This window comes from Paenibacillus sp. GCM10027629, from assembly GCF_042676425.1.
Classification (GTDB): Bacteria; Bacillota; Bacilli; order Paenibacillales; family Paenibacillaceae; genus Paenibacillus_K; species Paenibacillus_K terrigena.
Genome location: NZ_JBHTGZ010000003.1, coordinates 796,869 through 854,539, shown reverse-complemented (window position 1 = coordinate 854,539; position 57,671 = coordinate 796,869). Strand labels below are relative to the sequence as shown.

Below are 57,671 nucleotides of genomic sequence, written 5' to 3'. Positions count from 1 at the left end.
TAACTTATTTAATTAGACATTATTTTGTTAGGCACTTCTCGAGCATGCCACGTTCTTCAAGTACAGCCACAAGTGTCGATCCCATTTCGGAAGGTGTTGGTGCAACACGAATACCGCAAGATTCAAGCTTCGCAATTTTCTCAGCTGCCGTACCTTTACCGCCGGAAATAATTGCACCCGCATGACCCATACGTTTACCTTCTGGCGCTGTAGCACCGCCGATAAAGCCAACGACTGGCTTAGTCATGTTCTCTTGAATCCATTCCGCTGCTTCCTCTTCTGCAGTTCCGCCGATCTCGCCGATCATAATAACCGCATGGGTATCTTGATCTTCGTTGAACAGTCTTAGGATATCGATGAACTCGGAGCCTTTAACTGGATCTCCACCGATACCAACTGCCGAAGATTGACCAATACCACGAGTCGTCAATTGATGAACTGCTTCATATGTGAGCGTTCCACTGCGGGATACAACACCAACATGCCCTTTCGTATGAATATATCCAGGCATGATACCGATTTTGCACTCATCTGGTGTGATTACGCCAGGGCAGTTCGGTCCGATAAGAATTGTTTTCTTGCCTTCCATGTAACGCTTCACTTTGACCATATCAAGAACAGGAATTCCTTCTGTAATACAGATAACGAGCTCCAACTCTGCATCTACTGCTTCCATGATCGCATCCGCAGCAAACGCTGGCGGAACGTAGATAACGCTTGCTGTCGCGCCTGTTGCACCAACCGCTTCAACGACGGTATTGAACATTGGCAATGTCACAACCGAACCGTTTTCAAGTTCGAAGTCGACGTTCATTCCGCCTTTGCCCGAAGCAACCCCGCCTACCATTTGAGTACCGTATTCCAAGCCGCCTTTGGTATGGAACATCCCTGTTTTCCCTGTCATGTTCTGTGTAATGACTTTTGTATTCTTATTAATCAAAATACTCATGGGTTATTCACATCCTCTTCTATATTAAACAGCTTCAACGAGCTTCACGATTTTCTGAGCGCCATCCGCCATCGAATCCGCGGATACAATGTTCAAACCAGATTCATTCAAAATGCGTTTGCCGATCTCAACGTTCGTACCTTCAAGACGTACGACAAGTGGACGATCGAGGCCAATTTCCTTCGCAGCCGCAACGACGCCATCAGCGATGACATCACAGCGCATGATGCCGCCGAAAATATTAACGAAAATTCCTTTCACATTCTCATCGGAAAGGATGATTTTGAAAGCTTCAGTAACCTTCTCTTTGGTCGCACCGCCCCCTACATCAAGGAAGTTCGCAGGGTCGCCGCCATAATATTTGATAATGTCCATTGTCGCCATCGCAAGTCCGGCACCGTTAACCATACATCCAATGTTGCCATCTAAGGCAATGTAGCTAAGGTCGAATTTCGACGCTTCAATTTCCTTCTGATCTTCTTCATCCAAATCGCGAAGCGCTTGAATGTCTTTGTGACGGTACAATGCGTTCGAATCAAAGTTGAGCTTCGCATCGAGCGCCATGACTTGTCCATCGCCAGTCACAACAAGTGGATTGATCTCGGCAATCGAGCAATCCTTTTCAACAAATGCGGTATATAGAGCCATCATGAATTGAGCCGCTTTGTTCACAAGCTCCGTAGGAATGTTAATGGCATACGCCAATTTACGAGCTTGGAATGCTTGCAATCCAATTGCTGGATCGATGACTTCTTTAATAATTTTCTCTGGCGAATGAGCAGCAACTTCTTCAATCTCCATGCCGCCTTCTTCGGATACCATCATAACAACGCGACCTGTTCCGCGATCTACAACAACGCCAACGTAATATTCTTTCTTAATATCGCAGCCTTGCTCGATCAGCAAGCGCTTAACTTCTTTACCTTCTGGACCTGTCTGATGGGTAACGAGAACTTTACCAAGAATTTGCTCAGCATATGTCCGCACTTCATCCAGATTTTTAGCTACTTTAACACCGCCCGCTTTACCGCGGCCACCAGCATGAATCTGTGCTTTTACCACGACAACAGGGGTACCTAATGACTCCGCCGCTTCAACTGCTTCATCTACAGAAAACGCAACCTTCCCTTGGGGAACGGCAACTCCATACTGTCTCAGGACTTCTTTTCCTTGATACTCATGGATATTCATTCTAGAATCCTCCTTAAACTTTTGCGAACTAAACTGAACCTTCACGGACACTCTCGCTCTCACAATCTACGAAATGGCAGATTATACAAGCCGAATCCATTGTAACACTTTTTTAAAACGCTTACCTTAGTTTTCTATGAACAATATACATTTCTTTGATATAAGAATCATCACTTTTTGAGATTAATTGGATAATTATGGATCTTATAAAACTCGAAGATTGCCATGATTTGTGAAATGAATTTTGAAAGGATAGTAATATTTCGTAGAATATACGCTCATCATAGGAAATAAAAAGGAATTTTTTCACATGAAATATACACGGGAAGTTGACGACACTTTCGCACATTTGTGCTATTATTGCATTATCATCCAACTTACAACATCATCCGACAGGTTACAATGAAATATATGTCAAAAAGGAAGACGTTGACGATGCTCGAGAAACTCGCAATCAAATGGGGAACATATGTTTACGAACATAGTAAATATAACCCGATTTCATTAAAAAAAACGATATTTCAACTTCATGTTTTCTTTACGAACGCATCTGTCCTTTTAACTGGCTTCATCATGTCACTCCTCCTACATCATGTCGAATCATTTTTAGTATTTTATTTTGGTTTTATGATTCTTCGCATGTTGAGTGGGAGCCTTTGGCATCTGAATGACAGCACGGCATGTTATATCGTCTCCAGTGTTTTGTTGATCGTGTTGCCTATGTTTGATTACTCCGAATATATGAACCAAATTTCATATCTTTCATTCGTTATCCTTGCTATTCTATCACCTATTCTAAAATTGAAATCCACAATGCGTAGTAAATTAACCCTAAAAATCATTACCCTGCTATGCGTTATGATTAATCTTTATTATTTCAAATCATCAACTCTATCAATGGCCTTTTTAATACAATCAATGACACTTATCCCACTAACTAAAAAAGGACTGAACAAGCTATGGCGGCAATAATATTGCCTTATATTTTTTCCATGGTTGATTTTGCATCGATATTCATATTTATTGTCTGCATTTTTAACCTACCTCTTAAGAATAGAAGTACGGTCATAAAAATCGTAGCATCTACTGCTGTCCTTGCCATCGTCTCTCATTTCATTATCTATCTTGACTATCAAAAATACTCATTATGGATATTGATACCGTCCGTAGTACTCATTATGAGGTTCGTGTTTAAACAAAATAAAACCTACTCCATATGGATCAGTGTAACGGGATATATTTTCGTGTTATCGATTCAGTTGCTTATCATCTATGGATTGCTCTTTACAAAAGCTATTGCACCAGAGGATGCAACACCTTATACATATAGTGCTTATTTAATCCAACTAGCTACCTTTATGATCATTTGTATGATCTCTTATATCGTTCATAAGCTTGGTGATGCGATGACTTTCGATTTCGATAACCTTTTTGGGCAGAAAATTAATTTTAAATCCCCTGTTCGATATATCGTCACTTCCATCGCGATCTTATTGTTCATTTCATTAACGTTTCCTAACTTCTATGGTGAAGACCTGGATATGAATTTCTATATTAGTATCACATCTTCTCTGCTATGTTTCTTCATATTAATTGTCATGTCGCTGCAACGCAACAAAGAAGAAAATGAAAGAAACCGTCACAACACCTAGAACTACTCTTCTCTATAAGTTGAACTATAGGAAGGAGGTGATTGAATGAAAAAACAAACCTTATTCGCATCTCTGACTATGCTGATACTTGCTGCTTTTACTCCAATTGTTGATTTTGTTTCTACGAGTTGTATTGGGCCATTGTATGACTTTGAATCTCCTGAAGAGTAACAACAGAATAAATAAAAAAAACGAACCTTAATGGCGATTAAGGTTCGTTTTCTTTATATTCGGCGCATTCGTTTTCTTACTAATTCGCACCAGAACATACAGATTAATCAAGAAAGTGACTAAAAACAGATTCCATAGGCTTGGTATTGAAGCAAGACCTAGATAGAGGGAATAGGGAAAAACCCAAATTATTGAAGTCATCAATAAAATACGTTGTTTGCTTAACCAAAATAAAATACCAGATAAGGCTGGAAGTAATAACAACGTTACGCAGATCCACTTGGTCGAGACGGAAACAGCACCATCATATGGATTCAAAAACATGAATATTAAAGTTAGCAGAATGACAAGAATGAATGATCCAATTCCCCAGCATGTTAATCGTTGATTATACATGTAATCAGTCACCTCTCTTTATACTCACTGAAGATCGGGAACCATGATGTAGGAAATATTGTAACACATCGCTAGAGCTTTTCGCCAATTTTTTACTTTTATCCCGTCTTCTATCTATAACCTCAATTAATATAGTGGATTGACAGTTTTTATGGGTTTTGATTAGAATAAGTTGAATCCATTTATAGATTACAGTCCAAGTTTGGAAATAAGGAAGCACCTTTTTCCGCGAATTTCGCGTGGAAAGGGTGTTTTTGTGTTATGTACGGAAAAATTAACAGTGCCTGTGTTTACGGTGTAGACGGAAGAATCATTCATGTTGAAGTGGATATTAGCAACGGCATACCCCATATGTCGATCGTCGGACTACCAGATTCAGCCATACGTGAATCGATTGATCGCGTAAGAGCAGCTATCAAGAATTGTGGCTTCTCGTTCCCATTAGCGCGCATAACAGTCAATCTAGCGCCTGCAGATCTACGTAAGGAAGGTTCTGCCTTCGATCTGGCGATTGCACTGGGCATTCTGACGACCAGCGAGCAGCTTCGAATCGATTCGGTTGATCAATTTCTTATGATTGGAGAATTATCGCTGAACGGCGAGGTCAGGCCAGTCCCCGGCGTACTCTCGATGATCGAACATGCGAAGCGCTGCGGCATTCGTCAAGTGATCATTGCTGCCGATAATGCATTGGAAGCATCCATGATTGAGGATATGGACATCTACGCCATTCATCATCTAAGAGAGCTCTATCAAGATCCTCAATCAGCAGGCTCCCTGGATCTTACGAATCTTCTCTATCACCCTGCCAGTCATCCCGCTCCTACGCTCGTTGCCAATACAAATAATGCGATTCTCGAAGATTATGCGGATGTCATCGGTCATCATCAGATCAAGCGAGCCCTTATCATTGCAGCATCCGGGATGCACAACATTCTATTAGTTGGGCCTCCAGGTACGGGAAAAACGATGTTAATTCGCAGGCTCCCTACGATTCTCCCGCCACTTCTTGAGAACGAGGCCCTGGAGGTGACCAAAATCTATAGTGTCGCCGGAAAACTAAGTGATGACCACGGCGGACTCATTCGGAAAAGACCGTTCCGCGCTCCTCATCACACGATCTCCGCAGGCGGACTGATTGGGGGCGGATCGATCCCGAAACCAGGCGAAGTAAGTCTCGCTCATAAAGGCGTGCTCTTCCTCGATGAACTGCCGGAATTTACACGAAATGTACTCGAGGTGCTACGTCAACCGCTTGAAGAGCGAGCGGTAACGATAAGTCGAACAAGGGCGGTCTATAAGTATCCTTCGCATCTCCTGCTAGCCGCTTCAATGAATCCATGTCCTTGTGGATACTGGGGAGCCGAGACTTCAAGGCAGCGCTGCACATGCAGCTTGAACAAAATCGCTGCCTACCGTTCACGTATCTCAGGACCTCTACTGGACCGGATTGATTTACAGGTCGAGGTTCCGCGCGTGTTGAATCATCGACAGGATGAGAATCCGATGTCTTCCGCCCAGATGCTCGAGCAAGTTCTAGCTGCCCAAGCGGTCCAATTACATCGATATCGAAATCTACCGATTGCGTGGAATAGTGAACTGAGCGGGTCTTATTTTCGTAAATATACGAAACCGACGCGTGAAGCGGATCAACTGCTAGAGCACACCTATGAAGCGCTAGGGCTTAGTCTAAGGGCCAATGATCGTATCCTGAAGCTCGCTCGAACCATAGCCGATCTGGAAGGCAAAGAACAAATCGATGTGGCACATATCGCAGAGGCGATTCAATATCGCAATTTGGATCGAAATATTGAGAGTACAGCGTCTATTTGAATACCGCTCTTATCATATATCGATCGCATTCACACGAATCGCTGATCATACCGATATTAGATAAGTAACGCGATTTTGAGGAGGCTAACAACGATGAACATCTCTACCTTATCTACAGTGATGAAACAGAACAGTTTATCTCAGGCTGTTGGTATCAAATTGCTTAAGATGTCCAATGATCAAGCGACCCAGAATGGCCAGAACATCGTTAAAATGATGGAGCAAAGCGTTCAACCGAATTTAGGCGGCAATCTGGATCTAAAGGTGTAGGATTCAGAGATATAAGGATTGAACACTCTTATATGAGAAAAAAGGCAGCACTCGTGTGCTGCCTTTTCTCATCGCTATAACAATTACTGCCCGCTTTCACGCACGGTACTCTGATTCATTTTCGCGAGCGCGGTATCACCGATTAGACCAATTCGCCAGATGGCAATCCCTTTAAGATCATAACGTTTAGCTAAGCCGATCTTACTAGAAATCGATTGATCATTTTCACTGCCCATCGAGATACCGAGCAACAGCTTGTCCTTCGAAGTCTCCTGTAATGCAAGCTTGATCGCCTCATCGACGCGCTTCAGCGGCTCTGGCTCCTTCTCCCCTTCATACGCATAGGCCATAATAATCAGTTGATCTGCGATCTTCCCCAGCGCCTTATAATCATAGCCCTTATACGAGCTATTCAAAGGATGCAGTGCTAAACTAAGCTTAAGATTTGCCGGCCCCGCTTGCTCAGCAAGCTGCTTCACGAATTTCGTATAGCTCTGCTTGGCTTGCTCCCGATCTCCTGTCAATCCTAAGCCTTCGAAGTCCAATGTAATACCACCAAAGCCTTTATCCTGAGCCAACGTTACAATATCCGTGATCGCTTTCTCACGAAGCTGTTCATCTTCAATCATTTTCGTAAGCTCACCGCCTCGGTCTCCAGCGAATACCATCAGACTTGGCTTCACACCTGCCGATACTGCGTTTGTCACGATCGATTCTGGACTCACATCTCCAGAAGCTTTGGGCCAATAGAAGTCTTTGCCGGAAGTGGTCACGGTGCCGTCTTCTTGAATTCGTGCCCAACCGAAGGCAACACCATCAAATTCATTCACATAAGAACGTTCCGCAAAGGATGAGATCGCATAGAAACCCAATCGATATAAGGATTGCTGAGGAGATGTAATCAAAACTTGCTTGGCCCCCGCATCCCAAGCGACTTCTGCTCCAAATTGTTTGCTGAAGAAGCTAAGTGGCACCATCACTGTACCTTTCAACTGAACCGGAGCTATCGGTATGCTCACTGCGTTCCCGTTCACGACGGCTTGCTTCTTATTCAGAGTTAGAATCACTGTCGTTGCTTCAGACACGCCTTGACTTCTAGCCGTAATCGTCTGCGCCTTCGCATTCCATTCCACTGAAATGTTCAAAGCTTCAGCAATACTGCGAAATGGCACCATCGTACTGCCCTGAATTACCGTAGGCGCAGCCGAGAATGGCAACTCGTAACCATCAAGAAGAATGTGCGTCTCGGCGGATGCTGCACTTACATGTGTTGCAGGTAATCCTACGAATAACATTGATAGACTTAGAGATAATAGAATTGCACGACGAATAGACTTGCGATTGAACAATGAAATCTCCCCTCTCTCTTATATATTTTACATTATTTTACTGCTAAATGGAACTCTATCGTTCTCTCGTAAGCACAAATGATAAAGAGTCATCTCGTCCAGATCTCAAAGAACTGTGATAGGATGACTCTTCTTCAAATTACATTATTGCGAAGTCCGAACATGCTGCAAGAACCACGCATACAGTTCGGGATTCCGATAGGTCTCTGTCCAAGAGTCATGGCCCACACCCGGATAGATCGTAAATTTCACCGAGGAACCCATGGATTCGAGTGCATGTACGATCATTTTGGATTCCTGTATCGGAACCACGCTGTCTTGATCTCCGTGAAACGTCCATATCGGCAATGACTTCAATGATTCAGGGTTACGTCCTGGTACAAGCCCGCCGCAGACTGGCGCAACAGCCGCAAACGTATCGGGATAGTTCAATGCCAAATCCCATGAGCCATAGCCGCCCATACTATAACCTGTCAAATAAATCCGGTCTTGATCTACAGGATATTGTTCTACAATCTCAGCGAGCAGAGCCATCAATGCATCATTCTCTAACTGCCAGAACGAGCCTGCCGGGCACTGAGGACAGACCACAATAAACGGAAGCTCTTCGCCTGCCTCCAGATTGTTCGGTATCCCGTATTTCTTGACCAGTTCTATATCTGAACCGCGTTGATTGATGCCGTGCAGGAAATAAATCATTGGCCATTTCTTCTCTGCATTAGGATTATAGTCAGTCGGCAAGTAAACAACATATTGAAGTTCTAGTGTCTTAATGATTTCCTTATGTAGTGCAGCCACTTTTTGTTTCATCTCATATCCCTTCTCTCCTCAAATCCTTTAGAAAGCTTCATGCCAATGCTTCAATTCTGGATCGTTATCTCCTTGAAAATGAACGGTAATGACATCGAACCGAACTGCATTCGCTGATAATCGCTGTTGGTAGAGAAATACCTCTGCCGTCCCACGCACCTGCCGCTGTTTCCGGGCATCAATGGATTCTATCGCCGTCCCATAACGCGATGTATTCGAACGGCTTCGTACTTCGACGAATACGATAACCCCTTCATCTCGAAAAATAAGGTCAATCTCCCCACTGCGACACCGCCAATTCCGTGCCATGAACAGATATCCTTGTGCGCGAAGATACTGTTCTGCTAATTTCTCTGCTTCTGCACCGAGTGCTCTACGATTCATGACTCTTGCCTACGATCTGCATTTTGATCTGTTCGATAGACGAAGCTGAGAATTTCTGCAACAAGCTGGTACAGCTCCGCAGGAATTTGTTGATCAACATCTAGCTTCGAGAGCACCTCGACAAGCGACGGATCTTCTTGAATGGCGACGCCACTTTCTTTGGCTTTATCAAGAATGGCTTGGGCGAGATGGCCTCGTCCCTTGGCAATGATCTTAGGCGCTTCTGCAAGACCTGGCTCATATTTCAGCGCAACGGCTTTCTTGAAGTGGACGCCTTCGGGCAAAGATTCTTGCTTCGGGTTCACCCGGTTCATACGAGAAGATCCACTCCTTTATAGGCTGTTGGCGTATAGGCCGCAGCCGGATGATCTCCCAGTACAGCCGCCGATTTCGATGGTTCTTGCTGTACTGGAACAGGGGCCGTCTGTAATGAAATTAATTGATATCCGATTTGCGAGAGCGCAGTCTCCATTTCTGAACGTCGCTCTTGGACCATAGGACCGAGCCACTCTTGATCATTGAGCAGCTTCAGCGACACGATATGATCGACGACATTCACATCAGCAATCGTTCGGCCTAAGGCCCGTAAGTTCAAATCAAACCAGAGGTGACAATTCCCCGCATCCAGATCGCCTCGTTTACCTTTGCGCGTCTGGATATGTACCGTTGCCGTCTCTTCGCCTTCGGTATTCTTAAGTGGTATAAATAGACTCACGTGAGCAAAGGGAGCACTCCGATCATTCGATAACATTAATTGCTGACCTGTAATTTGGTTAATGAGCTGCTGCGCTGTATCCTTCAACGCAGGCGGCACATCTTCGGATTGTATAAGTTGTAATAGGACCAGTTTGAGATTTTCGGGTGACGTCTGTGCTGCCCCCGAAGCATGTGGTAATGGCACAACATTCAACGGAAGCTCAGCTGCCGACCTTACCAATTTCGCGAGCTCCTGTGCTTGCTGTGTACCCGATCCCAGATTAGCATTTTGGATAGGTACAGCGGGGTCATGTCCCTTCGTCGCTGTTCCTTGGGGTACCGTTGATGCTTCCAACGACTTCCACGTTGTCTGCTCATGCTCTACGCCAAGCAGTTTCAGCACACGACCAATCCATGGTTCTTGCATGGCCTTCTGTGGCAGAGCATCTCCTTCGGTTGATACAGACACGGCTGAAGCTGAATTCGCTGTAGCATTCTGCTGCTCTTGCAAAGCAGCGCCTTGCAACGATGTTGCAGGTGTTGCCGATGCCGCCGAATGCTGCGGTGCTACACGTATGGCGGATTGCGGCCCTTGCGGTAATGCTGGCAGCGGCGCTGCTCCGCTATGCGCCGCGGCGGGCGCGGTCCGCGCTGCCCCCGGCTCAGCCGGGGCTGCCAGGGCCCGCATGGCCGCAGCAGCTTCGCTCGCTGCGGCTCCGCCCGGTGCGCCTTGCGAAGCTGGCGCACCCAAACCCTGCGCTGCTGCGCTCGGGGCATTCGCCCCTGGCGCAGCTTGCGCTGGTGCTGGCGCGGCGGCTGTGCCGGCCGCGCTAGGCGCCCCCGCCGCGGGCTGCGCAGCCGCGGCAAGCTCTTTCAGCACCGCTGCTGCCTGCGTCAGCAGCAGCGGTGCTGCCTGCGTCAGCAGCAGCGGTGCTGCGCCCGCGCGCGCGCCGCCAAGCGAAGCTGGCGCTTGCGCGAGGGCAGGGGCCCCGCCTGCCATAGGCGGCGGGGCTTCCCCTACGCCGCGCGGTGCCTGCGGCGCGGCGGGCTGCTGCTCCAGCGCGTCCGCGAGCTGGAGCTGGAGCGTGGCAAGCAGCTGCGTAAGCGGCTTGCCGAACAACACTTGATGCAGCGCCTTCACCGTCTCTTGCGTCAGCGGGAGACCGCGTTTGAATGCAAGCGCTGAAGCCTGCATCCAGTCTTCCTGCGAGATTCCTTGCGGAATCTGCGCCATAACTACACGCATCTGTTCTGCCGTTTCCTTCGTGATAGGCACACCATTTTGCTGCATCAACTGCACAAGCTCGCGTGCCCACTTCTGATCCGGTAAGCCAACGGACTTAAGTACATCCCCAATCGATTGCTCAGCGATCGGTACACCTGGTGAGGATTGCAAAGGCTTAAGTACGACTAGCCCATTCTCGGTCTCTGGCTGCACCTGCAGCATGGTCGTCTGTCCCGATGCGAGAGGTGTTTCCAATTTGGCCTTCACTTGCGTACCGTTTATTTTCATTACCGCTTCTTGACCATCCTCTGACACTTCCGTCACGACGCCACGAACGACTTGACCCGGCTTTAATTCTACTTGCTTTGCTTCCCCCGGTTTCACATCCCCGAGCAGACCGCGAACCATTTGTCCGATATTCATTCCTGCATCCCTCCTCGTCCCTCTCTTCTTAAGCGACGGCATTCGAGAGTCATCTCTATTCTATTTATCGGTCGAATCGCTCCCGATCATGACGATACGAAAGCGACATTTAGAACAAAACAGGCTGTTCTAATTCAGCCAAAATATTACGAATGAACGACTTACGATGCATCGGCGTCGGTCCAAGTGTCGCAATTTTCTCCCGATGAAACTTCGTCCCATATCCTTTATGGATCGCAATTCCGTACTCGGGATACATCGCATCCCATTCCTCCACACATAGACGATCACGTGTTACTTTTGCCAAAATCGAAGCAGCCGCGATCGACTGACTTCGTGCGTCCCCCTTCACAAGCGCGAGCTGAGGGAGTTGACAATCTACCTTTTCTGCATCGACTAACAGGAAATCCGGCGCTACAGATAGCTGCTCTACCGCTTGCTTCATTGCAAGTCTTGCTGCTTGTTTAATATTGATCCGATCCACCGTCTCTGCATCAATCCTTACAATGGCATAGGCAACAGCTTGCTCGATAATCACATCATAGAGTGCGTTACGTTTCTTCTCGGTTAACTTCTTTGAATCATTGATCCCTTCAATTTCAAGACCTTCTTCTAAGATCACCGCTGCTGCAACGACATCTCCGAACATACACCCTCGTCCGACTTCATCAATTCCAGCAATCCTCTTATAGTTCTGCGCTGCATATTCACGCTCGAATTCTAGCATATCCACTTCTTCCATATGAACTACACCTCTTAACTCTCTCAACCTTAATAACTCACGTGCTATGTACCCATCCACGTTTCTCTATTTTAACACAGAAAGAGCGCCCTAAGAAGATGACCTGTACCGTCCTATAACGGTGATCTTCTATTTAAGGCACTCCACTTTACGAGACTACGGTTTATATTCGTTCACGATGAGCTGGTCTAAATGTAGCATCACGACGCGCCACATTTCATCCGGATCATGCCGCTCTGCATTCGTAATGCTGTGAATGACAAGACCATCCACTAGGGCATGCAATCGACGTGTCTCCAGTTCAGCATCGATTCCTTCATCCGTTAATTTCAACTGAATGAGTACATTAATCATCCGACGAAACCCTTCATATAGGGATTCATGCACCTCCAGACTAAGCGCTCTAAAGGTAGGATCGACCATCGCTCGTCCGGTAAACGAAATCCACACCTCTGATTCGGCAAGCCGTTCTTCGTCAAGCGGCATGATCTCCCTTATGACCAATTCAATATCGTGGCGAGGAACGCCGTTAAATGGTAACTTTGCAATACGTTGATTGACGCGGTCGGAGACCATTCGCATCGAAAATGCGAGCAGCTCGGACTGTGTCACGAAATAATGCCGCAGTGAACCGAGGGACATCCCCGCTTCATCCGCAACACTGCGCACAGTTACTCCTTCCAAACCTTCACGGCGTATGACACGCCAAGCTGCTTCTGCGAGTTGTTCCCGACGTTTATCATGATTTACGATTTTAGGCATGTATTCATTGTATCACCATTGTTTTTTTAATACAATCGTGCTAAAATAACGACGAGTAAATTAATACACTTGTATTAAAAAGAATTCGAACGCGTTCCTTTCTTACAAGGCAACCGTTACTGTGTAAAGGAGATCAATCATGGTTACTGCATTCATTATTGGCTGTGAAATTGGATTCTGGGTATTTGTCATTGCGGGGCTCTTCTGCCGATACATCTTGAAACGCAAAAAACTAGGGGCAGGGCTGTTGCTCATGACACCCGTCGTCGACCTTGCCCTGCTAATCGCGACATTGTTAGATTTACGATCAGGCGCTGTCGCCACCTTCGTCCACGGCATCGCAGCCGTATACATTGGCGTCTCGATTGCCTATGGCCACCGGATGATTCGCTGGGCTGACGAGCGGTTCGCATACCGATTCGCGAATGGTCCTGCACCTGTGAAAAAACCGAAAACGGGTCCGGCCCATGCACGCCATGAACGTATCGGCTGGCTGCTTCATCTCCTTGCATGGTTGATTGGCTGTGCGATGTTATACGTCATTATCCTCGTTGTCGATGATAAGAGCCGTACAGATGCCCTCTTTAATATGATTCGCTACTGGTCCATGATTCTGGGCATTGATTTCTTAATCAGCTTCAGTTATACCTTATTCCCGCGAGGCTCCAAAGAAACGATGTAATGACAAAATAAAGCCATAAACACAAAAAAACCGTGCTCTTTGTGATTCCTATCCACTAGGGAGAACTTCACAAATTGCACGGTTTTATTTTTATCAATCCATATAGCTTTACAGCATAAACGACAACGGGACTTCCAGCGAGAAACGCCCCATTTTACCGGCACGTAGTTCGCGTAGAATGACACCAGATGCTTTCTCGAGATCAACGCGTCCACCGCTCATAATACAACCACGTTTACGTCCGATCTCTTCCATCACCTGAACGATTTCGTCAGGAACATCCAGATCTTCGGGTTTCTTCGTTAGTTCGAATCGCTCTTGTAACGTATCCCAATAGTACTGCGTCATGTATTTTATCGCGAAAAAGGCAACGTCTTCAATATTAATAACTTGCTCTTTGATCGCACCCGTAACGGCTAGTCGATAGCCAACTTCCTGATCCTCGAACTTCGGCCATAGAATTCCCGGTGTATCCAGCAGTTCCATTTCCGTTCCGATCTTAATCCACTGCTGTCCCTTCGTGACGCCTGGGCGATCTCCGGTTGCTGCAATGTTGCGGCCTGCAAGTCTATTGATTAATGTCGATTTTCCTACATTCGGTATTCCGACGATCAATCCGCGAATCGCACGCGGCTTCATGCCTCGATTTAGTTGTTTCTGAATTTTATCATGAAATAGCACCTTCGCTTGCGCAGGAATGTCCTGCACGCGAGTCCCGTTCGACGCATCGATCGGAAATGCTGTAATGCCTTCATTTTTGAAATATGTTACCCATTTCTCTGTCACCGCCGGGTCCGCCAGATCAGCTTTATTCAGCACGATCATTCTTGGCTTCCCTTGCAAAATCTCATCAATCATCGGATTGCGGCTTGACAGCGGTAGACGAGCATCGAGCAGTTCTATCACTACATCGATTAGTTTCAGTTTTTCCTGGATCTCACGACGTGCTCTCGTCATATGTCCAGGGAACCATTGTATCGTCACCGTCTCTCACCACCCTTACTCAAAATTCACGTCTAGTGATTTACTATTGTAATATCCTTGTACGGCCAGAATACAACTTCTGCACGCCCTACCACTTCTTTTAAATCAATATATCCAATCATTCGGCTATCCGTACTATTACGGCGGTTATCACCCATGGCGAAGATATGGCCTTCTGGGACCTTCTCTTCTGTCACGTCAGCATTAGGGAAATCACGTAGATTGTTGTATTGTTCCCCTTTGCTATGGTACTCATCCAAGACGCCTTGGATATACGGCTCGCTAATTTTCTTACCGTTTACATAGACATCATCGCCTTGAACCTTCACCGTATCACCTGCGACAGCTACGACACGTTTAATGTAATCTCGATTCTCCTGCGGTACATGGAATACAACGACTTCACCCGGCTTTGGCGCACGGAAATCGTATAAGAACTTATTTACAATGACTCGCTCACCCGTATGGAAATTCGGCTGCATCGAAGGCCCGTCCACCATGAAGGGAGCAAATACGAACCAACGTATAATAACGACTAAGACGACAGCAATGGCAATAGCCTTTGCCCATTCCACTGCTTCATTTTTCAGCTTATTTTTGCCAGGCTGTTCCTGTGATTCGTTAGGTTCTGTTTCATGAGAATCCGTCTGATTCGCCATCATCGTTCCCTCCTTATATTACATTCCCTATTTCAAAGCGTATTCATACCGCTATACATGCGAAAGGAGCTTGTAGTAACAAGCCCCTTGGTCTTACATTAACGAATCTCTTTAATTCTCGCTGCTTTACCGCGTAGTTCACGAAGATAATAAAGCTTCGCACGACGCACTTTACCACGGCGAGCCACTTCGAGTTTATCGATTTTTGGGGAATGAAGCGGGAAAGTTCTTTCCACACCTACACCGTAAGAAATTTTACGAACTGTAAAAGTCTCACTGATTCCGCCACCACGACGTTTAATCACAACACCTTCGAAAAGCTGGATACGCTCACGGGATCCCTCGATAACTTTAACGTGTACTTTTAAAGTGTCTCCAGGACGAAAGCTTGGCAAGTCTTTACGAAGTTGTTCTTGAGTAATCGCTTGTACGATATTCATCTATGACTCCCTCCTTCCACTCAGGTGTTCATACGTCTCAGGGAGCTGCTGCTCCGCCTCATCGTTCGTAGAGGACCACCGAATTAACACAAACGATATTATATCATGTTTAGCAATCGAACACAAGTGATTTCTTTAGCTTCCATTATCCCATTCATCATGCACTACTGCCTGTACGACAGAACGATCCGGCCTCTCCAGTTTGTCATGAATCGCTTGCAGCAGCTTGACGATTTCGGCGAGTCCGATAAATGCCAGCCCGATCATGGCCCCGTAAGCCCACCATTTGAATAATACCATCACCGCAGCAAGTGCAAACCCATTATGCCCGCTCGCAATCGCGAGGAAAAACCCCATGAGCAGTGAAATCCCAATAACTACAAATCCGAATCCTAGCAATATACGGCTCACTACATTCTGTCGCAAATTGCCCCCGCCTTTCCTTACTTGATCCAACTGATTCTAGTATAGTGCGGTAGATCCAGAAACACAAAGTGAATCATCCAAAAATTGCATACATCCTTCGATAGGGATAGGCGCCCGCTTCCTCTAATGCTATAATTAGCCAGTACATCGACTGTCCAGCAAAGGTAGGATGACTATGAGAAGCAAACCACGCCCTTCCTTGCGAAGAGGCATCTTGAAATTTGACCGCGTATCGTTAAAATTATCGATCATTATCCTCGTCTTCATTATGGCCATCTCCTCATTTACAGGAATTTTTATCTACTATCAGACGAAAGAAATCATTATTCAAGATGTCCAGAATTCACTCACAGCTGAGAGTGCATCTATTGCCGAGAAAGTCAACGCATTATTCGAGAAATTCGGCGCTACTGTGGAACATATGACAACAGATCCTTCGACGATCCGACTGCTAAAGACGGCGAAATCCCACTTAGAAGTCACCCATAATCCGGATTATCGAGACGTCATGACCTCCTTGAATGCAACCGCAGCCTTCGACGACCGATTATCGCTCGTATGGATCGCCAGCGAGAAAGGGAACTTCTTTGTGGGGAGCGGCGGGCGAATATCTCGCCCGAGCTTCGAGATTAACTCTCGTGGATGGTATGCCGAGGCCTCGGCATCCGATGAGACAACATACAGCCAGCCTTATCTCGATGCATTTACAGGCAGATGGGTCGTAAGTGTCGCCCATCGCATTCAAGATCAAGGAACAACCATTGGTTACGTTGCCGTCGACATTCTACTCGATACGTTCCCGGAGATTATGAAGCCCTACCATAAAGGCAATGTCGGGTATCATTTTCTGGTTGATGCTAACAGAGAAATCATCTATTATCCTGGTTTTACATACACGCTGAATCGCAAATTTCCAGATGCGAGTCCCGGGCTTCAAGCCATTCTTACGAAGATGATGGAGCTGCAAACCGGCGTAGAATCTATTCAGACATTGAAGCAAGAGGAATTTATCAGCTATGCGCCAATTCCGCTAACGAAGTGGTCGGTTGCAGTCAGTACGCCAACGGACCTATCTTTACAAGAATTGAACAATTATTCACGGTCATTATTTTTCTATTTCACGCTATGTATTCTAGTTACCGTTATCGTTACCTATATACTGCTCGCATATTATTTGAAGAGATTTCCTTTTCTTACGAATATTACGCAGAAATTCACAACCGGTGAAGCGATTATTAATCAGAATGATTATGCCATCATCGTTGTTGACTCTCAGTTCCGAATTACTTATTTCAGCAAGACCGCAGAGAAAATGCTGGGCTACACATCCAAGGAAGTCGTCAACAAGGAAAGCATTATGCTGCTGCAGGATCAAGATGCGATCACACGGACAGCCGCAACACTGTCTGCTCAACTCGGAAGAACCATTCCGCCAGATACAACAGTATTTCAAGCGGTATTCGAAGAAAATCATCAGACATCGTATGATACAGAATCCCTCTACGTACATAAAAATGGCACACGCATTCCGATCTCCGTGAATGTCAATAAAATGCTGGATCATAACGGGAACATTATCGGTTATATTCGTATTTGCCGAGACATATCGGAGCAAAAGCGGGATCAAGTCGAGTTGATGGATGCGAAGAAAGCCGCTGAGGAGGCGAATCAAGCAAAAAGCGCGTTCCTCGCAATGATGAGCCATGAACTTCGGACGCCCCTAAATGGGATCATTGGCTTGACGCAATTGATTCAGAAGACGGGAATGACACCGATCCAACAGGATTATTTGCGTAAAATATTGGCTTCTTCCCAGACCTTGCTTCGCATCATTAATGAGATATTGGACTTCTCCAAGATTGAGGCTGGAAAAATTGAAATCGAAGAGACGAAAATCAATCTCTATGGGATGTTCGACAAGCTCTCGGAGACGAGCAGTATGCTTCAAGCCAAAAAAGATCTGGTCCTCCTCATGGATTTACCAAATGATTGGCCAGCTTATGTATTAGGAGATCCCCTGCGACTCGAACAAGTCCTGCTAAATCTGATCAGCAATGCGATTAAATTCACGAATTATGGGATGGTCTGTATACGGGCTGAGAATATAAGGCGCACAGCAGAGTCGATCGAGATCAAATTTTCGATTATCGATACCGGGATTGGCATTTCTGAGGAGCAGCAGCGCTACTTATTTGAACCTTTTTCTCAGGCTGACAACTCGACAAGTCGCAAATACGGCGGGACGGGACTTGGGCTTGTGATTTCCAAAAAATTAGTAGATATCATGCAGGGAGATTTACAACTGCACAGTGAGTTTAGGGTAGGCAGCACCTTCTCCTTCACCATACCCCTACGTCTTGCACAAGTTGCGAATGTTGCACTGCTACCCCCAGTCGACACCATCGTAAGGCGGGAAGTGCTGCTCGTATCAGATAAGACAGCGCTGAACAGTCATATACAATCGATGCTCCATACTTTGGGTCACGAAGTGTATTCCTGTCTCTCTTGGAAGGAAGCGACGAATTGGCTTGAAATGCAAGATCATCATGCAGACATTGTTATTCTTGATATGGATGCTGCGGACATGTACGGTGAAGAGACATGGGTTCGAATGCAAAAGCTAGCGCGCTGCCTAGGCGTTCTCACACTTCTCATGACCACTACGCCAGGAAGAGAAGCCGTCTTCTCGCTGCCGGATCAGCTTCGCCCCGATGCCGTCCTGTTGAAGCCGGTTCAGATCTTCAAGCTTCATCACATTCTCAGCAGCTTATTTGACAATACCAGATATGAAATCAACGAAGTCACCGCCTATGAGGAGAGCGCTGCTGGATCCAGTCGGCCTTATCGTATTTTACTAGCCGAAGATCATGAGATTAACCAACAAATTGCGGTGGAGTTACTAGAAAGCCGTGGATTTTCTGTTGGCGTAGCGGAGAATGGACGTCAGGTGTTGATGCTGCTCGAACCCTTAGAATGGGATCTCATCCTGATGGATATCCATATGCCAGAGATGGATGGATTGGAAGCAACCAAACGAATACGTAATAACCCCGTTTATCAGCAACTGCCGATCATCGCGATGTCTGCGAATATCATTCAGAAGGATCGTGAGCAATATTTTGAAGCAGGGATGAACGACATGATTCAGAAGCCGATCGATGTCGATCAGATGTTCCATACATTAGACAAATGGCTTGGTTCAGGTTTCCGAATCGGATCAGAAGCTCGGAAGGTAGAAGATGTCAACCTTGATCGCAATCATCCGTATCAAATTCTTGAGGATCATGGGATTATGGTCGAACAAGCGATTCATCGATTAAATGGCAAGGTGCATATACTAAACCGAATGCTAGCCACCTTCCATCAGGAATACAAACTCTATATAGATCATTTCATGGATAAGATTGGACAGGAAGATTATGACACAGCACGGCGCATGATTCATACGTTGAAAGGTACCGCGGGGAATTTATCTGCACAGCAATTATATGAAGCAGCGAACCAGGTTGAACGATGGTTGAAGGATGATAAGCCCAAGGACGATACTGCATTTGATCAAATGTTGCAAGATTTATCCTATCAATTAACACGCATATTGCATGCGATCGAACTATTTATTGCACGAACAACACTGTAAATCATCATACAGTGCTGTTCGTGTTCCTATTCAACGTTAAATTTATAACCTACCCCCCATACCGTCTTAATAAATCTAGGTTCTTTCGGATTACCTTCAATCTTCTTCCTAAGGTTCGCAATATGTACATCAATTGCTCGATCTGTCACGAAAGAATCGAACCCTCGCAGTGCATTAATCAACTCTTCCCTCGTATATACCTTTCCTTGATTGGCACAGAATAGCTTCATAATTTCGAATTCTGAGAACGTTGTCTCAATATAACGATGATTCACATATAAAGATCTTCGTTCCGGATCCAAAGATATTAAACTCTCTACAGAATCCGTCATATTCCTCAAGTCACCACGATCCGCCATGGACTGTTCGAGCAAATGCATACGCCGAATATTCGCATTAATCCTTGCCGTCAGTTCTCGCATACTGAATGGTTTACTTAAGAAATCATCCGCACCTGCTTGTAAAGCATTAATTCGATCAGCGACCTCCATCTTAAGCGATACGACAATGATTGGCGCGAGTGATACTTCACGCAATTTACTGCATAATTCAATTCCATTGATGTCCGGAAGAACTAAATCCAATAGAATGACGTCCGGTCGGAACAACTCTAACTCGAGCATGCCATCTAATCCCGTATCCACTCTTTTTACGGCGTAGCCCTCTTCCGATAAGTACATCGTTAGCATCTCACCAATCATATTATCGTCCTCGATAATAAGTACTTTATCCATAAGAAGATCACCCTTAATGACAATTTTTTACAAAATTGCGTATTATTCTTAACACATATCTCATAATTGTTTTAAATTTTTATTAAATTGTACCCCCAATATACTATATTTCGACAACAGCGTCTATGATAAGGATTTTGTTAGGAAACTGTTAGGAGCCGTAATAACAACTTCTTAACACTGGAGCGGTATAAAGCGCTTACTTATTCCTATAAAATCGAAAAAAATAACCCCGAGCATGAATCAAAATTCATGCTCAAGGTTTATGGCACTCACCACCGCTTATTCCGTTAATTTAAAGCTTGCTACCATATCATTCAATTCTTCTGCTAACCGCGCTAGCTCTTGACTGGAGCTGGCTGTCTGTTCGGCTGCAGCTGCTGATTCATGACTAACAACAGCAATGCTCTCAATGGAGTTCATCATTTCTTGCGATTGTGCAGCTTGCTCCTCACTCGCTGCCGCAATTTCTGTCACCTGTCTCGCCATACCTACCACTTGATCTAGGATGGCATTAAAGGTCTGTCCTGTTTGTTCCGTCAATGAAACGGCGCCATTCACGGCGTGGACACTTTGTCCCATATTGTGCTGCATATCTTTGATGATTCCTGCGATTCGTTTCGTCGCTTCGCTGCTTCGTTCCGCCAGCTTCCGAACTTCATCCGCAACGACCGAGAATCCTCTACCTTGCTCTCCTGCTCTCGCAGCTTCTATAGCAGCATTCAATGCGAGCAAATTTGTCTGTTCAGCGATTTCATCAATGACTTCAATGATTTCCCCGATTTGCTCCGAATCATTCTGCAAGCGTGTCATTTGGTCGGATAGGCTGTTCATCGCATAGACCGAATCTTGTACATCTCGTCCGCCTTTCTCCGCTTTATCTTGTGTTGAATCCGAAAGTTCAGCAGCCATCTCTGCATTTTGAGCCACAACATTTATCGCCATCGTATGCTCTCGGAACAACTCTGTAACCGCATTAACCGTAGATGATTGCTGCACACCGCCCGCTGCGATTTCCTCTGTAGTAGCCGATATTTCTTGAGATGCTGCGGCAACATTCTGTGATGACATAATAATACGTCCAACGAGATCGCGCAGCTGCTCAACCATCGTGTTCGTCGATGCTGTCAAATGCTCGACCTCATCTTTCGTCCGCATTTTGAAACGCAGCGGTTTCATCGATAAATTTCCTTTTGCGATCATATCCAATTGCTCAGCAATGATATTCAACGGCCTTGAAATGTGTCTGGACAGATAGAAAATAATAATGATGCCAACAACAATCGTAATAGTGAAGGCGATGATTAGATTCGTCCCAATACTCGATGCGCCGCTATTGAAGCTGGACATGTAAGAACCGGAGGAGATGATCCATCCCCAGTGCGGCGCTTTTTCAGAATAGACGATTTTCTGTTCGATCTCCTCGGAGTTCGGTAAGTTATAGTCAAAATAGGTATATCCACCGCCTGCCAACGCTTTGTTCACCTGCTCGCGAACGAAGAAATCTCCATTGCGATCGGCGGAATCCCACATATTTTTCCCTTCCATGCTTGGGTGCCCAATGGCAGTCCCCTTCTCATCAAGAATAAAGAGATAACCCGATTCGCCAAGATCAAATTTGTTCGTAATTGGACGGGTCCCGTTCTCTTGCTTGGGTCCTAATATTCTCGTCTTCACTTGCTCCTGGGCTTCCTCCAGCGAAATGAGACCACCCTCCACGCCGACGTTCAGTACATCGATCAATTCAGATACCATATGCGCGTTATTCTTCAGGTTGACCATGCCCACTTCATCAAGATGATGTTTCGCATTATTGTAAGCGGTTAGTCCGGTAAAGAATGTTGGTACCGTGAGTAAGATGACGGACACAATAATTAATTTGGCACTAATTTTAAATTTCATGATCTATGACCCCTTCGATCGGATTAAGACTAGCTCATTGTTTCTTTAATCATTTCTTCTAGATGTAAGCGCGTAACTAATTGCCCTTTATTGCTGTATACGCCTACGATCCCTGAAGATGCATTTCTTGGTCCCTGGATATCTTCTACACGTGTCTCTTCATCTAGTGTAGTCACTTCCATCACTTGATCGATCAGTATCCCTACTGTACCTCGACTCGATTCCATCACAATAATGCGTGCTTTGCTCGAAAATTCATGGCGCTGCAGTCCTAAGAACCGGTGAAGATCATACAACGGCAAATACTCCCCCCGAAGTGAGAACATCCCCTGAACAAAAGGAGACGGGTGCAGAATGCTTTCAATGTCAGGTACCTGAATAATTTCTCGAACATCATGAACCGAAATACCAAAGTGATGTTCAGCAAGCTGGAAGATCGTCACCTCTGCTGCTCTATTTTTCATGCCTAACGTCTGTTCGCTCGTCGTCATCATGATCTTGCTACCTTCCTCGTTCACTAGCGCATGAACATCCAGTACAAGCGCAATACCTCCGTCCCCGGTAATCGTCGAACCCGAGATATAAGGAACCTCGCCCACATATTTTCCTAATGATTTCATAACAATTTCACGGTTTCCGAGTGTCCGGTCTACAGCAATGCATACCTGCTTATCTCCGAAGGAGACGATGATGACAGTCGTACGCCGCGCTTGCGTTCTGACTTGGGTTCCGCTAGCAACTCGAAGCTTCTGATCCAGTCGAATGAAAGGATAGACATTCCCTCGAATGTAGCAAACCTCCCGACCATGTGCGATCTTAATCTCATTCGGTTGAAGTGCAACGATCTCTACAACGTTCATCAAGGGGATTGCATACATGTGTTCATCCAACTCCACCATAAGCGCTCGGATAATGGCTAAGGTAAGAGGAAGTCGGATCGTAATGCTGGTCCCCGTTCCGACAGTCGAATGGATATCAATCAGACCGTTGAGCTTCTCAATATGTGCGCGTACAATATCCATCCCTACGCCGCGCCCAGATAAATCGGTTACTTGCTCTGCCGTTGATAAACCTGATCTGAATATCAAATGCTGCAGTTCATTCTCCGTCATCCGTTCCGCCTCATGCTCCGTGATGATCCCTTTACGGATCGCGGACGATTTGACTTTGATCGGGTCAATCCCTTTACCATCATCGGTAACCGAAATCATGATCTGATTATCTTGATGCGTCGCTTTTAATAACAGCTTTCCTGCTCGAGGTTTACTGCAACTTACTCGTTCTTCTGGGGATTCAATACCATGATCGGCCGCATTACGTAAAATATGTATGAGTGGATCACTAATCTCTTCAATTAACTTCCGATCGAGCTCTGTCTCTTTGCCTTCCATAACAAATTCAATTTCTTTGCTCGTAGCTTGTGCCATATCGCGCACCATACGCGGAAACCGATTGAATAAATGTTCAATCGGAAGCATTCGTGTCTTCATCATGCCTTCTTGCAGGTCGCCAATGATCAGACCGAAATGATTGGCAATATCGCTTAACGTTGCTAAATCGCTATCCTCCCGATGCTGCTTCTGCATCATCCGGGAAGTGACCTCATGCAGCCTTGTATTATCAATAATCAATTCCCCTACAAGATTGAGAAGCTGTTCTAATCGATCGACATCGACGCGAACGGTCTGGCTTCGACGTACTTGTGGTTGATCACCAGTTCCTGATGCATCTGACTTCCCTATCTGTGCGTCTGATGAGAGATTGCGAGATGAATCTTCTTCATTCACATATTGATCCAAGTTGTTGAGGTGAATCGATTCTATATGTATGACTTCAATTTGAGAGATTTCGCTTAACCGCTCCTCGAGCAGCTGCTGAGACTCCTTCGTAACAACAACGAGAATAATTTCCCCGAGGAATTTACTCTCATCTTCAATGTCTGTAACGGGCGGGAAGGCAGCAATCACTTCACTACTCTCTTGCAGCGCTTGATATACGAGCAGCGCTCTGACCGATTTCATCACCGCATCCGAGCGAACTCGGCAGTAGATGGAATAAACTTCATGTTGATTACGCATCGCTTGAATCGCCACATTTCGCTGAAACCGATTCAGTTCAACTACAAGCTCAGATGATCCTTCATCCCCTGCCTTAACAGCTGGATCGTAAGCTAGCTTACTCTCGGTCGAATTCTGCTGGGTAATTTGCTCTAGCAAGACGAGTAAAGGATCAATATCCACCGTATCTTGCTGCCCTTCGAGCAGCGAGTGCCGTAATAATTTCAAATAGTCTGTCGCATGAAATAAGACGCTTGTCAGCGCAGAATCCACGACCAATTGACGATTACGAATGAGATCGAAAACATTTTCCATCCCATGCGTCAAATTTTTCAGGGCATCAAATCCCATCGCTGCCGAAGATCCCTTTAAGGTATGCGCAGCTCGAAATAAAGTCTGAATAATCGTGACCTCTCCGCCCTGCGCTTCCAATTTCAGCAACTGTTCTTCCATGATTTGAATTTGTTCATCCAATTCATCCATAAAAACACTCATATATTCGCTTAAATGAGAAGGTATTGACATCACTTAACTCCTCGACAACATAATTTCCTTACATTTTATTTACAATATTTGATCCATGCTAATAATATTAATTAATTCACCCTGCACATTGGCCACATGACTCGCATGCCGACCATCATGGTGCTGTGCTCCATAGGGAAGTGGCTCAATTTGGGAGTAAGAAGTGACCTGTATGACTTGATCAACCACAATGCCGACCATAGATTGTTCATAGTTCACGATGATGATCCGATTCATTTTAGTATCTGGTACTTTTGGCATACCTAAGTAGCTGTGGATATTGACAATCGGTATAACATTTCCCCGGAGATTAATAACGCCGAGTAGAGAAGTTGGGGTGTTCGGTATTTCGATGATAGGCTGCATCTTAATAATCTCGTGGATCTCCTGAATCGGAAGCGCAAACCGATCATTCCCAAGCCCAATCTCAACGTATTGATTGGATGTCTGCTGCATTGCCATTCACATCACCTCGGACACCTTTTGCAACTTCCAAATATAACTTCGTTCCGTCATTATATTGGAAAATGGCAACCTCACTACCTAGGTCTATAGACACAATTCGACGCCAACGTTTACGGAACATAAAATCATATTTCAACTCATTCACTTTTCGTCTCAAAGCTTGAATATCTGCATTCGCATGATAGGGAAATACGGGTATGCTCTTTTGATAGAACTGTAACACCATCGCTTTCACACTACTCACTCCATCCCAATAATTTCCTTCATCATACTTGATTCGAATTAGAGGATTATAAGTTAAGTATTAGAATACTGTTTAATATTTTCATAGAATGCTAACTCACTTAAACGAATTAGCGCATATATGTAAAAAAACACCTTCCAGATAAAAAATTGGAAGATGCTTCATGGGACATACGATTTATGCGTTAGGACCTATCAGCTATCAACTCCCTAAGAATAAAGAGCAAATAAGCTGCTGAAAATAACGATGATGATATTTACTTTTCAATTGTAAGATTCTTCTCAGCCATCACCGACAGCTTCTGGGCATTCTGATTGATCTGCTGTACTGTTGCAGTCAATTCTTGAATAGAAGTGACTTGATGGTTGATATAATCGTTAATTCCTTGAAACGCTTGCTCTAAATTGCGAATCGCTATCTGCATATTTTTCGTAATGTCATCAATCTGGAACGCATTCTGCTTCGAATAGGTCGCTAATTTGCGGATTTCGTCCGCGACAACCCCGAAACCACGTCCCGTATCACCTGCACGGGCAGCTTCTATCGCTGCGTTCAAACCCAATAGATGGCTCTGGTCTGAGACTTCCTTAACAACACTCGATATGTTCCCGATCTGTTGTGCGCCAGAGCTTACATCTTTCATATGGTTAGAGACATCCACTAGCCGGTTAGCCAACTCCATAACAGAGTTCGTGATTGAGGAGAAAGAAGCAGCGGTTTCATCCAAGGTAGCAGACAAATCTTCAGCAACATGAAAGAGCGCATTCGCCTTCTCTAAGCTAGAGCCAACACCGACTCCACCGATGACTTCACCGTGCTGATTATGTATAGGGGTAACTCGCGAAGCAAATGGAACACCGAACAATTCTTTCGGAACGATGCCGGATATTTCTTTATCATTGCGAATGGCTTCTGTTAGAATATCTCCTTCCATCAGCGGCTCTTCAGGCTTGAGATTCAGTGAGAACGTCTTAGCTGGAACAGAGATCATCAGTTTCTCCGTGTTGTATACACTAACGGAAATATCGTCATGCATTATTTTATTTAAGTATGGCGCTACTTTCGCGAATGCTTCTATTAATTCGGTGTCATTTTTTCTGTCCGTTACAACGTTCTCCTTCATTACCTCAGTCCTATTCTCACTAGATTCGATGCTTAAAAAAATGGTCATTTAGCATTTTGATTATTATAGTAATACATGATAATAATGTAAAGTTAATTTACATATCATTTCTTTTCAATGATTTAAGGCGTATTCCGTATACATTTGACCATCGGTTTATATACAATATCAATCTTCTCCGACTGATAACTCTGTCCGTAATAGGCAGCATCAACCACCGCACAGGTCAGTGCAGTCGTCATCAGTGTACGTTCCATCGGGATCGGCGGCACACCTGACATGATCAAGTCCTCAATCTTCTTGGTCAAATGTTCGAAATGAACAAAGGGACGATCTAACCCGCTGTTGAAGAGAACAGCAGCCGTTTCACCTTGTTTCGTGCGGAAGCACGCTGCCCATTGTTCAACAAGCTTATTAAACTGAACAACATAGCCCTTTAAGCCATCTGCATATTGGACAACCATGAGCATAGGATTAGAATCAAGTTCGCGCGGGTGAACGTTAGGAAGATCCGGGTAAGTGTCAAGCGCCTGCAGCAATAAATCCTCCGGCCATTCCTTGCGATCCATGCACTCCCATACTTCAGGTCCCTGCATGAATTGTACGGAATGTACACCGCATTCTCCGCATTCTCTTTGCTCAGCAATCGATTGCAGAACTTCCAAAGCATGAAATCCATAAGCTTCAACTAACGGTGAATGACTGACGACCAATATTTCGGCTGCGGATTGGAGCTTGTGAGGATTTAGTGGTGGAACCGTTTCAGAAAATGGAATGGATGAGCCCCCCATAAACGGTATCCCCCGACTTTTTAACTGCGTGTACATCCATACAGCTTCCTGATAATCATAGGATAGATGCTTATCTGAAAATATGGGCACGACCAATTGAAGCTCATCTAACGCGGCGAGCGTTTCATCGAGCATGCGCCGTCTCGGATACATCATCTGCCCCTTCTCATTGTATGGATAGGCTCCATGTTCACCGATAATGACGACTCCGTCGATCGGGCCTGTTCCCTGCTCATTGCGAATAGCTTCCCGAATCGTCGAATAGATTGGAATTCCCAATCTGGCGGCCGCTTCTCTGCTCATATCGTTCATAGGTATTTGATCGGTGTAGATCGATACGACCTCAATCTGCGGTTGATATGCAAAGTCTCCAAGCAATCGGCCTAAAATGACGTCGGCATGCGAATTATAGCGGTATTCCGTTACAATAGCAGCAATTCGCTTGTGATTTGGATTACTCTCTAAGCTAATCTCGGTCATCTGCTCTGCTCTCCTTTGTTCATAGCTTGAACCGTATGAACCAGCCAGTTCGATAAGCTTGTAATGATTGCGTCCAAATAGAGTCTGCCTCTTTCCGCAGAAGCTTGACGTGGGGAATCTGTGTAGCCGTCATAGCCTGTCAGTTCACCATGCCTGCCGATAAAGGCGCCTGGAGGTCCTGAGTTGATCCATTCACGACTTATATGCTCATCTCCGATTCGATCCGCTCTAACCAACTCCGGCCGAACGGCTAGAATCGCTGACGTTTCGAATCCGCCCGCATGCCCAGGCACCATCCCAACTTCACCCGCGTTGATTGCGCGCAGCGCTTCGCCTGCAACGCTCCAATAGGAAGCGGATGCCGTCCAGATCGGATGAGCGACCGCAAGATCATTAACCGTTTGCGTCATGATCGGATCATTGCCGCCATGCGCGTTCACGAAGATGATCTTGCTGAAGCCGTCCAGCACTAAGCTCTCTCCGATATCCTTCAATACTCGCAAATAGGTGGTGGATGAAAACGAGATGGTACCGCCAAATGACAAGTGATGCTGTGAGCAGCCAATTGGAAGCACCGGGGTGATTAGGATAGGCACTTCAAGAGCAGCCTGTTCACCTGCGCGATGAATGATATGTTCACAGATTAGGCTGTCCGTGTACACAGGGAGATGCGGTCCATGCTGTTCTGTCGCCGCAAGCGGAACCACTGCTGCGCAGCCTTGACCCGCACGCTCTGTAATTTCTTCGCGGGTGCATAAATGCATCAGATAGTTCTTCATAGATGGAATCCTCCGTCTACCGTAAATAATGCTCCTGTCGTATAGGAAGAAGCATCTGATAACAAGAAGCAGGCCATTTCATTGATTTCATCTGCGTTTGCACTGCGTCCGAGCATCGCATTGTCCTTCATCGCTGCCTTAGCTTGTTCTGACTGAGCTGCCAAGCTCTCGGTTGATCCAAAATCACCAGGAACGAGTACATTAGCCCGAATTCCATATTGGGCATAGTCAAGCGCGAGTACTTTGGTAAATTGATTTATGCCTGCTTTGCCAGCGCCATAAGCTAGACAGCCCTTCGAAGGTATTTGTCCGAGGATGGATGATGTGTTGACGATCGAGCCGCCGCCTGACTTGATCATTAACGGCAGCGCATATTTGTTAACGACAAATGTACTTGTCAGCGTTCCGCGAATTGTAGCTTCCCATTCCGCCAACGTAAGCTCCAATACGGGCTTCCATACATTCGTATGAACCGTATGATAAGTGCCGTCCAATCTCCCGTAGGCGTTTTCAATCTCATCTATGATAGAGATCATGTTGCTTTCTTCGCATACATCCGCTTGCATGAAGCGGAATTTCTGCTCTCCATATTGATACAGCAGTTGCTGTGTGGCAGGATAAGCATCCATCTGGATGCGATCGCACGCGTACACGATAGCGCCTCTATCCAAAAACATCTTAATCGCAGATCGTCCTAAAGTTCCTAAGCCTCCTGTGATCAATATGACCTTGTTATCCAGCATATTCATCGATCTCACCTTTTCTCATAGGCTATATAGCATAGACACGGATCTCATATAATGATGCAGATGCATCGCCATTCGTTGCGAGCACCGTTATTCGTACGCGATCCGTCTGAACAGGCTGTTCCAGTCGAATCGTGGCTTTGCGCTGATAATTTCCAGCCAGACTGCCGATCTCTAACCATTGACCTTGAATAAATGCTTCCGCTCTCACATCTCGCGGACACTCCGGATCGCGGTAGAAGGCTGGATAGGAGCGATAATCGCGAAGAATATATCCTGGGAAAGTCAACTCAATGCTTCTCGCTTGAACGGGTTCGGACCAGGAAAGCTCGACCCACTGCGGTAGAGACTTCGCCGGATCCGAACGCCATTGATTGGTGCTGCGATAAGGCCGGGTAACACCGCTTAACACCTGATTGGCGCTATAGCAGGCTTGTTCCGGGAAGATGCGGAAGCTCATGGTCAGTCCGTTGCCGAATCTGCGCATAAATCCGTTCAGAAGATCATAAGCGCTGACATGACCAGGAACGACCTTGTCGGCAGCGTACCAGCAAACGAGTGGATTAGCCAACAGATCCACTCGAATGTATTGACCTTTCAGCCGTGATACATCTAGGTCCATCTTCCAATCGATCCATTGCTTATTGCCGGGATCGACTGCCAGCGTCGCAATCGCAAGCGCTTCCCCCGGCTCAGTGCGATAATCCCAAATATGCTCGACCGCATATAAGCGAGCTTCGATCGTCTGCACCGTGTCCGATAAGTTGCTCAAGCATAACGATAGCATGTCAATGCGGTCAGCGCCGACAGCGATCCATTGTCCTCGCCGACTGGCTAACGCTTCATTGATTCTCGATTCAACTTGAAGTGAAGGCTCTGCGCCCGACAGCTTAGCCTCGCTGCTCGCATATACGGAAGCCAATCTCGCGAGATCGTCTGGATCCTCGTTATGCGTATTTAATAGAAAGCACCCGTCACGCAGCAAGGCCTGTTGAACTTCGCGTGCAGCAAGCTCTGGCACCTGTCTTACCGGCATGCCAGTCTGAATCGCGATTGCGGCAGCCGTTCCCGCAGCCTGCCCCATGAGAGCTGTTGTGCCTTGAACCCGCACCGTACCTAGAGCAGCGTGCGTCACGCTGACATTCCGTCCGGCCATCATGACATTGTTCATTCCCTTCGCAATCAATATGCGAAGCGGAATACCGTATGGGCCGACATAGGTCGTAGCTCCGTAGCTGCTGTCGTGCCCTTCGGAAGTCGTTCTCTCACTAACTGGAGCCAACAATCCCCCTGGCTCATGCAGATCAATAAACCAGCCGCCATAGGCAATCTCATCATGAAATACCGTTTTCTGCAGCGGATCATGCTCCGTCATCCAGTATTCGCCGACAATCCGTCGGCTCTCGCGTTTTCCTGGTACTTGCCCGATCCAATCAAGCGCATAGTTCGCCGATATACCTCTGAACTCGCTGTCACCATTCTTGATCCAATCCCATATTCCCATTACATGTCTTGTCAGTTCATGCCGAAGCTTTTCATTGTCATAAATCGTATGCCAAGGGACCGATAATTCGATCCACCAATAGCCGCTCTTCGTATCACCAGGCCAACGCCCATGCTTGTAGAAGAAATCGGGATCCTCATACTTTACCGCCCAATCAGGCGCTGTGAATGGAACAGGACGTCCCATATCCTTTGCTTTGAAATGAATGGAATTGCCCATAACCGCGCTGCTTGCCTGTAAAGGAGCGTGCGGCTCATTGTATTCATCTCGACCTTCCGTGCCCATACGCCACTCACAGCCGGCAAATGCCGCAACAATGCCGTCGCCCGTACAGTCGATGAACGTATTGGCTCGTAAGACGAGTTCAGTCTCCGCATGATTAACCTGTGCGACAACCGCCTCTATTGTTAATTCATCTTTCATTAACACACCTTTTACGGCGGTGTTCAGCCGAAAGCTCAAATTCGACGTTGCCATAACCATCTCGTACTGTATCAAATCCCAGATACTGTTGATCCAGCCATTATCGCCTGTCGGGTCCTCATGGTTACGCGCTCGCTCCTCAATGAGCAGTTCGGAGATAATGCCTGTTTCCTTCGCATAGGCATGAGAGCTAGCAGCCCCTTGCGGTGGCACACGAATTTCTGAAGAACTGTTACCACCAAATACAGGACGATCCTGAACAAGGCATACCTTTGCGCCATGTCGTGCGGCAGCAACAGCGGCGCATAAACCAGCAAGGCCGCCGCCGCAAACGACGATATCATAAGTTTCCTCTACCCTGCGATAAGCGGATCGAATCATCTCATGTGTGTTCACCCTACTCAACTCCTAAGTTCAATTAGGACCTGCTCCCTGAACCCGAACTCCAGTAAATCGAACTACGCTTCCATATGCTTCGCCTGAAGCAATGTGCAGAGAATCATCGCCAGGAGAATATGCGATGCAGGATATAAAATGAATGTTCGCCCACTCCGCATTAATTGTAGACAGCTCATTGTTATCTTTCACGACGCGAGGTCTTCCCAGATCAACAAAGCCGCTATCACGCTCATAATGAAAGATATGCCCTGCATCTCGAATACCCCCATACACGCCAACAACTTCATGATCATTCAACTTGATGAAGTTCCGAAGCTGTCCGCTGGAGTAGAGTCTGCCATAGGAGCACCTCCTTCTTAAATCCGGTGACAGCGTGAACAGCATACCGTCGTATGTACCTGCCACGACCGTTCCATCCGCTAATACTGCTCCGCCTGTAATCATCGCCTTGAACGATCTTCCCCTTAGCGATGAAGACTTCACCTCTAGCTGTTCAGTGCACATCGTGTCCAGATCATAGAGCAAAATGTCATCATTGCATCCAGATAGCAGCAGGGTGCGATCTTTCAACGGGATTGGGTATGAATCTGTCGTTTGTAGTGCAATGTTATTCAACGTTCGAAGATGACACTCGCCGCTGCTATCCATCCATTCAAGAAGATGAAGTGCTTTATCCTGGCTGCTAGCTAGGATTTCCCCTGATTCTAAGTGAATCAGCAGCTTAACAAGCTCGATTTCCGCTGGTAACCGCATGCAATTCGTGCAGCTTCCTGATAGCAGATCGACGATCAATATATGACCATCGCTCGTCAGGACAGCAACCGACCGATTTTTCATGTCGATACAAGAAACCGGTGCTCCATTGCTATACACAGTGGTTATGTGAGGAGAGCCGCCGTCAGCATAGTCGGATTCAGACAGAAGTACCCGGTCTTGGCCGCTTATACAGTACACCTTGCCATTGGAGGCTTGCACATGGCTGACTGCTGTATCCCGCCAATCCATATGCTGATGCAACGGCAGCGTTCGAGTCTTCTTCGCGACAATATGCATATACGCGGGTACACCAACACCATTGTAGCTTGGTTCATAATAAGGTCTAAGTGGGGCGGATGGCGCATCAGGTCCAGGCGGCAGCAGCTTTTTCATATCAACAGCGAGAATATAAGGTGAAAATTCACCGCATACATCCACCATATGAAGCCACCCTTCACGATCAAAGATCATTTCGCAAATGTATTGTGAGTCCTTGCCGTTTGGCGTAATTAAGCCAAGATTCTCTGGCTTTCCATCATTCAGAATATCCCATCTGACCAAGCGGATCGGGCTATAGCCGTCATTCGTCTTTAATCCGTAATACAGAATAAATTGATCATCTGCAGCTAATCCTCCAATACCATACGGTTCCACCGGGGGCTGTTCCGGCAAGTGGATATGGCCGTGTCGTGTTACCTCTAGCGTTTCTGTGTGAATCTCTATCATTTCTCCATCCATATTATCAACCATAAACATACTGCCGCGGGGTGAATGAAGACCAAATATAAATTGTCTTCGATGTCTATGTCCATGCGGAGAATGAAAGTTAACTTTCAGATCGGTCACCGTCTCCGTTTCAGGGTCGAACCGCCATATCCCCCCTGTGTAAGAGCTTCCATAAAAGCGTCCTTTATCATCCTTCAGCAAGCGACAGGAGGAGAATTCGGATACTTTACCGTAATCCTTCACTTCATTCGTATGCAGTTCCAATCGGTACAGATGACCTCTCATATAGCCCATAAAATAATAGAATCGTGGATTATTGCCCAGCATGCCGCCATAGATGCTCTCTCTAGGAACAGGAATCCCTTTGATCTCCACTTCATTCGTATCGGGATTCACGATCATGAGAATCGAACCGGGATAACCTTCCCATGGATGCTCATAATACTGCTCGAACATCCACTGCTTATGCCCTGGCGCTGGGGCTGTATTATGTGTCGCCATGATTAATCTCCCATCAGGAAGAAAATCAATGCTTGTATGGATCTTACTCGGGGGCATCTGCTCTGCATCTACGATCCAAGCCTTCTCAACATCGACAATCAGTCTAAGTTCGCCGGTTATTGGGTAATACTCGTACAGCAAGGCCGTTAACGGCTTTTCATTCTCTCCGCACACACTAACATAGAAACGATCATCGGGAGAACGTACAAAGTCCCATACCGCATTATGTCCTTTTTCATTAGGCAGCTGTACAAAACGCGTAACATGCTCTGGAATCGCAGCAAGCAGATTAGAAGTCATCTATTCCCCTCCAATATAGCTATCTTTAAGAAAATTCTATCTTTACTGTTATATATAGTCAATTGGTTTTTTCATATATGCTTATCTTTTTCTTATTTGTGAAAATTAAGCTCTCACAAAAAACGACCGCTCTCAGTCAGGACTGATCACGATCGTTTTTAGATGATAACTTAGTTTTGCAAATACATACGATTGCTTATTTCATTACAGGCCTTCGAAATACAAAGATGGGCATTCTCCCACAACAAATCGGTAATGCGAATTTCCGGAATCGACACACTGACCGAAGCAACCACATGACCTTCCATATCGATAATGGGTCCGGCAATGCAATGAACTCCCTCAATCGACTCCCCATAATTGTAGGCGATATTCTCCTCACGTACTTTAATAAGCTCAGCCTTCAAAGCAGTGACACTCGAAATCGTCTTGCTTGTGTAGGTCAACAATTGCTCATTTGGGTATAATGAGTCAATTTCTTCGTCTGACATACGCGATAATAATATCTTCCCAGAAGCAGATGCATGTAGGGGCAGCACGGAACCTAAGTTGTTATTGAAGCGCATTGGCTGCGCAATTTGTTTCTCCGCAATGTACACATTATTGTCTCCACTGCGAATACTCAGGAACACGGTCTCATTCAATATTTCAGCTATCTTGGTTGCTGATCTGTAGAATTCCTTCGTTAAATCCGTATTGAGGCGATGCTTCACTCGAATCTCAAAAATTTTATTGCCCAGTTGAAAGTTCTTTCCTGAACTGTCTGTCTCCAAATAACCTCGACTCAGCATATTTTGTAATATTTGATAGGTACTGCTGGAGGGCATATTTAATGACTTTGCAATTTCAGTAAGCGTAAAGGAATCCTTCTCTTCCGTAAATAATTCAAAAATATCCAGCACACGGTCAGCAGATTTAACTCTTGGTGATGATTGTTCCATATGGAATCCTTCCTCTTTCACATTAGTTACATGATCTAGTATTTTGGGATGATGACTTCCTATGTCATCCATATTTTATCAGTAAATACATACTTCCGCTATATGGAAATGGGTATATACACGGTCGCTCATTCTACGAAAGTCATGAATCCGAAATATTCTGGTTTATGAAAATCGATTGCTTTCGTAGGCGACCATGCCAAATACTCTTTCGTCCCGTCGTTCTGCTCATCGATTCGATATAGATTTACACGCCACTGCTTCCCAGCTGAGATCGCGTTCGAGAATGCATGATGTGGGATCATGATTTCATATTCAAATGGATACATAGCATCCTCTATCCGATACACGCTTGTAATCAAGTCATCAATATTCCAGGCAATGTCCAGCTTGATATGTCCAGCTAGATCATTCTCAATGACCGCGTCAAATACAACCAGCTTTGGGCTAAGCTCAAGCTCGATATATCGCCTTCCATCGCCTGCCTCATCAATAAAGATCTCTACGACATCTTCATTATATATCGGATCGTCGCGATTAGTATAATTTGCAACGATATAATCATCCTGGCAGCGGAATAAGAAACAAACATTCGCCTCCGTCCAGCAAGCCTTCGCTGTTGTTGACATCCGGGCAGATGCGCCGGACGCCGTCTCAACAAGCACAACTTCCTCCATCTCATCCCAAGGGATAACACGCATTTGATCGGGACGAAGCTCTACCTTTTTGCACAAATAATGATAAATCGTCTCTTGCATTCGCTTCCTCCGCTTATTCGTTCAATTGACCCAGAACACGGTCAACGACTCGAAGAGTTTGGTTGATATCGGCTTGCGTGTGCGCTGTTGAGATATACCATAATCCGTTCATTCGCAGCAGCACACCTTCGCCAAGCATAAGCTCGGCGAATCGGGCATACAGCCCTGCATCTCTCGTGTTAAACGTATCAAATTCATTGACTGTATCTGCATCAATGAACATCATATGTAGTACAGGTCCTACTTGGTTGACGATCCCTTTCATACCGTGCTTCGCTAGGCTGCTGCGTATCCCATCCGCCAATGTGACGAATAGCTCTTCCATTATCTCAAAGACCGCGCCATGATCCTTAGCCAGTTCCTGAATGGTCGCAAGGGCTGCTGAAGTCGCGATGCAGTTCCCGTTCAATGTTCCGAGATGACTCACTTTTCCATCATCGATCAGCTTCATAAGCTGTGAGTTTCCCGCAACAGCACTGATCGCAATGCCTCCGCCCAAAGCTTTGCCGATCGTAACTAGATCCGGCTTGATGCCGAATTTCCCATGCGCTCCTCCTAAACCGAGACGGAAGCCTGTAATAACCTCATCAAATATGAGTACGATGCCCAGCTCTTCAGTTAACTGGCGCATCTGCTCCAGATAGCCTAGCTTCGGCATCAAGCAGCCCGAATTGCACATGATCGGCTCTGATATCACTGCAGCAATCTCGTCGGCATGCGACCGCAGCGTTGTTTCCAGCGCGTCTGGATCGTTCCATGGCAGCAAGATCATATCTTCTAAGCTATTGTAACTCTGCCCCATCGTTCCTGGGAGAACAGATCCTGACCCGAGCGTATCTCCGGTTTGTACAATGCCTGCTCCAGGAAATGAAGTGTAGATGGCGTCAGACCAGCCGTGATAGTGGCCGTGGAAACGCACGATTTTACGTTTCCCCGTGTGTGCTCGCGCCAATCGAAGCGCCAGCATGACTGCTTCTGTCCCTGAGCCGCTGAAAGCTACTTTATCTGCGCACGGGAGGATTTCGACTAATTGTTTGGCGAGCTTGATCTCTCCATCATGCTGCAATCCGTAGGTATAGCCGTGGCTCATAGCAGCAGCAATGGAGGCAGTCATGCCTCCATGCGCATGCCCTAAGATGAGCGGCCCGTAAGCCAGCATATAATCGATGTATTCATTGCCATCGATATCGCGGAGCTTAGCTCCTTGTGCCGATTCTACATATATCGGAACCGGCTTCATGGATGCGCGAAGCGAACTGGCCACTCCCCCCGCTACATAGGCTTGTGCTTGAGCATATTTATCGATTGAAGCTTTGAAAATTGACATTGTGCCATGCCTCCTCTTTGAATTGCCGTTACGAATCGAAAGGAAATACGGGCCGGCTTAGATGGTTGTATGTCAGAGCAAATAAATCTGAACCGCAGCAGCCTGGTGAATCTATGGGAATAATTGACTTGCATATGGAGCCAAAGGCGGTCTTCCAGGCGATCGCAGACTTCACCACGATCACATGATAGTCTTGTGCGCGAATCCCGATGGAGCTTAAGTGACCCGGATCCCATGGCGGCGTTCTGAGCTCTGTTAATACCACGGTCAGCTTATCGGCTTCAATGACAGCAGTCTTTCCCATCGATGCCCGCTGACCCGTCATATACTCTCCGATATGGGTGTAATCTCCGTCACCTAAGAGCCGAACTCTGCCTGATACCTCAACAGGCAGCCCATGAAGCGCATCGCTCTTACCGCCGATGCGTTCGTGAAATTGTCCGCCTATACCTAGACGATGGGCAGCCCGAACAGCAGCTTCATCGCGGATGACAATCAGGCTCTTCTTCGGCGGATTGATCAACTGGGCAAGGACATGCGTAGCATCAGCGGGAGCGCCGCCACCTACATTGTCTGAGCCTTCTACAAGAATGACAGGTCCTTCCGGCTTAGCGAATGCCATTGCAGCAGCTACTTGCGGATCAAGAGCTTCATAGCTAAAGCGTTCTCTGCGCTCCCAGAACATCCGGCTTAATTGCTCAGCATACCGATCCGCTAGCTCCTGATCAACATCTGTTGTCACGACGACAGAGACACCTGCTTCCGGCACATCACTATACGGGAAGCCTCCGGCAATCGTTACATTAAGTACGGAATGCTCTCGTTCGATCGCGAATGCCCGCTCCATAATTTCTTGCATGGGACCCGGTTCTTCCGTCATCATCATCTGTGGAACGACAAGCATATTCGGCCGAGAACACGCACGTATAGGTGTAATCTCCCCTCGGATCATACGAACAAGAAGTTGGACAGCTTCTGCAGCGCGTTCATACACATCGACATGCGGGTACGTATCATAACCTACGAGAACATCTGACAGTTCAACCATATCCACACTAATATTAGCGTGGAGGTCCAGCGTACACGCAATGGGATGCGTCTTGCCTACCTTCTCTCGAATACGACGGAGAAGTTCTCCTTCCAAGTCCGAGATTTCTTCTGCGACCATGGCACCGTGAAGGATCACGAGGAGGCCGTCGACATTTTCATCTACTGAATCCACCACTCGCTGCATTAATGCTTCAGCCGTTTCCGCCGTTATCATTCCGCTTGGCGTCGCCGATGTATAGAATCCGGCTGTCAATTCCAATCCATATGCTGAGGCTACGTCGATCACGCCCCCCATGGATGTTCGTGTACCTGTATAACGTGACAGGAATGCCTCATTACCCTGCACCCATTCGGATTGAAATGCATGTAAGTCCGTCCTACCGGGAGCAAATGTATTGGTTTCATGGACCAGTCCAACCACCGCAATGTTCATAACAGATCCTCCTATCAACGAAATGACATCGAAGCAAGAAATCATTGCTGGCGGTAAACTTTATAGCTTAACTCCTCGCAAGCGCGCGTAATCCAGCTGTGGACTCGCTCCCACACCTCTTCTGTAATGCGCAGTGCTGGAATCGATATGCTGATTGAAGCCGCAATGCGATCTTCAGCATCAAAGACGGCGCCAGCTACACAATGGACGCCATCCACCGTCTCACCCAAGTTATAGCCGAATCCTGCTCGTTTCACCTTTTCGAGCTCAGTAATCAAGTCCTCGAAGCTGGATATCGTCTTCTCCGTCGTTTGTTCCAATTGATCGGACGGATACAATATACGGAGCTCTTCCATTGTCAGATCTGACAGCATAATTTTACCTGATGCTGTCGCATGCAGCGGCAGCGTCGTACCGACGTTCGGATTAAAACGCAGCGCTTGCGTGCTTGCTTTTTCTCCGATGTATAGAAGCTGATCGCCCGCTTTAATCGCTAAGCTGACCGTTTCGTTAAGATCATCCACGATCTTTTGCGCAATTTGGCTGAACTCTCCCGTTAAACTCGTACTCCGCATATAGCCTGAGCGAATCGTGAACAGCTTGTAGCCAATACGAAACTGCTTTCCGTGTCGATCGGTCTCTAGATATCCGCGGTTCAGCATATTTTGCAGGATCAAGTAGGTGCTGCTGGGAGGCATATTCAATTCTTTAGATATCTCGGTCAGATTGTATGAATCCTTCTGTCCTGTAAATAATTCGAGGATATCTAATACACGGTCTGCTGATTTTACCTTTGGAGATTGTGCAACCATAACCATTCCTGCCCTTCATTCTGTATTTATCAACTAGTCAACCATTCCTGTACGTTCAATGCCTTCTGTGAACCATCGCTGTGCAATCAGATACACGACCAATGGCGGTACGATGATTAAGAATGCCGCCGCCATCTTGGGGCCTTCTGATATCGGGTCTTTTCCAACAGCAGTGCTATAATTGATGGCCCAGTTCCCCATTAACTCGGTTTCAAATGAGCTTAATCGCAACGACAGCGGAATAAAGTCTTTGCTTAGGAACATCGACGGCTCGTAGTACATGTTCCAATACCAGATGAATGAAAACAGGAATACAACGAGACAAGCCGAACTCGCAAGCGGCAGCATGATTCGGAAGAACAATCGAAACACAGAAGCACCATCCATCTTGGCCGCCTCTTCCAACGCCTTAGGCTGGGATAAGAAGAATTGACGGAAGATGATAATAAATAAAGCGCCGCGCATTCCCTGACCAAAAAGTGCAGGGATGAGAAATACAAGTGGCGAATTCAGCAGGCCCAGCTTACTGTATACCATATACAGCGGAACCAGCGTAATTTGCGGCGGAACGAGAAAAGTGACAAGAATGAGAAAGAAAAATAGATTTTTGCCTGGAAACTTTAATCTCGCCAACGCATAGCCGGTAATCGCGCAGGAAAACACCTGCAAGATCGATCCGACGAAAGCGATGATCAGCGTATTCATGAATGCTTCGGGATAACGAAGCCCAATCCAGCCGTCTATATAATTTTTAGTGTGTATCGTACGCGGGATAACGCCTACGGTTGGATCAATCAGGTCAGAAACACTCTTCATGCTGGTCGAGACCATATAAATAAGGGGCTTCAAATACAAGAAGGCGATGACGGTCAGCAATGCGATAATGATGAATTTGGCAAGTAAGCCATCATTCATATTTTGACCTAACACAAGCTTCTTCACCTTTTGTGACTGACGGCTCGTAAAGAATTGCGATACTTCCAACCTCATCTGCCGGTAGCTTTCGGCCAGCTTCATCGTAATCCCCCGTTTCCTTTGGTCGCCCTGTAGGTAATACCTAACACAATGCCCAGCAACAGCAATATGATGCCGAAATACAGCCATGCCATTGCGCTCGCATATCCGTAGCCTGTACTCGGCTCAAACATATTTCGTCCGACGATTTTCATGACAGGGTTGAACGGAAATGTAAACAAGTCAACAATGGTAAAGATGGCGTTGAGCCCGATAAAAGGAACCATGCCTGGAAAAGTAATCTTCCAGAAGCTTTCCCACGGCGAAGCCCCGTCTACACGAATCGCTTCATATAACGATTTTGGAATCGTCTGAAAGCCGGCAATAAAGATCAGGATTTGTACACCGGAATACCATAGAATGATAACCGCTTTGCTAAGTACATTAATGATCGTTGTCGCGAGTCCGCCATAGAAGAATTGTTCTACGAACGCGTTAATATTGTATTCCTTCATAAATGGCAGCTCTCCAGCGCCTTGTACGAACAGCTCCATCAGCACCTGGCCAGTTGCAAATATAACAGGAAGAAAGAATACAGCACGCATAAGCCCGCGGCCGGGAAACTTCTGGTTCAGCATTAAAGCGACGAAAAATGAAAATACGAGGATAAGCGGGATAATCGCGATCATTTCTTGAAAATAACTGATCAATATGATCGGATATGCGTTATTTACGACCAGCATCTGTCTATAATTTTCCAGGCCGACCCACTTGTATTGAAAGCCATCGCTCGTAATCAATATTTTGTTGAAGCTGTTATACAACGACGAACCGATCGGGAAAGCGACGAATAAGACAAATCCGATGAGCCAAGGGAGCATAAACAAGTATCCGACGCCATACTCTTTCCAGCGGAATTGTAAATAGCTTCTCCGGCGCTCCTTGATTGAGTTCATCTTACTCCCCCCCTTTGGTCACTTTGAATTGTTTCGTGTTGTAGTCCACCGTGACCTGTGTTCCACCCTCGTAGGTCGTTCTATAGACGTGATCAGATAACTTTTCATGATTGATCATAGGCTGATTGTAAACCGAAGCCAGCTGATTGAACTGGTTGTATTCATCAACAAGCCGCTGCTTCCATACGGCAAACTCGCTGCTGTATACATATCCATAATCCGTACCTTTCAGCACCCTGCTTGGCAAATACGTTAATTTGAAAGATGGAATGGCACCATATTCAATGGCTCTTAAAAAGTCATCCTCATAGGACTCTCGCAAATTCGCGGGAGAAGTCGAATACGGAACCGAGCCGTGAATAACCATCGGGTAGAATGGCACCGTCTCATCAACCATAAAATCATAGCTTGGAGAGGAAGTAATATCCTCGACATAATCGGAATGACTTAGTGCATAATCATGGCCTCGATGAACACTCACCGAGCCAAGCTGATTCTTTGTGTATTTCAACAGTTCTTCATAATAATAAGCTGTGTCGGCTCTGGTCAACGGCGCTGTCGTCTGATAGTCGCTATAGACAAGATTGCCCGGCCCGTCAGCGTAGAGTATTCCATTAACGCCAATATCCTTCAGCGCATCGATAACTTCCTTTTGCTTGCGGATCGCCAGAGTCGGATTCACGATGAACCGTGTTTTCATGCTGCCAAATATACTTTCATTCCCCGCCATGCCGAACTTTTCTTGAAGCACCGTCGTATCCAGGCTGCGGACACCGTCCGACTTCATCGTGAAACTGGAATAGTTCTCTTCCTTCCACCCGATGAAGTCTTCGAACAGCACGTGAATCCCGTTCTCATTCATCTTCTTGATAAAGTTCTTTGCCGCTTGAGACCCACCTAACTCCGATACAATGGGCAGACGTTGATCCGAATACATGCGTCCGCTGTCTTGCCAGCCCTCATACATCACGTTGATGTTGGAAATGCCCTGCTGCATAAGCTCATCAATCATCATGCCAGCCTGCTCGAATGTCGTAGCTGATTCGTAGCTGTATCCGCCGAATCTAGCTTTAGTTCCTCCACCGACAATGGCTAGCTGGAGCGGGATATCATTCATTGCCTGCATAGCTTCGCCTAGCAAGCCGTTCTCCAGCATATAACTGCGGTAAGTCTTCGCCATACCCACATAATTCGCATCCTTGCCGGACAGAAAACGGAATAACACACGATGATCCGACTTCATCCGTTCCTTTTGGATGGTGTTCACGACTTCGCTCGTTAAACCGCTGACCCTCCGTCCGAACTCGTTCCGATACTTGAAGCTGGCACTCAGCGAGTGGTAGGATCCTACAATACCGGACGGAAGGGCTTTAATGGTCGTTGCAAACTTTCCTTCCTCGACTATCGCCGTAAAGGCTTGATCACCGCGAACTAAGCCGTATACCGGGTAGCTGATCGCCTCCCGCTTCACCGATAACATGTTGCGATCCTTCAGGTTCGATGGATCATCACCGTAAATGGCGAATTCATAACCTTTGACGACCTCTGGGCGTTCATAATCATAATGAATGAGTCCTCCTGGACCATCTGGTACGAACAGATATCCGTCCTCTTCTGTTCCCGATACGGCTCCGAAGAATGGAAGAATATCTAGGGAATACATTTTGAATTCGCCCGCTTCATTTATCCCTTCGTCAGGCACCGCCACTGCGAGACCATGATCCGTTAATTGATACTGAATGGCGAACGATAGCCCTTCTTTCTCATAGGAATAGGTAACCTGAATGCCGGCTTCCATTCGGATATAGCTAGCCTTCAACTTTGTGTCGAGCGCATTCGTTAAAATCTTTCTCGTATCCCCCTCTGATACATATTCCATCACAAATGGAGATTGAAGATTCTCAAGCAATGTGCCTTTGACCGTTTCTTTTGCTATGCTTTCTTGAGCTGGATTACTTCTCCACAAAAAACCGTTCGCCTTGTTTAGCACAGCAATTTGACTCGTCTTCGGATCTAGCAGCAATGTGTACCGTTCATTATCCGCTGCCTTAGCAAAGCCATTTGCTTGCACATCTTGTGGTATCCACGCTTCGGCTTGCAGAACCTTCAATGGCATAGGTGTCGGAGCCACAATATTCATTTCCGCAAGCTTAGGTAACCGATCCCATCTCGCGATCATGACGCTCATCGCAATGATGAAGACGGCTGCCCCAACCCCTATCAAGAACCTCAGCGATATGCTGTTCGGCCATATTCGTTTAGCCACATTAGCCACTGAAGGTCACCTCCCGGTACAGCTGCTTGATAAAGTCAAGCAAGTTTATTGTTAGTCCCGCCATGATCGTGAAGAAAATCCAAATCACGGCTACTGTAAACAGCGTAATCACAACAATCTTCAACGTCTCCATGAAGTCGAAGTTATGGATAACCTGGGTCATGATAAAGAACAGCACGATTATCCAGATCCACATCATTTGCTTCATCAGATCAACCACAATCATTTCCTCAAAAACAATGATATTCGTAAGAACAATGATCGGAATTGTCATGACGATATAGGGTACGAGCGCATACGTACTTGCTTGGAATACTTCTCGAAACCGTCCTTCTCCACCCTTAATTGTGCTTACGAGATAGTTAGCCACGACCCATGTAGCCCACGGAACAATCATGATTCCGATCGAGAGCTTAATATTGATTCTGGATAGATCGAATGGGTTGACGACAAAGCCGGATGCGAACAGGGAAAGGATATGTACACCTGCTGCCATCAATAATATGAGTATCACGACGAGCCAGGAAATATTGCGTTCCTTAAGCCGATAGAAGCCTTCATAAGGGTGTACGATCAAGTAGAAAGCATCCTTCACTTCTGTGCCGTATCGCTGCAATCGATTCGGCCATGTTCGAGAACGAGTATATTGACGCCATTTGCGAATGGCATAGCGTAGAGCCAACACCAGAATAATGACAAGCGCCAGTGCAAGTATTAAATGTCTCTGCAGCCAATCATAACGGACATTCCAGAATGCATCGGAATAGCCGAGAGCATCCTGAGATTTCTTAAAGTTGGCAATTGCTTCAGCATGATCGCCACTCTGCAGAGCAGCTTTGCCTAAGCCGTTATATGCAATATTCAGCATTCCGTTCTCACGAATCACTTCTTCCCAGTAAGGCTTGCTGGCTACGTAATCACCTTCATAGTACAGCTTCGTTGCCGTTAGGAAGGTATCGCCAAAGCTGGTGCGGCTGAAAACTTGAATCATATTTAATGCAGCATCTGCAACCCATAGCTGCTTGCTGCTGTTGACGGCTATACTGGTTGGAAAGCTTGTAACGCCGAGCTGACGCGCATTTTTATTGCCTTGACTGAAGTTAACCAGCGTTGTCCCGTTCGGTTCATGAATACTGATCATACCGAACTCACGGTCCATACCGTACATGAACCCGTCATGATCGATGGCGACATCGACTAATTGATCTTCCCACAAGTCTTTGTTCTTGAACGCATCAGCGCCGCCGGCATTCAGCTTCTTGATCTGTCCATCGTCTTTACCTACCGTGGTTGTCAGAAAAAAGTGATCCGAAGTAGCCGTAGTATTAACGATTGGATTCGGACGCTTCGCTGCCTCTTTGTCTAATTGTTCCTTTGAGAGGATCATGCGCTTAAATCGATCCATCCAGGAAAGCGTAGTCTTATTCGCTCCGAAGAACCCCGTAAACTCTCCCTTGGCATTCATGCGAAACAGACCTTGATACGTATCCTTCACCACGATATACATGACGCCGCGTTGATCGACGACTAACTTGGTCGGAAGAAAATGATACTCTTTAAACAGCAGATGAGATTCAGGTTTCGCGAATACTTGCGCTGCTTTCCCGTCTGCGTTGTACTTCACGATCGTTTGATCTCCCGTATTTGCTGCGTATATCGTGCCATCATCAGTGACAAACACCCCTTCAGGTTGATTCAATTTGCCTAAACCATCCTGATCACCGATGCTGCGGATATATTTGCCGGTTGGATCAAGCTCTATGATGCGATTATTGCCTGTATCCGCGATATACACGTAATCATTGCTTGCAATAAAAATATCCGAAGGTCCAGAAAGCTGCGTTCCTATGCTGTTACCGTCAATTACTCTATCAGGCGTATACAAGGGCTGCGTCATGATCGCTTGACCTGTTTGAACATCGATGAAAAAGGTATCATATGGGATTTGTGCAGCTGCAATCATCGGGGAGAGCAAGCACATCAAGCATAAAGACAACATGATTTTTATTTTAAGTTTCATTTTGCCACCCTCCCCATCTTATTTCACGCCTGAATGCAGCATCGTTTGGATCATTTTCCGTTGAAACAGCAGGAAGAGGATCAGGTTCGGCACGAACATGAGCAGACCTACAGCCGCGGATATACTAACAGCTGCAACACCCGGGACGTTCGTAGTAAACGCTGTCACATAATAGGCCATCGTCTTCATCGTCTCGTTCGTGATGTAATTCATTGATGTTTCGGTATCCAAGAAAACGGCTTGAAACGTAATAATACATACTGTTGCTACTGCAGGAGCCGTAAGAGGAATAATAATTCGTGTGAACACCGTCATATCCGTTGCCCCATCCAGCTTGGCGGATTCCACTAAGGCATCCGGAATCTGATCAATGAACTGCTTCATGAGAAACACGGCTACAGGAGCGGCGATGAAAGGCAAAATGTGCGCAAAGTAAGTGTCAGTGAGCTTCAAGCCGCTCATCATAAGGTAGCGCGGAATCATGACTGTTTCTGGTACAAACATGAGCGAAATCATAATAAGTGCCATGATCAGTCTTTTAAAATGAAACCGATGCTTCGACAGCACATAGCCGGCCATCGTACTGACCAACACAACCGCAGCAAGCGTAATACTGGAAATGAGTAGGCTATTGAACAAATAGCGGGAAAACGGAACAACTCCTGCTGCGGTATGCAGCAGCAATTGTTCGAAATTACGCAGCGTCGGATGCTGTACGAAAATCGTCGGCGGGAACAAGAACAGTTCATTTAATGGCTTAAACGCATTGTTGAACAAGAATATGATCGGCAGCAGCATGAATACAGCAATGCAGCTTAAGAAGACGATAAGAACTACACGGGATAAGGTCATTTGCTTGCGAATCTTGCGTATCACCTATTCGTCCTCCTTCGTTCTAAATAAGGCATAGCTAAGCTTCATCAATCCATAGCTCAGAATCAGCAGAACAACAGATAAAGCTGAGGCATAACCCCATTCGTATCGTAGAAATGCATAATCATCAATATGATTCGTGATCAAATGGCCTCCATATTGCGGCGTAATCGTTTGTCCTGTCAGCTGCGTGGATATAGCGCCTGCCTTCAACGTACCAACGATCGCCATCACAGCGCTGAACAGCATCTGAGGTTTCATCGATGGAATCGTAATATAATAAACCTCCTGCAGGCTGCTCTTAATGCCATCAATTCTGCCCGCTTCATACAACTCTGTATTGACGGTTTGCAAGCCTCCTAGCATGGCCAAGAAGCCTACTCCCATACTGGTCCACAGCGAAACGATGATCATGACCCACATTAAATACTTAGGATCCTGCAGCCAGAGATGCGGCGTATCAATAAACCCGATTTTCATTAGAAAATTGTTCAGATACCCAACCTGATCACCGCTGAAGGTGGCAATCCATATGACCGATAGAGCAACACCCCCGACCATGGAGGGAGCATACAGAGCCAGTGTAAACACATCACGTATTCGGCTTGGAAGCTGATGGATCAACCATGCAAATAGGAAGGAAAGAATATAGCCGCCAGGCCCGACGATCACCGCGAACTTTAACGTATTGGGCAGCGTATATTTCATAAATGTCGTATCTTGTGTCAGAAGGTTAATAAAATTGTTGAAGCCGATAAATCGCGGAAATTCAATGCCGTTAAAGCTCGTGAAGCTGAGAAATGCAGCAATGAACACCGGAATCAGGATAAAACACAAGAAACAAAGCATGAAGGGCGCCAGAAACAAATACGACATGCGGCTCTGCCAGCATTCCTTCGCAAACTGTCTGATGCGTTGGTTATATCGCGGTGATGTTGGCTTCACTCTATCCATTTCGGATACACCATCTTGAGGCAATGGTGCTAATGGTGCTGTATTCATGGCCTACTCTCCCTTCTATACGGCTGATCGTATGGGGTAATGGACAGATCATCTTTATGTGTCGTGCCGAATTCAAGCTGTTTACGAGTCATCTCTCTATCTAAGGATTTCTGCGCTTTTTCCAATGCTTCTTTCGGAGGCTTGCCGTTAAGTACAACCTCGTTCCACGCAAAGTCCATTTCACGCGGTAATAAATAATATCCTGGTACAAACGGCATGTTCTTGGCCCATGCCAGCTGCTCATTCAACATCGACAGGTCTTCTTCCGGCCAAGTCACCGATTGCATCGCAGCAAGATTAGCCGTTTGCCACCGATATTCGATACCTGCGAACGATTCGATGTCACTCGCGTATCGGCTTTGCGTCTCATCCGATGTCCACCACTCTAGGAACTTCCACGCCTCTTCTTGCTTATCGCTTTTCTTCATCATGAATGCCGAGGTCGTTCCGAGCGAAGTCCAGCGTGAGACCTTGCCGTCTGGCTGCTTTGCTCCCGGGATCGGCAGCATCTTCCAGTGACCCGCAAGCTCAGGCGCCGCCACAGTCAGCTGAATATAGGTACTGATATCATCGACTCCAATTGGTATGTCTCCAGAGCGAAAGTGATTAAAGAATACCGGTACATCTCTTGGCAGGTTGTACTTCGTATACCAATCCGTCCATTGCTTAAATGCGGCTACACTGGCGGATGACGCAAGATCGGGCTTTAAACCATCTGAAGTATACAACTCTACTCCTTGCTGATTAAATGCTGTGATAAAATCAGGCTTTTGCGGCATAAACGGCCTGTTAATAAGCGGCAGCTTCGGATACATAAACGTCATCCCGTGCTCCTGCAGGGTCGGCAATAGGATCAGTACATCATCCCACGTATCCGGCGGCTGAAGTCCAAGCTCCTCAAAAAGATCCGTCCGATAAAACATCATGTTCATATTCTGCGTTTCGGGCAATCCATAAGTTCCCCCATCAAATGTGTAGGAGCGCATAACACCAGGGTTAAACCTGGTCTTCACATCTTCAAAGCTGGGAAATTGGGACAGATCCTGCGCTGCTCCGCGCATAGCAAAATCTATCGGTGTCTCCATCCCTACGCCAAGCGCAATATCTGGTTGTGTACCTGCGCTACTACTCATCAGCAGCACCTTCTGGTCAGGCATGAGATTAAGGCTCACTTTGATTCCAGTCTTAGGTGTAAAGTCCTGCTCGATCATGAATTGGAGTAAATCGTAGTAGTCACGACCCCGCTGTACCCATATCGTTAGTGTTTTGTCGTCTTGAGGTTCGTTGGTGTCGTAACGTTGCACGAAGGTGCGGAAGAAGTTCGTCATCGTATAAGCGGTCTTATCCCATGCATTCGGTAGTCGCAATCCCGGGGCTGCCTTAGGGCTGCGGACGACTAGATAATCCAATTGAATCTTTTGTCTCTCGATCGGTTTGATCCAAGTATTGATACTAGATTTCATGTCCGAAAAAACGGTTATGTTATTCGGTATATCGTTCACATCATCGATCAATTCTTCAAGCTGGTTCATAGATGCACTAAGCGCTGTTGTCGAATCCGTTACCGCTTGATTCAGGAAATTCATATAATCGCGAACGGTCCGCATTTCCGAGAGCAGCGACTGCAGCTTGGATTCCATCTCCGGGTCATATCGGTCCATCTCCCAGACGCGGCTCTCATCCATGTTCTGCGCTGAACCGAAGCCGTAATTACCTGACACCGTGCGAATATCCCATTCTATATCTGTCATTCTTTCATTCAATGCATATAAGGCCAGAATTGCAGGACGAATGAGCGAAGTATCTGCCGTCATGCTTAGTCGGTGGGTCCCTTCTGTTAAATAAAATTGATAAGCATTCCCGACCGCATCAGACAGCGGTTTGATCTTCAACTCGGTATTCGGTTCGAACTTATAATGCAGCATCTCTTGAAAAGGTACTTTGCCATCTATTTTTATCGTACGATAAACACTGGAATGTCCATTGTAGCCTTGAAAATATTTCGTATCGATGGCATAGCGTCCCGCTTGCGGAACGGTTATCTCCCATTCGAGTGTATCGCCCGCGTCTTTCCATGTATCTCCGCCAATCGCGTTATAGACTAATCGTCCTTTCGGGTCCGGTTGAACGAACGGCTCGGCAACGCTAAGCGTTCGAATGCTGACGGATGATTTCTGTTTGAACTGCTCCGCCTCTATAATTTGAAACCAATCTTCCTGCGCTTCGCTAGCATCGTTCTGAGCTAAATATTCGGTATAACTCGGTATGAGTTGTGGCGCTGACAATGTCAGTGAATAGATCGATACAGGTTCCTTGACACCGACCATGCGGATCGTATGAGTTCCCTTCTTGAGAGCCCATCGCAATGGTTCCGCAGAAACTGAATAATCTGAGACTCGAGTTGAGCTCCATGCGAACACCTCTGCTTGAACAGGCCGAATTTCATTGCCGATTGCGTTGCGTTCGTACGGATATTGACTGTCATGCCACGTTCGATCCAGCTTAATTCGCTCCGCCTCTGCAAATGGATATTTCCCATCCACCTGAATTCCACGAATGATTGGCGAGAAGCTTCCCTTTATCGGCATGTAATCTATAGTCAGATCATACAAGCCGTCCTCAGGAGCATTGAATTGCCACTCCAGCCAACCTCTTTGATCATTCCAATCTACGACTAGCGCATTTTTATCCGGATCATGGCGAACTTTGATATTGGATTGTTCCGCTGAAGTTGAAAAATCCTTTGCCAGCACGACGATTTCGGCTTGGTGTTCAGGGATCGGCTTGAACTTGTTATATTCATCGCTAGTTTTCCATTGAATATAGGACATTTGCTTGCTCTCTGAAGTGCTTAATATGTTATAAAGCGCTTCCATCTTGATAGCTGGAAATACCTCGGTTTTCTCTGACAATGATCGCCATACAAAAAAGAGAACAATACAACTTAGAAATATACCTAATGTGATAAGCCATCTGCTTCTTCTTATTTTCGTCATCAACGATCCCCCCGCACCGCCAAGGATACCCCGCTTTCACGATCAAACAGATGGGCCTTATCCATGCGGATCACCAGCTTTACGGTCTCGCCTATTTGAATCGGAGTATGAGGTTCCGCACGGGATATTACCGTATCTTTTCCTATCGTTGCATATAAGAATGTATTGGAGCCCATCGGCTCAAGCATGTCGATGATTGCTGTTGTTTGCCATTCCGGGTAGGCATCAAGAGCCCAGCCTTCACAAGCAACGTATTCCGGCCGAATCCCCAGAATCACCTCTCGTATTTTGCTGTTGGCTGCCTTGATATGCGGTATGTAGGAGTCATGTATTTTCAACTTCAATCTTTTATTTTCGAAGAAATATTCGCCGTCGTGGGTTGCAATCGTTCCTTGAAGAAAGTTCATCTGAGGGGTGCCGATAAATCCAGCTACAAAGAGGTTGTCTGGGGAGTCATACAATCGCTGTGGTGGGGCTACTTGTTGGATATTACCATCCTTCATGACGACAATTCTCGTACCCATTGTCATCGCTTCTGTCTGATCATGCGTCACATACACCATCGTAGTGTTCAACTGCTTATGCAACTTGCTGATTTCCATTCGAGTCTGCGTTCTGAGCTTGGCGTCCAGATTTGAGAGCGGCTCATCCATCAAAAATACTTTCGGTTCTCTGACAAGTGCGCGTCCAAGTGCCACCCTCTGCTTCTGTCCGCCAGACAATTGATTCGGCTTTTTTGTTAAATATGCCGATATTTCAAGCATCCTTGCTGCCCGATTCACTCGTAGTTCAATATCATGCTTTGCAACCTTATGCAGTTGTAATCCCAAAGCCATATTTTCGTATACGGTCAGGTTCGGATATAGCGCATAATTCTGAAATACCATGGCAATATCGCGATCTTTAGGAGATACATAATTCATGAATTTCCCATCAATATAAATGTCCCCTTTCGATACGTCCTCCAAGCCTGCTAACATACGCAGCGTCGTTGACTTACCGCATCCGGAAGGCCCAACCATAACGAGAAATTCCCCATCTTCAACGGTCAAGTGAAAATCATGAACAGAAGGATTACTTTCACCTTTATAGTATTTATACACGTGGTTGAACTCTACGTTCCCCATAGATCGATACCCCCATGAACTGAGAAAAATTAACATTTTTCATATTTAGGATCATCATAGCAAATAAAATAACTATCGTAAATATAAAATCATTTCATGTACATGAATATAACGAAATATTTTTTAGCATACGTGAAAAAAGTTTGTTGACATGAAAAACTATCATGATAAAATCGTCTCAAGAACTACTTCCATGTTATCCCACCTTATGAATAATATAGTTGCCGCATTCGAGACTGCAATGACGCAGAAGGAGGAGGATTACAGGCCTTAGGACTTAACTTTCGTCCATGATGTTCAGGCATCCCAGAGGGAAACAGAATCCAGTGCTTTGCATGTACTTGAATCTATTTCATAACTTAGGGGGAATTCGAATGAAATCACGTCATAGCAAGCTGCGGAGTTCATTGCTGGTCATACTTACTTTTTTTCTCGTGTTAACAGCATGTTCCGGCGGAGGCAATTCCGCAACGGATACACCAAAAGATCAACCTGCTAAAGCGGGTGAAAAGCAGCCAGACCCTGCTCCTACCTCTACGCCTGAACCCGAGAAGAAAGATCCCGTGACCTTGAAGCTGCACACTTGGTTTGTAGGTCCTAACCAAGCATTGTTTGACAAATTCCACGAGATGTATCCATGGATCACCATTGAGCCGATTACGAAGATTAACGGAGGGATCATTAAAAACATTGTCGCTGGCGAAGAATCTGATCTCGTATTCCTGGACAACGGCTTAGTTGAATGGATGAGCGGTGACCTATTGGAAGACTTGAAGCCTTATGTAGAGAAGGATGAACGAATAAAGAACGCAGCTACGGTTCCAGGATTTTTGGAAGCGTTTCAAACAGGCGGCAAGCAATATACGATCCCATACTCCGATATCCCGATGTGGGTCGTTGTGAACAAAGATTTGCTAAAGAAATCCGGTCAGGAAATGCCTTCGAACGATTGGACTTACGATCAATTCCTCGAAATGGCTAAGAAAGCAACGAACCCAAGCGCCAACGAATGGGGCGGAATCGGCTTAAGTGGCGACTTATCTCAAATTATGCCGATAGCGAATGGCAATGCTGCCAACTATCGTCTCATGAATGAGGATATGACGCAAAGTGTAGCAAATTCGCCTGGTGTACTAGCCGATTTGAAGTGGGTTCAAGAGTTAACAACCAAATGGCATATCCAGCCTACACAAGAAGAAGCCAAATCATTAGGCTTTGATCAGGATGGAGCGTTCTATAAGGGCAATTTCTTATTTATGATAGGAGCGGACTGGTACTTGCCAGGCTTGAAAGAGAACGCTAAATTCGAGTGGGATGTTCTTCCAATGCCGAAAGGAAAGGTTACGCAAGCTACTGTTCATCAAGCTGGAGCTATTGCCATTCCGAAAGGATCCAAGCATAAAGAAGAGGCCTTTATGTATATCAGTTTCTTGTTCAGTGAAGAAGCGCAGAAGACCATGATCGAGAATGGTTCCGGCGCATTTGTAAGAACTCCGGCATTAGACAGCTATTATGATCAAGTCGAGATGTGGAAAGGTAAAAACGTTGAAGCCATCAAGATGAACGGGAATATGCCTGTATTCTCAAGAGACCCTGCGATTACGGAGTTCAGTTACTTAATGGATGGTGTTCTCGGAAGAATTCAAACCAAGCTGGCAAAAGGCGGAGACTTTAACGAGATTATCCCATTCGTTGAAAAATATAATACAAATGCAGCTGCAGCCCGCAAGGCTCTAGGGTGGTAAGTTCCTGCGACAAATAGAAGCATCAAGAGGGTTTGAGGCTGTTGAGCGTGTATCAACAGCCTTTCCTTCTCTTTTATAGCTCGTCGCTATTATCGATTTATTATTGGAGAGGAACATGCGTGGTGAACGAAAATATACCGAAATACGGAACAGACGCCCCCCCTTTTTCAAACACTTCACAATCTGATACATTGCTGTTTGTATCAGGTCAAGCCGGCTTGGATCCAGAAACGGGTGAAATTGTGTCGGATGAACTTGAAGGCCAAACCATCGCGACGATTCGTAACATTGAACGAATCCTAACGCAATCATGCTTGAATTTGGAGGATATCGTTAAAGTCAATGTCTTCTTAACCGACCGCAATCATTATGAGCCATTTAATCAAATCTACGCTAGACTGCTCCCCCAGCCATTTCCTGCGCGTACTCTCGTTTATTGTGAATTGAATTTTAACCTACTCGTTGAGATTGATGTGATTGCCATGCTGAAAAAGGACAATTAACCGTGACGAAAAATATGGTTTATGGGAGGGAATAGTTGATGCGAAAGCGCCTTTTCGTGGCTGCTATCACGGTCTGTTTGCTGCTAATGGTATGGACGGGGTTACCGCATACGGTTCAAGCATCTAGTGAAAATGGGTCGAGAAGCGAACTTTCCGCGCAAGTCAACAAACTCAATTCGTTGATCGCAACGACAAGCCGTGTGCCATTGAAGCAATTTCTAGAAAGCGTGCGCGATCAAGCGAATGCCGTGTTGGGAACTTCGGAGATATCCTATGCGCAGGGCCTAACAACTGATAAAGCATTGAAATACGCTTTAAAGCTGGTGAAGGATACGAATCCCAGCGGTTCTGCTGAACTCTGGGCTAACTCCCCCTTTATCGTGTATTCGGTAAAGGCGCTTAGTCCAGAAATGCGTCTCCCTGATAACCTCCCTGAGGACGGTAAAGTAAGCGACCAACTTAAGATTGTCTCCGCGCAAGGTGAATTCGAAGCCGCTTCGTTCGTGCTCGCTCCATTAAGCGATGTAAGCTCTGTTACCTTTACAATCAATGACCTTCAAGGGAGTAGCGGCAGCACAATCCCAGCAAGCGCTATAGACATGCACGTAGTGAAGACATGGTATCAAGGCGGAACCGCTTGGCAGAGTTATTTCTTTGACGACACCAAGGACGTGCTTGTACCCGAACTTCTACTGCATGATGAGAATCTGATCAAGCTGGACGATGGGCAAAAGAAAAATTTCCTACGTGTCGATTATCCGACAGGGTCGCAATATGTAAATATATCTGGGAGCCCTCCTCAATTTTTCAATCGATGGACACAACCGGTTGAGGATAGCCCGGTATTGCTGCCGATCACTCTGAAGCAAGGCCAGTCAAAACAGATGTGGGTTACGACGAAAGTGCCTGGCGGTACGCCGGAAGGAGTATACACAGGAACGATTGATATAACGGCAAACGGAGCCCCTGCTGGGCAATTGATGCTCAAGATCCACGTGCTGCCGTTCGAGCTCCCCGATCCGAAGACCAATTATGACCTGAACAAGGATTTCTACGTCATGATGATGCATGGCTCCACGCTGAAGAATGAATTAAAAGGAAACGAAGGAAATACACAGCTTGCAGAACAGACACTGCTGAACCACTATCGCAACTTGGTGGAGCATAATGTTGTAAACCTGCCGCCACATTCTCCATTTGATGTCAATCATCCGCAGAACTTCCTCCGTCAAGTGGAGCTGATGAAGCAAGCCGGTGTGCACTTGAATCCGTTCTTTGGCGCAGGGCCTGCGTTCACGTCAAATGAATACTATAGCATTTGGAACAGTTATTTAATTGCGAAGAAAGCCTATGAAGCGAATCCGACCGATGCGAATAGAACAGCTATGGAGAGCAAGTACAACGCATATTTGGCAACGCTTGAACCTGCGAAGGATTACATACGACAGACGTTTGATGCCGTCTCCGCTGCAGTCGGCCATACAAACATCTACTTTGACGGGTGGGATGAAGCAGAATGGAATCGATTGCTATGGCAGCAGCCTCTCTGGGATTACATCAAGGAGGATGTGGGTGCGAAAGTGTTCGCGACAGGGAATGCAACCCACCTGGAGTTGCCGACAACGGAGGAATTCATAGACTGGGCTGGGGAGCCAACTCTTGAGAAAGCAGATGCTTGGCATGCTCTGGGCAGCGATAAACTAATAACGAACTACGCTCATCCGCATTCAGGACCGGAGAACCCGGATTTGATGCGTCAGCGTCACGGCATGTGGCTGTATAAAGCGAATTACGATGCAACCTACAACTATATCTGGTATTTCGATAGCGATATTGTCAGCGCATGGAGCGAGTACATTGATGCTACGTTCCGCGGATTCAACTTCGTATATCCGACGAGAACAGATGTAATCGATACGCTGGCATGGGAAGGCTTCCGCGAAGGCATCGACGATATCCGTTATGCAACCAAACTCAAGCTGGTCGCACAAGATGCGCTTGCTTCGGGCAATGTGACTCGCATCGCAGCGGCAACTAAAGCCTTGACTTGGCTGGAAAAGACCGATGAACGTTCGACCAATTCGGATCTCATCCGATACGAAATGATCCAACACATTATGAAGATGCTCAACCTAGCCCATGCGGAATAAGGAGGAGATATCCTTGGCGAATAAAACGTTGCGATGCTTGCTAATGCTGATGCTCATGTTGTTACCCGTTATCTCAGGCTTGCCAAATGTGGCCGCGGCGCAGGATGTGAATAGACTAGCATACCAAGTGAAATATACGACTGAACATTTGGCTACACCATCGGACTGGTATAATAGCAGTTTCTTCAACAATCCAGATTATAAAGAAAACCGGTTTGTCCAATATTGGGTGGAAAATCCGATAGCGCCCGGCGGTACTCGCGATACCGGATTCTATATCGTGTACAATGAGGATGGAATTTATATTTTCTTCCAATCTAACGAGTCGGAAAGGGAAACAAACGGCGAATTGAAGAACAGTTCCATTGAGCTCTTCTTGCAGACTGGGCTAGACGGTGTCCCCTACCATCAGATGATTGTACCTACGAATGATAGCCCGATCGAGTATTACGAATGGCAGACGGAGAATCGCAATAATCGTCCGCTCAAAGGAAACGTCACCGTAACGAATGAAGAAATCCCTACGGGATGGGGCACTGTAGTCATGATCCCTTGGGAGACCTACTATGAGCATATCCCGTTGAACGGCGAAGACTGGATGTTCAGCATGATTCGCTGGGCCCCCTCCGGCTTCTCTCCGACTTGGGGAGGACATGTGCACCAAGTAGGAAGATTCAACACACTCGACTTCCAAGCACCGACTGAAGAACAGCGAATGGCTATCCAGAAAAATATCATTCGTAAAGCTTGGAACAAATTTAACGAGACAGCTTCTCAGCTGGACACAACCTGGCTTAATGGCGATTCTGATGATGATAACTTCTATCATCGTTACCTTCAACCATTAATTGCTCAGGGTCGAGCGAACGGCAGCAATATCCCGAATTTAGACCATATGAATGCAGCAGAAATTGATGTGTTATACCAGCATGTAAATAGTTGGTTTGAACTGCGTTATAATGCTGAGGATCTGAGAGAATCGTATATCCAAGGCTTGCTGTTCCGTGAGAACGAGCCACCAACAGTAACCGATGCAACATATACCACTTTGGTGAATACACCGGTCAGCGGCATCGTTGTGGGAACAGATCCGGATGGAGATCCATTAACCTATTCTTTAGGCGCCGCTCCTGCTCACGGTGCGGTTAACGTGAGCGCCGATGGCAATTGGACGTATACACCGAATCAAGACTATACGGGCAGAGATCAATTCCAGGTCATCGTCACCGATCCAGTTGGAGATACGACGACCTCGACGATCGATTTGACGATCACGTCAGGCCCCATGACGACGGTTGCCCTGGACCCGCCATCGCCGAATGGAAGCATTGGATGGTATACTTCAGATGTCACTGTAACAATGTCAACTTACAGTGATGTGATAGACATGAACAGAACGGAATATCGCATCAATAACGGTGATTGGCTCGTGTATAGTGTTCCCTTCACCATTGCTGAGGAAGGCATTCATGTTGTAGAATACCGTGGCATGGATAACGCCGGTAATGTAGAGAAACCGCGATCGATCCAGCTCAAAATCGATAAAACTCCTCCGACGGTAGCATTAACCTTAGACAAAACAGTATTGCCGCATCCGAATCATAGTATGGTGC

Annotated in this window: 47 protein-coding genes (1 of these 47 only partly in view); 10 read left to right on the top strand and 37 right to left on the bottom strand. The window is 46.2% G+C overall.

Annotated features, from left to right (window positions below):
• Nucleotides 1–19: 19 nt before the first annotated feature.
• Both sucD and sucC read right to left on the bottom strand, forming a co-directional pair.
• On the bottom strand, nt 20–949 hold the full coding sequence (gene sucD, locus ACFQZR_RS04455; protein WP_379343222.1) for a succinate--CoA ligase subunit alpha: 930 nt from the start codon (nt 947–949) through the stop codon (nt 20–22).
• Nucleotides 950–973: 24 nt separating this feature from the next.
• On the bottom strand, nt 974–2,140 hold the full coding sequence (sucC, locus tag ACFQZR_RS04450) for an ADP-forming succinate--CoA ligase subunit beta (RefSeq protein ID WP_018757829.1): 1,167 nt from the start codon (nt 2,138–2,140) through the stop codon (nt 974–976).
• Between the two features lie 1,187 nt (nt 2,141–3,327).
• On the opposite strand from sucC, the gene ACFQZR_RS04440 reads away from it, so the two are divergent.
• From ACFQZR_RS04440 to ACFQZR_RS04425, 4 genes are all read left to right on the top strand, one after another.
• A complete protein-coding gene (locus ACFQZR_RS04440) occupies nt 3,328–3,792 on the top strand; it encodes a hypothetical protein (RefSeq protein ID WP_379343220.1) in 465 nt (154 codons plus the stop codon).
• Nucleotides 3,793–3,837: 45 nt separating this feature from the next.
• Nucleotides 3,838–3,963, top strand: a complete 126-nt coding sequence (locus tag ACFQZR_RS04435; RefSeq protein ID WP_379343216.1) for a hypothetical protein — start codon at nt 3,838–3,840, stop codon at nt 3,961–3,963.
• Between the two features lie 657 nt (nt 3,964–4,620).
• Nucleotides 4,621–6,192 (top strand): YifB family Mg chelatase-like AAA ATPase, encoded by a 1,572-nt coding sequence (locus tag ACFQZR_RS04430; protein WP_379343214.1) that lies wholly within the window; start codon nt 4,621–4,623, stop codon nt 6,190–6,192.
• Between the two features lie 93 nt (nt 6,193–6,285).
• On the top strand, nt 6,286–6,462 hold the full coding sequence (locus ACFQZR_RS04425; RefSeq protein WP_379343212.1) for a YjfB family protein: 177 nt from the start codon (nt 6,286–6,288) through the stop codon (nt 6,460–6,462).
• 83 nt (nt 6,463–6,545) lie between these two features.
• Here the strand turns inward: ACFQZR_RS04425 and ACFQZR_RS04420 are convergent, their stop codons facing one another.
• From ACFQZR_RS04420 to ACFQZR_RS04390, 7 genes are all read right to left on the bottom strand, one after another.
• The gene (locus ACFQZR_RS04420; RefSeq protein ID WP_379343210.1) at nt 6,546–7,811 is read right to left on the bottom strand and encodes a stalk domain-containing protein; all 1,266 of its coding nucleotides are present in this window, start codon (nt 7,809–7,811) and stop codon (nt 6,546–6,548) included.
• 144 nt (nt 7,812–7,955) lie between these two features.
• Nucleotides 7,956–8,621, bottom strand: a complete 666-nt coding sequence (locus tag ACFQZR_RS04415; RefSeq protein WP_379343208.1) for a carboxylesterase family protein — start codon at nt 8,619–8,621, stop codon at nt 7,956–7,958.
• A gap of 27 nt (nt 8,622–8,648) precedes the next feature.
• Nucleotides 8,649–9,005 (bottom strand): YraN family protein, encoded by a 357-nt coding sequence (locus ACFQZR_RS04410; protein ID WP_018757820.1) that lies wholly within the window; start codon nt 9,003–9,005, stop codon nt 8,649–8,651.
• A complete protein-coding gene (locus ACFQZR_RS04405) occupies nt 9,002–9,319 on the bottom strand; it encodes an EscU/YscU/HrcU family type III secretion system export apparatus switch protein (protein WP_018757819.1) in 318 nt (105 codons plus the stop codon). The genes ACFQZR_RS04410 and ACFQZR_RS04405 overlap by 4 nt, the downstream gene beginning before the upstream one ends.
• Nucleotides 9,316–11,349, bottom strand: a complete 2,034-nt coding sequence (locus ACFQZR_RS04400; protein ID WP_379343206.1) for a DNA ligase — start codon at nt 11,347–11,349, stop codon at nt 9,316–9,318. Before ACFQZR_RS04400 ends, ACFQZR_RS04405 begins: the two co-directional genes overlap by 4 nt.
• Nucleotides 11,350–11,458: 109 nt before the next feature.
• On the bottom strand, nt 11,459–12,091 hold the full coding sequence (locus tag ACFQZR_RS04395) for a ribonuclease HII (RefSeq protein ID WP_379343808.1): 633 nt from the start codon (nt 12,089–12,091) through the stop codon (nt 11,459–11,461).
• 156 nt (nt 12,092–12,247) lie between these two features.
• Nucleotides 12,248–12,853: a TetR/AcrR family transcriptional regulator gene (locus ACFQZR_RS04390; protein ID WP_379343204.1), complete on the bottom strand. Its 606-nt coding sequence runs from the start codon at nt 12,851–12,853 to the stop codon at nt 12,248–12,250.
• Nucleotides 12,854–12,992: 139 nt separating this feature from the next.
• On the opposite strand from ACFQZR_RS04390, the gene ACFQZR_RS04385 reads away from it, so the two are divergent.
• Nucleotides 12,993–13,535 carry a hypothetical protein gene (locus tag ACFQZR_RS04385; protein ID WP_379343202.1) on the top strand — a complete coding sequence of 181 codons (543 nt, stop codon included), beginning with the start codon at nt 12,993–12,995 and terminating at the stop codon, nt 13,533–13,535.
• A 108-nt stretch (nt 13,536–13,643) separates the two neighbouring features.
• Here ACFQZR_RS04385 and ylqF read toward each other — a convergent pair whose 3' ends face one another.
• From ylqF to ACFQZR_RS04365, 4 genes are all read right to left on the bottom strand, one after another.
• Nucleotides 13,644–14,519 carry a ribosome biogenesis GTPase YlqF gene (gene ylqF / locus ACFQZR_RS04380; protein WP_018757814.1) on the bottom strand — a complete coding sequence of 292 codons (876 nt, stop codon included), beginning with the start codon at nt 14,517–14,519 and terminating at the stop codon, nt 13,644–13,646.
• Between the two features lie 32 nt (nt 14,520–14,551).
• Nucleotides 14,552–15,178, bottom strand: coding sequence for a signal peptidase I (gene lepB, locus ACFQZR_RS04375; RefSeq protein WP_379343806.1), 627 nt, complete (start codon nt 15,176–15,178; stop codon nt 14,552–14,554).
• Nucleotides 15,179–15,276: 98 nt separating this feature from the next.
• Nucleotides 15,277–15,618 (bottom strand): 50S ribosomal protein L19, encoded by a 342-nt coding sequence (rplS, locus tag ACFQZR_RS04370; protein WP_379343200.1) that lies wholly within the window; start codon nt 15,616–15,618, stop codon nt 15,277–15,279.
• Nucleotides 15,619–15,753: 135 nt separating this feature from the next.
• Entirely contained in the window at nt 15,754–16,029 is a 276-nt protein-coding gene (locus ACFQZR_RS04365; RefSeq protein ID WP_379343198.1) for a hypothetical protein, read from the bottom strand.
• A 214-nt stretch (nt 16,030–16,243) separates the two neighbouring features.
• Between ACFQZR_RS04365 and ACFQZR_RS04360 the strand changes: the two genes are divergently transcribed.
• Complete coding sequence (locus ACFQZR_RS04360; RefSeq protein WP_379343196.1) at nt 16,244–19,681, top strand: response regulator; 3,438 nt, start codon at nt 16,244–16,246, stop codon at nt 19,679–19,681.
• 26 nt (nt 19,682–19,707) lie between these two features.
• On the opposite strand, the gene ACFQZR_RS04355 is transcribed toward ACFQZR_RS04360, so the two are convergent.
• From ACFQZR_RS04355 to ACFQZR_RS04240, 24 genes are all read right to left on the bottom strand, one after another.
• Nucleotides 19,708–20,415 (bottom strand): response regulator transcription factor, encoded by a 708-nt coding sequence (locus ACFQZR_RS04355; RefSeq protein WP_379343194.1) that lies wholly within the window; start codon nt 20,413–20,415, stop codon nt 19,708–19,710.
• A gap of 282 nt (nt 20,416–20,697) precedes the next feature.
• Nucleotides 20,698–22,317: a methyl-accepting chemotaxis protein gene (locus ACFQZR_RS04350; RefSeq protein WP_379343192.1), complete on the bottom strand. Its 1,620-nt coding sequence runs from the start codon at nt 22,315–22,317 to the stop codon at nt 20,698–20,700.
• Nucleotides 22,318–22,346: 29 nt separating this feature from the next.
• Nucleotides 22,347–24,899 carry a chemotaxis protein CheW gene (locus tag ACFQZR_RS04345; protein WP_379343190.1) on the bottom strand — a complete coding sequence of 851 codons (2,553 nt, stop codon included), beginning with the start codon at nt 24,897–24,899 and terminating at the stop codon, nt 22,347–22,349.
• A gap of 39 nt (nt 24,900–24,938) precedes the next feature.
• Nucleotides 24,939–25,361 (bottom strand): chemotaxis protein CheW, encoded by a 423-nt coding sequence (locus ACFQZR_RS04340; protein ID WP_379343188.1) that lies wholly within the window; start codon nt 25,359–25,361, stop codon nt 24,939–24,941.
• A complete protein-coding gene (locus ACFQZR_RS04335) occupies nt 25,327–25,608 on the bottom strand; it encodes a hypothetical protein (protein ID WP_245583834.1) in 282 nt (93 codons plus the stop codon). Before ACFQZR_RS04335 ends, ACFQZR_RS04340 begins: the two co-directional genes overlap by 35 nt.
• Nucleotides 25,609–25,864: 256 nt before the next feature.
• Nucleotides 25,865–26,731, bottom strand: a complete 867-nt coding sequence (locus ACFQZR_RS04330) for a methyl-accepting chemotaxis protein (RefSeq protein ID WP_379343186.1) — start codon at nt 26,729–26,731, stop codon at nt 25,865–25,867.
• 122 nt (nt 26,732–26,853) lie between these two features.
• Nucleotides 26,854–28,002: a hypothetical protein gene (locus ACFQZR_RS04325; protein WP_379343184.1), complete on the bottom strand. Its 1,149-nt coding sequence runs from the start codon at nt 28,000–28,002 to the stop codon at nt 26,854–26,856.
• The gene (locus tag ACFQZR_RS04320; RefSeq protein WP_379343182.1) at nt 27,999–28,781 is read right to left on the bottom strand and encodes a creatininase family protein; all 783 of its coding nucleotides are present in this window, start codon (nt 28,779–28,781) and stop codon (nt 27,999–28,001) included. Before ACFQZR_RS04320 ends, ACFQZR_RS04325 begins: the two co-directional genes overlap by 4 nt.
• Nucleotides 28,778–29,530 carry an SDR family NAD(P)-dependent oxidoreductase gene (locus ACFQZR_RS04315; RefSeq protein ID WP_379343804.1) on the bottom strand — a complete coding sequence of 251 codons (753 nt, stop codon included), beginning with the start codon at nt 29,528–29,530 and terminating at the stop codon, nt 28,778–28,780. Before ACFQZR_RS04315 ends, ACFQZR_RS04320 begins: the two co-directional genes overlap by 4 nt.
• Nucleotides 29,531–29,552: 22 nt before the next feature.
• The gene (locus ACFQZR_RS04310; RefSeq protein WP_379343180.1) at nt 29,553–31,850 is read right to left on the bottom strand and encodes an FAD-dependent oxidoreductase; all 2,298 of its coding nucleotides are present in this window, start codon (nt 31,848–31,850) and stop codon (nt 29,553–29,555) included.
• 18 nt (nt 31,851–31,868) lie between these two features.
• A complete protein-coding gene (locus tag ACFQZR_RS04305; protein WP_379343178.1) occupies nt 31,869–34,136 on the bottom strand; it encodes a ligand-binding sensor domain-containing protein in 2,268 nt (755 codons plus the stop codon).
• Between the two features lie 170 nt (nt 34,137–34,306).
• Nucleotides 34,307–35,077 carry an IclR family transcriptional regulator gene (locus tag ACFQZR_RS04300; RefSeq protein ID WP_379343176.1) on the bottom strand — a complete coding sequence of 257 codons (771 nt, stop codon included), beginning with the start codon at nt 35,075–35,077 and terminating at the stop codon, nt 34,307–34,309.
• Between the two features lie 128 nt (nt 35,078–35,205).
• Nucleotides 35,206–35,835, bottom strand: a complete 630-nt coding sequence (locus ACFQZR_RS04295) for a carbohydrate-binding family 9-like protein (protein ID WP_379343174.1) — start codon at nt 35,833–35,835, stop codon at nt 35,206–35,208.
• A gap of 13 nt (nt 35,836–35,848) precedes the next feature.
• A complete protein-coding gene (locus ACFQZR_RS04290; RefSeq protein WP_379343172.1) occupies nt 35,849–37,162 on the bottom strand; it encodes an aspartate aminotransferase family protein in 1,314 nt (437 codons plus the stop codon).
• 28 nt (nt 37,163–37,190) lie between these two features.
• Nucleotides 37,191–38,645 (bottom strand): M81 family metallopeptidase, encoded by a 1,455-nt coding sequence (locus tag ACFQZR_RS04285; protein ID WP_379343170.1) that lies wholly within the window; start codon nt 38,643–38,645, stop codon nt 37,191–37,193.
• 41 nt (nt 38,646–38,686) lie between these two features.
• Nucleotides 38,687–39,457, bottom strand: coding sequence for an IclR family transcriptional regulator (locus tag ACFQZR_RS04280; protein ID WP_379343168.1), 771 nt, complete (start codon nt 39,455–39,457; stop codon nt 38,687–38,689).
• Nucleotides 39,458–39,490: 33 nt separating this feature from the next.
• A complete protein-coding gene (locus ACFQZR_RS04275) occupies nt 39,491–40,474 on the bottom strand; it encodes a carbohydrate ABC transporter permease (protein ID WP_379343166.1) in 984 nt (327 codons plus the stop codon).
• The gene (locus ACFQZR_RS04270) at nt 40,471–41,367 is read right to left on the bottom strand and encodes a carbohydrate ABC transporter permease (RefSeq protein WP_379343164.1); all 897 of its coding nucleotides are present in this window, start codon (nt 41,365–41,367) and stop codon (nt 40,471–40,473) included. Before ACFQZR_RS04270 ends, ACFQZR_RS04275 begins: the two co-directional genes overlap by 4 nt.
• A 1-nt stretch (nt 41,368) precedes the next feature.
• Nucleotides 41,369–43,642 (bottom strand): DUF5696 domain-containing protein, encoded by a 2,274-nt coding sequence (locus tag ACFQZR_RS04265; protein ID WP_379343162.1) that lies wholly within the window; start codon nt 43,640–43,642, stop codon nt 41,369–41,371.
• Complete coding sequence (locus tag ACFQZR_RS04260) at nt 43,635–45,662, bottom strand: YIP1 family protein (RefSeq protein WP_379343160.1); 2,028 nt, start codon at nt 45,660–45,662, stop codon at nt 43,635–43,637. Before ACFQZR_RS04260 ends, ACFQZR_RS04265 begins: the two co-directional genes overlap by 8 nt.
• A gap of 18 nt (nt 45,663–45,680) precedes the next feature.
• On the bottom strand, nt 45,681–46,538 hold the full coding sequence (locus ACFQZR_RS04255) for a carbohydrate ABC transporter permease (protein WP_379343158.1): 858 nt from the start codon (nt 46,536–46,538) through the stop codon (nt 45,681–45,683).
• Nucleotides 46,539–47,537, bottom strand: a complete 999-nt coding sequence (locus ACFQZR_RS04250) for a carbohydrate ABC transporter permease (protein WP_379343156.1) — start codon at nt 47,535–47,537, stop codon at nt 46,539–46,541.
• The gene (locus ACFQZR_RS04245) at nt 47,534–50,533 is read right to left on the bottom strand and encodes an extracellular solute-binding protein (protein ID WP_379343153.1); all 3,000 of its coding nucleotides are present in this window, start codon (nt 50,531–50,533) and stop codon (nt 47,534–47,536) included. Before ACFQZR_RS04245 ends, ACFQZR_RS04250 begins: the two co-directional genes overlap by 4 nt.
• Nucleotides 50,533–51,660, bottom strand: coding sequence for an ABC transporter ATP-binding protein (locus tag ACFQZR_RS04240; protein ID WP_379343151.1), 1,128 nt, complete (start codon nt 51,658–51,660; stop codon nt 50,533–50,535). Before ACFQZR_RS04240 ends, ACFQZR_RS04245 begins: the two co-directional genes overlap by 1 nt.
• Before the next feature lie 374 nt (nt 51,661–52,034).
• Between ACFQZR_RS04240 and ACFQZR_RS04235 the strand changes: the two genes are divergently transcribed.
• From ACFQZR_RS04235 to ACFQZR_RS04220, 4 genes are all read left to right on the top strand, one after another.
• Nucleotides 52,035–53,405, top strand: a complete 1,371-nt coding sequence (locus tag ACFQZR_RS04235) for an extracellular solute-binding protein (protein WP_379343149.1) — start codon at nt 52,035–52,037, stop codon at nt 53,403–53,405.
• A 119-nt stretch (nt 53,406–53,524) separates the two neighbouring features.
• Nucleotides 53,525–53,908 (top strand): RidA family protein, encoded by a 384-nt coding sequence (locus tag ACFQZR_RS04230; protein ID WP_379343147.1) that lies wholly within the window; start codon nt 53,525–53,527, stop codon nt 53,906–53,908.
• Nucleotides 53,909–53,946: 38 nt separating this feature from the next.
• A complete protein-coding gene (locus tag ACFQZR_RS04225) occupies nt 53,947–56,058 on the top strand; it encodes a hypothetical protein (RefSeq protein ID WP_379343145.1) in 2,112 nt (703 codons plus the stop codon).
• A gap of 13 nt (nt 56,059–56,071) precedes the next feature.
• Nucleotides 56,072–57,671, top strand: partial view of an Ig-like domain-containing protein gene (locus ACFQZR_RS04220; RefSeq protein WP_379343143.1) — the 5' portion only. It continues 284 nt past the right edge of the window; 1,600 of the gene's 1,884 nt are visible here — the first part of the coding sequence; it begins with the start codon at nt 56,072–56,074; the stop codon falls past the right edge of the window.

Bases quoted from the DNA above. Each gene is read 5' to 3' on its own strand.
- sucD (WP_379343222.1), bottom strand. From the start codon at position 949: ATGAGTATTTTGATTAATAAGAATACAAAAGTCATTACACAGAACATG.
- sucC (WP_018757829.1), bottom strand. From the start codon at position 2,140: ATGAATATCCATGAGTATCAAGGAAAAGAAGTCCTGAGACAGTATGGA.
- ACFQZR_RS04435 (WP_379343216.1), top strand. From the start codon at position 3,838: ATGAAAAAACAAACCTTATTCGCATCTCTGACTATGCTGATACTTGCT.
- ACFQZR_RS04430 (WP_379343214.1), top strand. From the start codon at position 4,621: ATGTACGGAAAAATTAACAGTGCCTGTGTTTACGGTGTAGACGGAAGA.
- ACFQZR_RS04425 (WP_379343212.1), top strand. From the start codon at position 6,286: ATGAACATCTCTACCTTATCTACAGTGATGAAACAGAACAGTTTATCT.
- ACFQZR_RS04415 (WP_379343208.1), bottom strand. From the start codon at position 8,621: ATGAAACAAAAAGTGGCTGCACTACATAAGGAAATCATTAAGACACTA.
- ACFQZR_RS04410 (WP_018757820.1), bottom strand. From the start codon at position 9,005: ATGAATCGTAGAGCACTCGGTGCAGAAGCAGAGAAATTAGCAGAACAG.
- ACFQZR_RS04405 (WP_018757819.1), bottom strand. From the start codon at position 9,319: ATGAACCGGGTGAACCCGAAGCAAGAATCTTTGCCCGAAGGCGTCCAC.
- ACFQZR_RS04400 (WP_379343206.1), bottom strand. From the start codon at position 11,349: ATGAATATCGGACAAATGGTTCGCGGTCTGCTCGGGGATGTGAAACCG.
- ACFQZR_RS04395 (WP_379343808.1), bottom strand. From the start codon at position 12,091: ATGGAAGAAGTGGATATGCTAGAATTCGAGCGTGAATATGCAGCGCAG.
- ACFQZR_RS04390 (WP_379343204.1), bottom strand. From the start codon at position 12,853: ATGCCTAAAATCGTAAATCATGATAAACGTCGGGAACAACTCGCAGAA.
- ACFQZR_RS04385 (WP_379343202.1), top strand. From the start codon at position 12,993: ATGGTTACTGCATTCATTATTGGCTGTGAAATTGGATTCTGGGTATTT.
- lepB (WP_379343806.1), bottom strand. From the start codon at position 15,178: ATGGCGAATCAGACGGATTCTCATGAAACAGAACCTAACGAATCACAG.
- rplS (WP_379343200.1), bottom strand. From the start codon at position 15,618: ATGAATATCGTACAAGCGATTACTCAAGAACAACTTCGTAAAGACTTG.
- ACFQZR_RS04355 (WP_379343194.1), bottom strand. From the start codon at position 20,415: ATGGATAAAGTACTTATTATCGAGGACGATAATATGATTGGTGAGATG.
- ACFQZR_RS04350 (WP_379343192.1), bottom strand. From the start codon at position 22,317: ATGAAATTTAAAATTAGTGCCAAATTAATTATTGTGTCCGTCATCTTA.
- ACFQZR_RS04345 (WP_379343190.1), bottom strand. From the start codon at position 24,899: ATGTCAATACCTTCTCATTTAAGCGAATATATGAGTGTTTTTATGGAT.
- ACFQZR_RS04340 (WP_379343188.1), bottom strand. From the start codon at position 25,361: ATGGCAATGCAGCAGACATCCAATCAATACGTTGAGATTGGGCTTGGG.
- ACFQZR_RS04330 (WP_379343186.1), bottom strand. From the start codon at position 26,731: ATGAAGGAGAACGTTGTAACGGACAGAAAAAATGACACCGAATTAATA.
- ACFQZR_RS04325 (WP_379343184.1), bottom strand. From the start codon at position 28,002: ATGACCGAGATTAGCTTAGAGAGTAATCCAAATCACAAGCGAATTGCT.
- ACFQZR_RS04320 (WP_379343182.1), bottom strand. From the start codon at position 28,781: ATGAAGAACTATCTGATGCATTTATGCACCCGCGAAGAAATTACAGAG.
- ACFQZR_RS04315 (WP_379343804.1), bottom strand. From the start codon at position 29,530: ATGAATATGCTGGATAACAAGGTCATATTGATCACAGGAGGCTTAGGA.
- ACFQZR_RS04305 (WP_379343178.1), bottom strand. From the start codon at position 34,136: ATGACTTCTAATCTGCTTGCTGCGATTCCAGAGCATGTTACGCGTTTT.
- ACFQZR_RS04300 (WP_379343176.1), bottom strand. From the start codon at position 35,077: ATGGAACAATCATCACCAAGAGTTAAATCTGCTGACCGTGTGCTGGAT.
- ACFQZR_RS04295 (WP_379343174.1), bottom strand. From the start codon at position 35,835: ATGCAAGAGACGATTTATCATTATTTGTGCAAAAAGGTAGAGCTTCGT.
- ACFQZR_RS04290 (WP_379343172.1), bottom strand. From the start codon at position 37,162: ATGTCAATTTTCAAAGCTTCAATCGATAAATATGCTCAAGCACAAGCC.
- ACFQZR_RS04285 (WP_379343170.1), bottom strand. From the start codon at position 38,645: ATGAACATTGCGGTGGTTGGACTGGTCCATGAAACCAATACATTTGCT.
- ACFQZR_RS04280 (WP_379343168.1), bottom strand. From the start codon at position 39,457: ATGGTTGCACAATCTCCAAAGGTAAAATCAGCAGACCGTGTATTAGAT.
- ACFQZR_RS04275 (WP_379343166.1), bottom strand. From the start codon at position 40,474: ATGAAGCTGGCCGAAAGCTACCGGCAGATGAGGTTGGAAGTATCGCAA.
- ACFQZR_RS04270 (WP_379343164.1), bottom strand. From the start codon at position 41,367: ATGAACTCAATCAAGGAGCGCCGGAGAAGCTATTTACAATTCCGCTGG.
- ACFQZR_RS04260 (WP_379343160.1), bottom strand. From the start codon at position 45,662: ATGAAACTTAAAATAAAAATCATGTTGTCTTTATGCTTGATGTGCTTG.
- ACFQZR_RS04250 (WP_379343156.1), bottom strand. From the start codon at position 47,537: ATGAATACAGCACCATTAGCACCATTGCCTCAAGATGGTGTATCCGAA.
- ACFQZR_RS04245 (WP_379343153.1), bottom strand. From the start codon at position 50,533: ATGACGAAAATAAGAAGAAGCAGATGGCTTATCACATTAGGTATATTT.
- ACFQZR_RS04240 (WP_379343151.1), bottom strand. From the start codon at position 51,660: ATGGGGAACGTAGAGTTCAACCACGTGTATAAATACTATAAAGGTGAA.
- ACFQZR_RS04235 (WP_379343149.1), top strand. From the start codon at position 52,035: ATGAAATCACGTCATAGCAAGCTGCGGAGTTCATTGCTGGTCATACTT.
- ACFQZR_RS04225 (WP_379343145.1), top strand. From the start codon at position 53,947: ATGCGAAAGCGCCTTTTCGTGGCTGCTATCACGGTCTGTTTGCTGCTA.